Genomic DNA, 57,671 nt, shown 5'->3' on the forward strand with positions numbered 1-57,671 from the left:
CTCTGATGGAACTGACCACTTTGCAGCGCGATATAGCTGAGCAGATTCGGGCCCATCTGGGTGTCGCTGACCGCATCAGGCAGCCCGGCCTCGACGGTGTGAATGCACCGGGTACAGGTGGCGCGAAACAGTTGATGCTCGGTAACGAAGTAGCTCACTTCTGGCAACTCAAACACCTGATGCGCTCGATAAGGTTTGTCATGCGCCAACACCTTGCCACCACAGCAGGGACACTCCGGTGGCGGGTAGTAAGCCTCCACGGATAGACGGGCATCGTGCGCATGGCGCATCCGCCGCTGCCCCTTGTGGCCAGGCTGTGCACCGCGTTTTTTACCGGAGGCCGGACGCAGCCTGGCCGGTGGTGCGCTGCCAGGGCCATCACTGGAGGGCGGCTTGGAGGAGTTGCCGCTGTGTTGATTGAGGCGGTCCTCCAACTCGGTGATACGGTCCAGAAGCTTGTATATCAGCTCGTGGGCCTGCTCGAGAGTCAAGGATGGCACTGCCGGTGTTGACTGTTTTTTTGTCATGCCAGCGAGCATGCAACACGGGCGGGATCATGCAACAGGCTGATGGCGATCAAGAGACGATCGTCTCTTTTTTCCTGTCAACCCACCCTTGGTGAACGGTTACGTTTTACGCCGCCTGTTGGGCTTCGCTGCGCTCTGCACCAACCTATGCTCAGCGCCAACCCAAATCCCGCACGATACCCCCACCCTCAGCAAAGCCCCCATCGGCTACCAACCCAGCCTTGGCCCCACTCTTGCTATGTCTTCTCCCACTGATGGCCGTGCCGCCCCGAGTTTGCTGTCTTAAGCTGCCCCGACAGGGGCTAAACAGGGGGGCGCGGCCGGGAGAACTGTCGCACCGGGAGCCAACGATGACCTCTTCCCCCCATACCGAGCAGCGCTGGCTGCGCCCCCTTATCACCCTGCACCAGAGCCGGGTTGGCCGCTGGCAGAGCCTGCGCCCCGAGCTCGACGGCGTGCTGCCGGCCGGCGAGGAGCCGGGGGCCCTGCCGCTGACCCTCTATCGCGACGAGCGCAGCGACTACCGCTTTAACTTAAGCGCCGATGCCCCGCGCCTGTTTCTGATCGCCAGCGGCCCCGCCGAGGCCCTGCGCCCGGATTTTCTGACCTTGAGCCAGACCCTGGCCGCCGCCTATATGGACGGGGAGCGCACCGTCCTCTCCTGCCCGCTGCCAGAGGCGCTGCAGGCCTGGTGCGAGGCCTTTATCGGTCGCCATGGTGAGCTTATCGAGCGCCGCGGCAAGGGCAAGAAGGGCAAGGGACGCGCCCGCGAGACGGTGGGGCCGGATGCGTGCACCCTGCACGGGGATCCGCTGGAAGGGGCGCAGCCATGAGCGAGTTTCTGCGCCGCTGGTCGAGCCGCAAGTTGGCCCAAGAGGAGTCTTCGCCGGAAGGCGAAATGCTCCCGGAGGTTACCGACCCCGCCGGCGGCGACCAGCCCGAGCCCTGTCAGGAGGCGGACGGGCCTACGGCGGACACCGGTTCCCGGGCCTCGCCCCTGCCGGACAGAGAGACCCTGCGCGCCCTGTTTCGCACCCAGCAGCCCGATGGGCTCGACGACTACACCCAGGATTTTACCCGCCCCGATCTGCTCTCCCCGGAATTGGTGGCGACCCTGCGCGGCTGGGCGGGGGATCTCTTAACCCGCGAAGAGGATAGGGACATTTTGGCTGGCGAGGTGGGACAAATTGTCCCTGCGGTAGAGGGTGAGGAGCCACCGGCCGGATCCTGACTCCCTTGGGGGGAGTTTTACTCCCGCCCTCCTGGCCGACTTATTGCTATTTCATCCCCCCATAAGCAACCGGGCCCATGCAGTCCGGCTGCAACGAGGAAACACTGTGAGCGTCGAACAACACAATATGAGTGCGCGGGGCGAGGCCCTGCGTCAGACCGGCCGGGCCGACAGCCTGCTGCCGGTCAGCGTGACCTACGAGAGCCGGGGCCGGCTGCTGCTGATTGGCCCCGAGGACAGGGTACGCCGGGCGGCGGCCCTGGCGGCCCCCGAGCTTCACCTCACCCTGGCGGTGAGCGAGCAGCCCAGCGACAGCCAGGCCCGGGATCTGGAGGCCATCTTCAACGCCACCGCAGCCCTTGAGAGCCTCACGGTGCGCGATGCTGCCCTCGAGGGCTATCTTGGCCACTTCTCATTGCGCGTGCGAAGCCAGGGAGGGGAGAGCCTTCTGCTCGAGCGTCTCTGCCATGGTCCCCAGGGGCACTTCGATCTGGTGCTCGATCTGGGACTGCGCCCCCTCATCGCCCTCGAGCGTCCCCCCTTCGGCTATCGCCATCTGGCCGATGACGAGGCGCTGGCCGAGGCGATGGAGGCGCTGGCGGGAATGATTGGCCTCTTCGACAAGCCCCGCTACTTCACCCTGGATAGCGAGGCGTGCGCCTTTACCGCCCGTGGCGTGCCCGGCTGCAGTCGCTGTCTGGATCGCTGCGCCAGCGATGCCATCAGGGTCGAGGCGGGGCAGGTGCGTATCGATCCCTTCCTCTGTCAGGGGCTTGGCAGCTGTGCCAGCGCCTGTCCTACCGGCGCCATCCACTATCGGGAGCCCGAACCCGAGGTGCTCGAGGATTACCTCTGGCGCCTGCTCGAGCGCTACCGGGCGGCCGGGGGCCATCACCCCTCCTTGCTGATCGTCGCACACGAAACGCCCCTGGCCCTCGAGCAGCTGCCCGGCCACTGGCTTCCCCTCTCGGTCGACGAGGTGGGGTCGGTCGGGGTCGAGAGCTGGTTGCTGGCCCTGGCGGCCGGCGCCGGTCAGGTGCGCATCCTCACCACCGGGTGCGGCCCCACGGTGCGCCAGACCCTGGAGCAGGAGGTGGCCCAGGCCCAATTCCTGCTCGGCGGCGCCGGCCTGCCCCGGGATGCCATCGCCCTGTGGGATGGAGAGAGTCCGCTGCCGGCCCCGGTGGCGCGTCTGCCGTTGCTGGCTCGCCCGGTAAAGGGGGGCAAGCGCGAGCGCCTGTTCGCCGCCTTCGATGCCCTGCGTGGTGATGCCGGCACTGATCAGCCCATCCCCCTGCCCGCCGGCGCCCCCTACGGGGCCGTGGTGCTGGCCGAGGCCGACTGCACCCTCTGCATGGGGTGCGTGGCGGTCTGCCCCACCGGCGCCCTGCACAGCCCCGGGGATATGCCGGCGCTCCATTTTACCGAGCAATCCTGCGTGCAGTGCGGCCTGTGCGAGCGGGCCTGCCCGGAGCGGGTCATCGCGCTCGCGCCGCGCCTGCTGCCCGACACGCAGGCGCGCCGCAGCGCTCGCCAGCTCAAGGGGGAGGAGCCCGCCTGCTGCATTCGTTGTGGCAAGCCCTATGCGCCGGCCTCTCTGGTGCGACGCATTCGCGAGAAGCTGGCCGGTCACAGCCAGTTTCAGGGGGCGGCCTTCGATCGGCTATTGATGTGTGAGGATTGCCGGGTGCGCGATGTGTTCGAGCCCCTGGTGGCCAATCCGCTGGATCAGGTCAAGGTATAAGGGCGCACCATGAACGAAACCATACGCAGTGACATCTATGCCCTGCTCGCCAGCCTGTGGCGTGCCCCCCCGGCGGGGGAGCAGCTGCAGTGGCTGCGAACCCTGGAGGCGACGCCGGGCCCCCTGGCCCGTGGCCTCGGCCTGCTGCAACTGGCGGCGAGCAGCCGCAGCGAGCAGGAGCTGGCCGAGGAGTATCAGGATCTCTTCATTGGCCTGGGACGCGGCGAAATCGTGCCCTTTGCCTCCTGGTACCTCACCGGCTCTCTGATGGAGATGCCCCTTGCCGTGCTGCGCCGGGACTTGGCCCGCCTCGGCTTCGAGCGTCAGAGCGGGGTGTGCGAGCCCGAGGATCACCTGGCCGCCCTGTGCGAGGTGATGGCGATCCTCTGCGCCGAGGAGCACCCGGCCCGCAACCCCTTCTTCGAGCAGCACCTGGCCCCCTGGGTCGGCGCCTGCTGCCGGGATCAACAGAAGGCGGGCAGCGCCGCCTTCTACCGCAGCGTCGCGGCCCTGGCCGACGACTTCTTTACCCAGGAGATGGCCCTGCGTCTGCCCTTTGGGGCGCCGCGGGTTGACTTCTCAAGACAATAACGACACAGACGGAGAGTACAGCATGAGCGATGAGAAGCTGGAGAACCCCTCCCGTCGCCACCTGCTCAAGGGAGCGGGGGTGGCGGTGGTGGCCGGTGCCGTGATAGGGGCCGCAAGCCAGGCCGTGGCCGCGGACGGGGATGCCCCCGAGCAGGGCAATGGCTATCGCGAGAGCGATCATGTGAAGGCCTACTACCGCTCATTGCGCGGTACCGAGTGAGGAGTCGGGGACGATGAAACTAAAAAAACGCGATGCGCATCTTGCACCGGTGAACGGCCAGGGGATGACCCGCCGCGCCTTTATGGTCAACTCAGGCCTGGCGGCCGGCGGTGCCCTGGCGGCCGGCTGGCTGGCGCCGGGCATGATGCGCCGGGCCGAGGCCAAGGAGATCCCCTTTGCCGCACCGGTCGAGGTGAAGCGCACCATCTGCTCCCACTGCTCGGTGGGCTGCGGCGTCTATGCCGAGGTGCAGGAGGGGGTGTGGACCGGTCAGGAGCCGGCCTTCGATCACCCCTTCAACCTGGGTGGTCACTGCGCCAAGGGGGCGGCCCTGCGCGAGCATGGCCACGGGGAGCGTCGCCTCAAGTACCCCATGAAGCTGGTGGGCGGCAAGTGGCAGCGCATCAGCTGGGATCAGGCCATCGAAGAGGTGGGCAATGAGGTGCTGCGCCTTCGCAAGGAGTCCGGCCCCGACAGCGTCTACTGGCTCGGCTCTGCCAAGCACTCCAACGAGCAGGCCTACCTGTTTCGCAAGATGGCCTCCCTGTGGGGCACCAACAACGTGGATCACCAGGCGCGGATCTGCCACTCCACCACGGTCGCAGGGGTCGCCAACACCTGGGGCTACGGGGCCATGACCAACAGCCTGAACGACATGCACAACAGCAAGTCAATCATGTTTATCGGCTCCAACCCGGCCGAGGCCCACCCGGTCGCCATGCAGCACATCCTGCTGGCGAAAGAGCGCAACGGCTGCAAGATCCTGGTGGTGGATCCGCGTCGTACCCGCACCGCCGCCAAGGCGGACATGTACCTCTCCCTGCGCCCGGGCACCGACGTCGCCTTTATCTGGGGGCTGCTCTGGCACATCTTCCAAAACGGTTGGGAAGACAAGGAGTTCATCCGCACCCGGGTGTTTGGCCTGGACGAGGTGAAAAAAGAGGTGGCACGCTGGACCCCGGCGGAAGTGGAGCGGGTGACCGGTCTGAACGAACAAGAGGTCCGCGGCGCCGCCAAGCTGCTCTCCGATAACCGCCCCGGCTGCGTGGTCTGGTGCATGGGTGGCACCCAGCACACTACCGGCAACAACAATACCCGCGCCTACTGCATCCTCGAGCTGGCCCTTGGCAACGTGGGCAAGAGCGGCGGTGGCACCAACATCTTCCGTGGCCACGACAACGTGCAGGGGGCCACCGACTTTGGCGTCACCTCCGACACCCTGCCCGGCTACTACGGGCTGGAAGAGGGGGCCTGGAAGCACTGGGCCAAGGTGTGGGATCTTGACTACGAGTGGATCAAGGGCCGCTTCGACAACAAGGCCTATAACGGCAAGTTCCCCATGAACAGCAACGGCATCCCGGTCTCCCGCTGGGTGGACGGGGTGTTGGAGAAGGTCGATCTCATCGAGCAGGGCACAAACATTCGCGCCATGTTCTACTGGGGTCACGCGGTCAACTCCCAGACCCGCGGCCCCGAGATGAAGAAGGCGATGCAAAAGCTCGACATGATGGTGATCGTCGACCCGTACCCCACCGTCGCCGCCGTGATGAACGATCGCACCGACGGCGTCTATCTCCTGCCGGCCACCACCCAGTTCGAGACCTATGGCTCGGTGACGGCCACCAACCGCTCCATGCAGTGGCGCGACAAGGTGGTCGAGCCCCTGTTCGAGTCCAAGGTCGATCACGAGATCATGTATCTCTTGAGCAAGAAGCTGGGTTTTGCCGATCAGCTCTTCAAGCACATCAAGGTCGAGCACAACCAGCCCCTGCTCGAGGACGTGGTGCGCGAGTATAACCGCGGCATGTGGACCATCGGTTACACCGGCCAGAGCCCGGAGCGCCTCAAGGCGCACCAGCAGAACTGGCACACCTTCAACAAGACCAGCCTCAAGGCCGAAGGGGGCGCCGTGAGCGGCGAGATCTACGGTCTGCCCTGGCCCTGCTGGGGCACCCCCGAGATGAAACACCCGGGCAGCCACATCCTCTACGACACCAGCATCCCAGTGTCGGAAGGGGGCGGCGGTTTTCGTCCGCGCTTCGGGGTCGAGTACCAGGGGGTCTCCCTGCTGGCCGAGGACTCCTGGCCCAAGGGCAGCGAGATCCAGGATGGCTATCCCGAGATCACCGCGGATCTGCTCAAACAGCTCGGCTGGTGGGATGAGCTGACCGAGGCCGAGAAGAAAGAAGCCGAGGGCAAGAACTGGAAGACCGACCTCTCCGGCGGGATCCAGCGGGTCGCCATCAAGCACGGCTATACCCCCTATGGCAACGGCAAGGCGCGCTGCCTGGTGTGGACCTTCCCGGATCAGGTGCCCAAGCACCGTGAGCCCCTCTACACCCCGCGCCGGGATCTGCTGGCCGACTACGCCACCTGGCCCGATGCCAAGAGCCTGTGGCGCCTGCCGACCCAGTACGCCTCGGTGCAGGAGAAAGACGTCAGCAAGGAGTTTCCCATCATCCTCACCTCGGGCCGTCTGGTCGAATACGAGGGAGGGGGCGACGAGACCCGCTCCAACCCCTGGCTCGCCGAGCTGCAGCAGGAGATGTTCGTCGAGATGAACCCGGTGGACGCCAACGACGTGGGCGTGCGCGACGGCCAGGATGTGTGGGTCGAGGGGCCGGAGGGGGGCCGGGTCAAGGTGAAAGCCCTGGTGACGCCGAGGGTCAAGGCGGGGCTCGCCTTTATGCCATTCCACTTCGGTGGTCACTTCGAGGGTCAGGATCTGAGATCCAAATACCCGCAAGGGTCTGACCCCTATGTGCTGGGTGAGTCGGTCAACATCGTCACCACCTATGGCTATGACCCGGTTACCCAGATGCAGGAGACCAAGGTCACCCTGTGCCGTTTTCGTAAAGTAGGAGCCTGACCCCATGGCCAGAATGAAGTTTTTGTGTGACACCAAGCGCTGCATCGAGTGCAACGGCTGTGTGACCGCGTGCAAGAACGAGAACGACGATGCCCTGGAGTGGGGCATCCAGCGCCGCCGTGTGGTGACCCTCAATGACGGCCTGCCCGGCGAGACCTCCATCTCGGTGGCCTGCATGCACTGCACCGACGCCCCCTGCATGGCGGTCTGTCCGGCCGACTGCTTCTATCACACCGACGACGGCATAGTGCTGCACAACAAGGATCTCTGCATCGGCTGCGGCTACTGCCTGTTTGCCTGTCCGTTCGGCGCCCCCCAGTTTCCCAGGCAGGGTGCCTTCGGCGAGCGCGGCAAGATGGACAAGTGCACCTTCTGCGCCGGAGGTCCGGAGGAGGATCACAGCGAGGCGGAGCGCAAGAAGTATGGGGCCAACCGCATCGCCGAAGGCAAGCTGCCCATGTGTGCCGAGCTCTGCTCCACCAAGGCCTTGTTGGCCGGGGATGCGGCCATGATCTCCGACATCTTCCGGGAGCGGGTCGCTTATCGCGGTGCCAAAGAGGCCGCCTGGAGCAGCGGGGATGAGCTGTTCCACGACGCCAGCAAGGTGAGCAAGGGAGGGGCGGCATGAAAACCTGGCTAATGGCCCTGTTTGCTGCCCTGCTGATGGTGAGTACCGCAAGCGTTGCCGATGCCAGGAAGGAGGCCATCGGCTTTGCCGGGGCCGACTACTGGCGGGCGGTGAAGGACGGGCAGGAGGGGACCACCACCTCCCGCTCTCCCGAGCACGGGGTACTCATCTCGGTGCCGGGTCAGGTGTGGTTTGAGGTGAAGACCAAGTGGGTGTCGCCCCTTGGGGCCCTGGCCATCTTCGGCTCTCTGGGCATGTGCGGCCTCTTCTACCTGGTGGTGGGGCAGACCAGGCTCTCCAAGCCCAGAACCGGGCGCAAGCTCAAGCGCTGGAGCCGGATGGACAGGGCCCTGCACTGGACCACGGCGACCATGTTCCTGACCCTGGCAGGGTCCGGGCTTGCCATCATCTATGGCAAGTACTTCATCAAGCCGGTGGTGAGCATCGGTGTCTGGCAGAACTGGATCTGGTTTGCCAAGGTGTTTCACAACTACGTGGGGCCGCTTTTCTTCCTCTGTTTGCTCGGGGTGCTCATCAAGTGGTTTCGCCACAACATCGTCAACATGGTCGATGTGCAGTGGTTTATGAAATGTGGCGGCATGCTGGGCAAGCACAAGGGGAGTCACCCCTCGGCGGGCTTCTCCAACGGCGGTGAGAAGGCGATCTTCTGGCTGCTCATCTGGTTTGGCGGCATCGTCGTGGCGACCGGGCTGTTTCTGGACTTCCCCATCTTCGGCCAACTGCGCCGCCAGATGGAGTGGGCCAGCTTCATCCATATCGTCGGCGCCCTCATCCTCATCTGCGGCTTCATCTTCCATATCTACATGGGCCTGTTCCAGCTGGAAGGGGCGCTGGAGGGGATGGTGACCGGCGAGGTGGACGAGACCTGGGCCAAGGAGCACCACGATCTCTGGTATGAAGAGGTAAAACACACCCTGGAGCCCCCGGCGCCCAAGCGCTGACGGCAAGGGAAACACAGAGGGCGCCATCAGGCGCCCTCTCTCTTTGGTCGGGATCTCAAGGCTTGCTCTTGCGCTGTTGCTCCAGATAGAGGGTCTCGTACTTGTCCAGCAACTGCTCGACCCACTGGCTCATGCCGGGTGCCTGAAGCATGGGCTCGAGGCGCTCCAGGGTGGCCAGGTGGGGCGAACGGAGGGAGATGGAGATATAGAGCTCACTTCGTTGCAGGGGCCAGGGGAGATCGGCCAGACCGCTCTGGGGATAGTTCTCTCTGAGAAAGAGACGGCCGGCGGCGCGGCCATAGGGGACGAAGTCGACCCGCTCACTGGCCAGCAGGCCAAACATCTGCCTGAGGGTTCCGACCCTGTGGATCCGGGTGTGTGTCTCCAAAAAGGCATCGAGCTCACCCCCTAGGCTCACGCCGAGCATCATGGCGCCCCGTTGGTCGGTGAGATCCTCGCGTCCTTGCATGAGCCTGGGGGTGGGCTGGCGCACGAAGATGGCCATGTCGTTAAAGGCCATCGGGGTCTGGCTGAATTGTGAGTAGACCTCGCGTTCCGGATTGCGCAGGGAGCAGATGTTGATGTCCACCTCACCGGAGGCCACCTTCTGCTGACAACGGGCCCAGGGCCCCACGTAGGAGAGGTCGACACTAAAGCCGAGCCGCCGGTAGAGGGTGCTGACCACGTCGGCACAGACACCGATGATCTTGCCATCGCTTAACCAGTTCCAGGGCGGGTAGTCGTGATGACCACAGGCGGTGATGGTCGAGGTGGCCAGGGTGGCAGAGAGCCAAAGGGAGATCAGCATATCAGGTGCTCCAGCCAGGTTTTCTTGAGTTTAGGTGAGAGATCCCGATAGTTTGTGACAAAAAAATACCCTCGCCGGGGCGAGGGTAGGGTGTTTATTCAGGGGGGGGCAGCGCTTACTGGGCCTGCTTCTCCCGTTTCTCCGAGCTTCTCATGATGAGGCGGAAGAAGAGGGGGATGAAGAAGATGGCGATAAAGGTCGCCGCCAGCATGCCGCCGATGACCGGCCAGCCGAGGGCATGACGGCTCGCCGCACCGGCACCGCTGGAGGTGACCAGGGGCACACAGCCGAGGATAAACGCCAGCGAGGTCATGACGATGGGGCGGAAACGCAAACGCGCCGCCTCCAGGGCCGACTCGATGAGGGTCATCCCCTCTTCATGCTTCATCACCGCGAACTCCACGATCAGGATGGCGTTCTTGGCCGCCAGCCCCACCAGCGTCACCAGACCTATCTGGAAGTAGACGTTGTTGGTGAGCCCCACGGCCCAGGTGGCGAGCAGGGCGCCGAACAGGGCGAACGGCACGGCGGTGATCACCGCAAACGGCAGGCTCCAGCGCTCATACTGGGCGGCCAGGATGAGGAAGATCATCACGATACCGAAGCCAAACGCCATGGCAGCGCTGCCGGCGGCCGCCTTCTCCTGGTAGGCGGCGCCGGTCCACTCCAGCTTGGCGTCGTTACCGAGCGTCTTGGCGGCCACCTCTTCCAGGGCCTTGATCGCCTGGCCCGAGCTCACACCCGGGGCCGGCTGGGCCATGATCTTGGCGGCCGGGAAGATGTTGAAGCGCTCGACCAGCTCGGGGCCGGTGGCATCGCGCACCGTCACCAGACTGGTGAGGGGGATCATCTCGCCGCTGTTCGAACGCACATAGACGTTACGGATGTCGCTCTTCTTGGCCCGGTAATCCGCCTCGGACTGCAACTGCACCCGGTAGGTACGGCCGAACTGGTTGAAGTCGTTGACATAGACCTGGCCGAAGGTGGCCTGCATGGTGTCGAACACGGCGTTGATGGGCAGCCCCAGCGCCTTGGCCTTCTCGCGGTCGAGATCCAGGAAGACCTGGGGCACGTTGGCGCGGAAGGTGGTGGTCACGCTGGCAAACTCGGGGCGATCCTTGGCGGTATCGAGGAAGCGCTGCACCTCACCCGCGAAGGCATGCACGTCGCCGGTTCCCCGGTTTTGCAAGTAACCCTCGAGGCCACCTGTGGTGGACATGCCGGTGATGGGCGGCGGGTTGAAGGTGGCGGTGAAGCCATCGGCCAGCCCCATCAGGCTCATCCCCTGGAAGGTCTTGGCCAGGGAGAAGGAGTCTTGCCCTGCCCCCTGACGCTCGTTCCAGTCTTTGAGGGTGACGAAGGTGAGGCCGCGGTTGCTGATGATGGAGCCCGACAGGATGTCAAAACCCGAGAAGGTGATCACATCCTTCACGTTGGGGTTGGCCATGGCGATCTTGTCAAAATCGTTGGCCACCGCCTGGGTACGGGTCAGGGCGGCCGCATCGGGCAGCATCACAGAGCCGATGAGGTAGCCCTGGTCTTCGTCAGGCACCAGGGCACCTGGCACCTTGTGGAACAGCACATAGCTGCAGCCGAGGATAATCGCGATGATGCCAAAGGCCACGCCGACGCGGCGATTGAGGAAGGCCACTCCGCGCACATAGCGGCGGGTGAGCTGATCAAAGGCGTTGTTGAACCAGACGAAGAAGCGGGCCGGCTGGTGATGACCCTCTTTGAGCAAGATGGCGCACAGGGCCGGTGACAGGGTCAGTGCCACCAGGCCGGAGATGGCCACCGACACGGCGATGGTGATGGCGAACTGCTTGTACATCACCCCGGTCATGCCGCCCATGAAGGCGACCGGCAGGAACACCGCCGAGAGCACCAGCACGATGGCGACCACGGGGCCCGAGACCTCCTGCATGGCGAGGATGGCGGCCTCCTTGGGAGAGCACTTCTTCTCGCTCATGATCCGCTCGACGTTCTCCAGCACCACGATGGCGTCATCGACCACGATACCGATGGCGAGCACCATGCCGAACAGGGTCAGCAGGTTGATGGAGAAGCCCAGCATCAGCATGCCGGCGAAGGTACCGATGAGCGACACCGGCACCGCGATACAGGGGATCAGGGTGGCGCGGAAGTTCTGCAGGAACAGATAGACCACCACGAACACCAGCACGATCGCCTCGAGCAGGGTGTGAACCACCTCCTCGATGGAGATCTTCACGAACTCTGTGGTGTCATAGGGGATCTGGTACTCCACATCCTGCGGGAAGCGTTGCTGCAGGCGCTCCATGGTCTCACGCACCTGATCGGCGACCGCGACCGCGTTGGCACCCGGTTGCAGATAGGTGGCGATACCGATGGCCGGCTTGCCGTTGGCACGGGCCAGTACGTCATAATCCTTGCCACCCAGCTCAACCCGGGCCACGTCCTTGACACGAGTCTTGGAGCCATCCGGCATGGCGCGGATGATGATGTTCTCGAACTCCTTCACGTCATCCAGGCGTCCCTTGGTCTGCACCGTGTAGGTGAAGTCGGTGGGGGTGCTGGTGGGCTGGGAGCCGATCTTGCCCGCGGCGAACTGGGTGTTCTGCTCGCGGATGGCGCCGATCACATCGCTCGGGGTGAGCTGCAACTGGGCCAGTCGGTCCGGGCGCAGCCAGATCCGCATGGCGTAGTCGGTACCGCCGAACAGGGTGGTGTCGCCCACGCCGGGGATACGCTTGAGCTCGTCGATGATGTTGAGCAGGGCGTAGTTCGACAGATAGGTGGTATCAAACGAGCCGTTCGGAGATTGCAGCGTGACCACCTGCAGGATGGAGGTGGACTTCTTGCGCACCGTCACACCCTGTTTCTTCACCTCTTCGGGCAACTGGGCCATGGCGGCCGAGACCCGGTTGTTGACGTCGATGGTCGCCTGATCCGGGTCGACCCCGATGTCGAAGTAGACGTTGAGGTTCATCTGGCCGTTGGAGGCGGAGCCAGACTGCATGTAGATCATGTTCTCGACCCCGTTGACCTGCTGTTCAATGGGGGCGGCCACGGTCTGGGAGATCACCTCGGGGGTGGCGCCCGGGTAGAAGGCGGTCACCGAGACCACGGCCGGAGTGATCTGGGGGTACTGCTCTACCGGCAGTGAGCGCATCGCCGCCAACCCGCCCAGCACTATGATGATCGAGATCACGCTGGCGAAGATGGGGCGCTCTATAAAGAACTTGGAAAACATGGAGACTCCTTATTGAGCGGCGGCGTTACCGGCGGCGCCCTCGGTCATCTTGGCGTTGATCGCCTTCATCTGCTCGGCACTGACCGGCTTGACCACGGCACCGGGACGGGCCTTCATCAACCCCTCGACGATGAAGCGATCACCGGCCTGCAGGCCGCTGTCGATGATGACACCGCTGCTGATGGTCGGGCCCAGCTTGACCGGACGCGGGGTGACCTTGTCGTCGCCGTCGACCACCATCACCAGACGATCGGCCTGGGACTGGACGATGGCACGGGGCGGCACCACGATGGCGTTCTTGCGGGTGCCCAGATCGATGGTCAGACGCACAAACTGGCCGGGCAGCAGGGCGCCGTCCTTGTTGTCGAAGATGGCGCGGGCGCGGATGGTGCCGGTGGCCGGATCGACCCGGGTGTCGGAGAAGTTGAGCTTGCCTGCCTCCGGGTAGGTGCTGCCGTCGGCCAGCTGGATATGGGTGCGCCAGTCGGTGGCGCTCTTGGCTTCAATCTTGCCGCTCTTGACCGATTTCTCGAAGTTGAGGCGATCCTGCTCCGAGTAGGAGAAGTTGACGTAGAGGGGGTTGTACTGGGTGATGGTGGTGAGCAGGCTGCTGTCGCCGCTGGTGGAGAGCAGGCTCCCCTCGGACTGGGAGCTCTTGCTCGCCATGCCGTCGATGGGGGCGGTCACCTTGGTGTAACCCAGGTTGATGGCGGCCTCTTTCACCTTGGCCTCGGCGGACTGGTAGCTGGCCACGCTCGCCTCGTAGTTGGCGATGGCGTCGTCATAGTCCTTGCGGCTCACCACCTGCTTCTTGAACAGGGGGATGATGCGATCGCGATCGGCACGCGCCTTGTTGAGGCGGGCACTCTCCTGGGCCAGTACCCCCTTGGCCTGCTCCAGGGCGACCTGATAGGGCTCGGGGTCAATCAGGAACAGCTCCTGTCCGGCACTGACCGGCTGCCCTTCCACATAGGTTCGCTTGAGCAGGATGCCACTGACTCGGGCACGCACCTCAATCTCACGGTAACCGGCGGTTTCCCCCACCATCTCGGTGGTGAGCGGGACATCCGTCGGGGTGGCGGTTTGCACGACCACGGGGACGGCGGGCATGACCTGGGCCTTCTGCTCTCCCTTGTCCCCGCAACCCGCGAGCAGGGCACCGAGTGAGAGAGCCACCAGGCTCTTGATGAGATAATGCTCCCTGCGCACAGAACTGTTCATGTGACTACCTCTAATTGAAAAAAATGTCCCGGAGGGGACGGCAATCCGATCTTTTTTAGCTGTACCGATGCAACCAAAAGGACAAGCTGGATTCATTGTGACTTAATCGGGGATTAAGCCAAGGCTAAATATGGTATGGGTACAAACTGAACCGAACCTGTTCCACATTCAATCTCTGCACGGCATAACGTTTTCCTGGCGAGTGTGGTATATGTCACAGGTCCAAAAGCATCCTATTGATACGGATGCACAATATAGCGAGGAGTGAGTTCGAGTGATAGACAAACTGGCCTGGGTTTACCTCAAGGAGGGGCGGCTGCTCTGTGTACGTTCCCACAACAAATCGCTCTTCTACCTGCCGGGAGGCAAGCGCGATCCCGGTGAGAGCGATCAGGAGGCCCTCTGCCGTGAGGTGGATGAGGAGTTGAGCGTGACCCTGGTGCCAAAGACCCTGGCTCCCGCCGGGCTATTTGAGGCCCAGGCCGATGGCAAGCCGGAGGGAACCCTGGTGCGCCTCACCTGCTATGGGGGCGACTACAGTGGCACCCTGGCGCCGGCGAGCGAAATTGCCGAGCTGGCCTGGCTCGGGTGGGACGATCTCCCTCGCTGCTCGGTGGCGGCGCGTCTGGTGATGGCGTCCCTCAAGGAGCAGGGGTTACTGGCCGATTGAGGCAAGAGAACAGGGCTCCCGGGAGCCCTGTGCCAGACAAGAGAGGGGAGCCTTGCTCCCCTCTTTGCATCACTGGGCCTTGAGGAAGTTGCGATAGAGCATATAGAGGTGGGCCGAGCTCCAGCCGAAGTTGGTCGCCCCCTGCATGGCACCGCTCACCGGGTTGTAGTTCTCCCGGATGGGGCCACTGCCCGAGAGACCGTCGGCGTTGGCAAAGAGCTTCTCCACCATGGCCTGGGCATCGCTGCGATAGCCGTAGTTCTCCAGCCCCTTGACCCCGAAGTAGAGCTGATCCAGCCAGACCCGGCCGCGCCAGTAGATGTCCGGATCATAGGCCGGGTTGGTGAGGGCTGCGGTACCCAGGGGGACCCTGGTGTTGAACTCGGCGGGATTGAGCATCACCTCGCGCACCCGGGCCGCCTTCTCCTTGTCGGCCACCTCGGCCCACAGGGGGCTCCATCCCTCGGGACCGCGACCGCGGGCGGTGAGTAGCTTGCCGTAGCAGCCGTTGGCATCCGGGGTGTCGCCGCGCTTGATCTGGCGATCGTAGTAGAAGCCACTGTGCTCATCGAACAGGCACTGGTTGATATAGCCGGCCAGCTTGGTGGCGCCGTCGCGGTAGCGGCTCGCCTCCTCCGGTTTGCCCAGCAGGTCGGCCATGTCGGCGAGGATGCGTTTCTCCTTGGCGAGGTAGGCGTTGAGCTCGACCGACTCCTGATCGATGGAGAAGCCGACCAGCTCCCCGTTCCCCTCGTCGTGGTTTTCGAAGAAGAAGACGTTCCAGTCCTGGCGCGCCTTGTTGAGATCGCCCCCATAAGTGGCGTCGGCGTAGCGCTGCAACTGATCGGGGTTGATAAAGCCGAAGCGGGCGGCGTTATCCATCCCCGACTCCCAGCCGGCCCCGTGCTGGGCACCGATATCCATGTCGTCATATCCCCCCTTGGCCAGCACCTGCTGGTAGAGCCCCATGCCGGCACAGGCATACCAGTTCTCTTCCTCGGCGCGGCAGCTCGAGAGATCCAGCCCGGCCGGCACACCGGCGTTGTACTGCACCTTGAAGGTGATATTGCCCTGCTCGTCGTTGTGCTCCACATGGCGGGTGGCGCCGTACTCTATGATGCCGTTGCGGTTGTTGTCCCGGGCCCGGTACCACCAGTCGTGATAGGCCTGGATCTTTGGATACATCTCGGCGATGAAGGCGCGATCCTTGGTCGCGCTGTAGATCTCCCAGATGGCCCAGGCGGAGAGGGGGGGCTTGGTATCCCGCTCGTTCCAGTTGCCGCCGTCGCCGCCCCGATCCGCCTGCTTGTTGAAGAAGACGGCGTCGATCACCATGCCGGCATCCTGGGGGCGAACCGGGTCGTCGGCCTGTACCTGGTAGTCGTACATGGCGCGCACGTTCTCCTTGGCCACCGCCGGGTTGAAGTGGGCCATGGCGTAGGCGTGTTTCCAGCTGTCCCAGGCCCAGACCCCATCGAACCAGCGGGCCGTGTTGGAGGGGGTCACCCCGTCGTGGCGCAGGGCCCCGGCCGGTGAGCGCCAGTTACCGTTGAGGGTCTCTATCGCCTTGACCGCGATGCGGCGCTCTCGCTCTGAAATGCCCGGGTTGCTCAGACCGCGCTCGAGGTAATCCTCCCAGCGACGGATGCTCGCGTCGAAGTAGTGCCCGGGATTGGCCAGGATGGCCTGACGCTCGGCTTGGTGGCGCTGCTCATCGTCGGCGCTGTGGAAATAGCTCTGCAGGGTGAAGATATCCCGGGTCGCGCCGGCGGCCAGGGTGAGGGGGGCCTCGCTTTGGTAGCCAAGATGGGTCTCATCGAGGGTGCCCTGGGTGGCGATGGAGCGATCGATGCGATAGAGGGCCGAACCGCTTTGCATGATGTTCCAGGTGCTGCGCAGCTTGCCAAAATGGAAGGCGATCTCCCCTTGTGGGCCCTGGGTGACGGAGCGGGTCCAGTTGGGATATTTGCTGGCCACCGTCTCTTTCGCATCCCACTGGTTGAGCAGCTCCCCTTGCCAGGCGAGGGTGAGGGGTTGATCGCTGCCGAGCTTGTTGATGAGACGGGTGCGCACCAGTGCGGTCCGCTCCCCGGCGTAGCGCAGGGTCAGCTCCAGGGTCAGGGTGTCGAACTCGAAGCGTTGCACCAGGGCGCCGGGGAGGGCGTAGATCTCGTGCGTTGCCGCGCTCTCCAGCGGCAGCGCTCTCCCTTGGCCATCACGCAGTTGCAGGCGCTCGAGGGCGCTGGCGAAGAAGAGGCTGTACTCCTCGCTGATCACCATGGGGCCGGTGAAGCCGCCCCACTCTTGCGGGCTGCCGGGTAACAGGAAGCCGTGCCAGGCACCCAAGTCGAGCATGGGGTTGTACTTGAGGTTGGAGTAGCTGTCGAAGTCTCGGAAAGAGGCGGGGGTGCCCAGGCGGTCGATGACGTTCTTGTACTGCAGGGCCTGGGTTGGGGTGGCGACCTCCGGAGCCTGGGAGTCGTTCTCGCTGTTGCAGGCGATCAGGCCAAAGAGGGATATCGCCACCGTAGTGGCCAAGAGCGTTTTCCTAAACATGGTGCTACTCCGAGGGTTGGTTTTAGTTCTTTCTTGCTTTGTTTTACTAAAAGTCTTCGGGTGAGCATCTTATTGATCTGTTATTTGGTTTTATGTGCGGAGCGTCACGGTGCACAGAGAGGATAACGTGATCGACCTCCCCTGGTTACACGGTGTTACCTTGTGAAATTTAGTGAATTTTTACTCGCAGGTCTGTCGATAATCGCCGGGGGAGAGACCGAAGTGTGTCCGGAAGCGGGCGGTAAAGCGGCGTACCGACTGATAGCCGCAGGCGAGGGCAACCTCGGGTAGCGGGGTGGCTTGCTGCAGCAGGGTGAGGGCGTGGGTCATGCGTACCCGGGTGAGCAACTCGCCGAAGCTGACCGCCTCGGCAGCCAGGTGGCGGGTCAGGGTGGCCCGGCTCATGGCCAGGCGTGGGGCCAGGCTGGCGAGGGTGTGCTCGGCTCCCGGCTCGTCGATCAGCAGATCCATCAGGCGCTGGCTCAGGGGGCGGGTGGTGGCCGGAAACAGGAGCGTGAGCGCTCCGGCGGCGTGAAGCTCTCCATAGAGGGCCTCAATGATGGCGTGACTGGCGTCGGCGCTGAGAGAGAGTTGAGTCGACTCGGCCACCCGCTCGAAACACCAGGCCAGGGAGGGCGTGACGGGAAGCAGGGGGGGACGGCGCGACGCCGGCTCCCCCAGCCACCGGGCCGGGGGAGGCTGAAACAGAGAGAGGGCCCGGGAGGAAAACAGTGCGCCTCCCGGTTGGTTGGTAAAGGTGAGGTGACTCCCGGCCGGTACCGCCAGCCAGTGGCTGCGGTCGACACGGTAGGTACGCTCTTGCCACCACAGCGCCTTCTCCCCCTGATCGACGCGGATCAGGGTGGCCGACGGCATAAAGACGTTGCGCAGGCCCTGAGGGGCCCTGGCACGGTAGTGGGTGAGCGCGGCGCCTCGGCTCATATCAGGGACGGTTGTAGGTGGCGGTCAGGGTCGCCCTGGCCAGGGCCTGCTGATTGAGCAGGAAGCCTATCATGGCGGGCGGTGTGTCCCCCTTCACCTCGAGGGGCGCCGGCAGGGCCCAGAGGGTGTAGCGATAGCGATGCATGCCATCCCCCTGGGGAGGGCAGGGGCCACCGTAACCGGGAGCGCCGAAGTCGGTGCGCGTCTCGAGCCCCTGCTTGAGCTTGCCCGAGGCGCCGCGGGGCAGGCCTTGCACATCTGCCGGCAGGTTGACCGCGATCCAGTGCCACCAGCCACTGCCGGTAGGGGCATCGGGATCATGTACCGTGATGGCCAGGGCCCGGGTGGCGGCAGGAAGATCGCGCCAGGTCAGGGCGGGGGAGAGGTTCTCCCCGCTGCAGCCGAAGCCGTTGTAAACGAAGGTGCTGGCGATGGGGCTCCCCTCCCGGATATCGGGGCTGGTGAGCTCGAGGGCCGAGGCCGGCAGGGTGGCCAGCAGGCCGAGTGCCATAAGGGCTGATTTCATCATCATCTCTCCTGTGTGGGATCCTGCGCCCATTGTAGGGAGACCCATGGTGCACCATCTGCACCTTAAGGCTCAAAGTGGCTGCTTGACTCGTTATTTTGAGCCTGGACGTTCAATGTCGGCAAGTCATGCCTGATTATTAATCGACTGGTTAAGAGTGGAAAGCCGCCAAGGATCACGGCTTACCGCCGCCCCCCTGGATAAGATGGCGGCGGGCTTGTCCTACACAGATACCTACAGCGGGAATAATAACGATGACATTTATCAAGCACCGGGCGACATGGCTGGCCATGCCGCTTGTCGGGGTGCTCGTCTCTTGCGGCGGCGAGGGGGATCAGGCTCCCCAGCCGCAGACCAGGGAGGTCGAGCTTCGGATCATTGACGGCTACCTGCATCGGGCCAGCGTCTGGCTCGATAGCAACGGCAACGGCGAGATTGACCCGGGAGAACCCCAAACCCGGAGTGATGAGCAGGGACGTGCCCGGCTCACCATGCCGGCCCAGGCAGTGGGCATGGTGATGGCACGGGCCATCGCCGGCCAGACCCGGGATCTCGACGAACCGGATCGCGCCGTCGCACGGGATTTTCTGATGATGGCGCCGGCGGACTCCCGCCTGGTGACCCCCTTGACCACCTATCTGGCCTTGCAGCAGCGGGAGGGGCGCTCTTCGGAGGAGGCCCTCGCCAGGCTGCGCCACGAGCTGGCTCAACCCGAGCTCGATCCGGCGCAAGATTACGTGGCCAGGCCCGAACCTCTGACGGCTGCCTCGGCGCGTGCCCTGGCCCGGTTGCTGCCACAGAGTGCGCAGCAGATGGCCGAGCAGGGGGGCGCCCTCCTGAGCCAGGGGGCCATGGTGATTGGCGAGGATCTGCGCAATCAGCAGCAGAGCGGCCAGCCCGTGGTGACCGGACACTGGCTCCTCTCCCTGCAGCAGGGGGGCGTGGTGCTGGCGGCGAAGGACAGGGATGGCGATGGCATCAAGGATAGCGATGACGCCTTCCCGGATGACAAGTCCGAGTCCCAAGACAGCGACCGGGATGGCATCGGCAACAACGCCGACCCGGACGATGACAACGACGGCTGGCCGGATGCCGACGAGCTGCGGCTGGGTAGCGATCCCTTGAGCGCCGCCAGCCACCCCGCCGATCTGGACGGAGACAAGATAGCCGACGCCGAAGACCCCGATCGCGACGGCGACGGGGTCAACAACGAGGCCGACGCCTTCCCGAACGACAAGTCCGAGTCCCAGGACAGCGACCAGGATGGCATCGGCAACAACGCCGACCCGGACGATGACAACGACGGCTGGCCGGACGCCGACGAGCTGCGTCTGGGTAGCAACCCCTTGAGCGCCGCCAGTCACCCCGCCGATCTGGACGGGGACAAGATTGCCGACGCCGAAGACCCCGATCGCGACGGCGACGGAGTCAACAACGAGGCCGACGCCTTCCCGGACGATCCTCGCCTGAGCCAGCGGCCGGATCAGGATGGCGACGGCGTCCCCGATGAACAGGACGCCTTCCCGCAGGATCGCTTCGAGACCCGCGACAGCAATGGGGATGGTTGGGGAGACAGGGCCTCCAGCGACGATGACGGGGACGGCATCCCCGACAGCCTGGATCCGACCCCGACCGGCAGTGCGATACCGGTCCCGCGCTACGACGAGGCGGTGATCCACTATCGCCGGGCCGATGGCAACTACGACGGCTGGGGCATCCATCTGTGGAACGATCCTCGCTGTGACAGTGTGGTGACCAGCACCGGCTGGGCCCAGCCCCAGGCGCCCGTCGGCGGTGCCGGGCCCGATGGCATCGCGTTTCGGGTTCCCCTCAAGCCCGGGCACGGCGCCTGCGTGAACTTCCTCATCCACAAGGGGGAGGTTCGGGCCTGGGGCGGCGACGGCAACCTGGATCTGAGTCGGGGCAACGTCGCCTACACCTTCGATGGCAATCCGAGTCTCTACTATCAGCCCCAGCGTGAGACCCCTGTGGCCGTGACGGGGGCCGCTGCCCACTGGCTCGCTCTCGATACCGTGGCCTGGAGCGCCCCCCCTGGCGCCGACCATTACGAGCTTTGGGCCGGAGAGGGGGAGCTGGCTCAGCCCGAGCGCTTCCAGCGCCTTGTGCTCGGCGCCGGCGGACAACTCACCGATGAGCGCTTCCCCCACCTCAAGGGGCGCTCGCGCTTTACCCTGAGTACGACGGCGGAGCAGGCCAGGGCCATGCTCAAGCAGCCCCTGCTGGCGGTGGCGGTCGATGCCGAGGGCAAGGCCGTGGCGGCGACCCAGGTGCAGACCCCCTTCGTCATCGATGCCCTCTACACCCGGGGCGATAACGATGCCGATGAGGCCCGGCTGGGGGCCTGGATGGAAGGGGGGGCATCCCACTTCCGCCTCTGGGCCCCCACCGCCCGCAAGGTGGCGCTCTATCTCTACGACGCGCAAAAACGCCCCTTGCCCCAATCCCCGGTCGCCATGACCGAGGACGCCGGCAGTGGCATCTGGGCGTTCGATGGCGCCGCCAGCCTGGAGGGGAGCTTCTATCGCTATGAGATAGAGGCGTACCACTACAAGAGCGGCAAACTGGAGCGGATGACCACCACGGATCCCTACTCGGTCTCCCTGAGTACCGCCAGCCGTTTCTCGCAGTTGGTGGATCTGGAAGGAGGGCTGGCCAAGCCGGTCGGTTGGGATGCCCAGAGCGTGCCCCCCCTGGCCAAGCCCGAAGACAGCATCATCTACGAGCTGCATATCCGCGACTTCAGCAATTCCGACAAGGGGGGGACGCCGGCCTATAACGGCAAGTACCTTGCCTTCACGGAAGGGGCGCGCGCCAGCGTGCAGCACCTCAAGCTGCTGCGGGAGGCCGGGCTCAACACCATCCACCTGCTGCCGAGCTTCGATCTCTCCTCGGTGGAGGAGGAGGCCGCCCGGCGCATGGATCTCGACGACGATGTGAGCAAGCTCTGCGACCCGGCCAAGGGACTTAATCCCAAGGCAGCCCTCTGCGCCAGGGCCGGTAGCGGTACCCTGCGCAGCCTGCTGGAGGGGCTCGATCCCGCCAGCGGCGATGTCCAGGCACTGCTTGCGGAGATCCGCCCGAGAGATGGCTTCAACTGGGGATACGATCCCTACCACTACAACGCCCCCGAGGGGAGCTATGCGGTCGAGAGCGACGGCCTGCCCCGGATCCGCGAGTACCGCACCATGGTACAGGCCCTGCACCGGATGGGCTTTAGGGTGGTGCAGGATGTGGTCTTCAACCACACCAGCTCCTCGAGCCTCTATAACACCTCAGTGCTCGACAAGGTGGTACCCGGTTACTACCACAGGCGTAACCCGGACAACGGCCTGGTGGAGAGCTCCACCTGCTGCGACAACACCGCCTCCGAGCATCGCATGTTCGAGAAGCTGGTGGCCGACAGCCTGGTCTCCTGGGCAACTGAGTACAAGATCGACGGCTTTCGTTTCGATCTCATGGGCCACCTGATGAAGTCGAGCGTGGTCAAGGCGTTCGATGCGGTGAAACGGGTCGACGGCGACACCTGGTTCTACGGGGAGGGGTGGGACTTTGGCGAGGTGCAAAACAATGCCCGCGGCGTCAACTCGAGCCAGTGGAACATGGCCGGCACCGGCATCGGCACCTATAACGACCGGCTGCGCGATGCGGTGCGCGGGGATCACTCCGATCCCATGAACGGCACGCCGGGCCTCGCCAACGCCGGTGATCGCTTCGACAACATGGGCAACAAGATGGATCTCATCCGCCTCGGCATGGCGGCCAACCTGCAGACCTATCCCCTGCCCACCGATGGCGGCACAGTACTGGGCCGTGACTACCAGTTTGGTGGCCACGGGGCCGGTTATGCGGCCGATCCCCAGGAGACGGTCAACTATGTCTCCAAACACGACAACCAGACCCTGTGGGACATCAACCAGTACAAGGCCAAGGAGGAGGTATCACCCCAGGACCGGGCCCGCATGCAGATAGTGGGGCTCGCCCCCGTGTTGCTGGGCCAGGGAGTGCCCTTCCTGCACATGGGCTCCGAGCTGCTGCGCTCCAAATCCATGGAGCGCGACAGCTACGACTCGGGCGACTGGTTTAACCGGGTCGACTTCAGCAAGCAGGGCAACAACTGGAACGTCGGCCTGCCCCGTCAGGACAAGGACGGCAGCAACTGGGAGTGGATTGGCCGGATCATCGCCAACCCCAACACCCGGGTCGGTCCGGCCGAGATCGCCTGGAGCGACGCCCGTTTCCGTGAGCTGCTCGCTATCCGCGCCGGCAGCGAGCTGCTGCGCCTCGGGGAGACGGATCAGATCCTCAAGCGGGTGCGCTTCCACGCCCTCGGCAGCCAGGCCCGCCCCGGCACCATCGTCATGACGCTGGATGACGGGGTGGCGGCCGGTGCGGATCTCGACCCCGCCTGGCAGGCGCTGGCGGTCGCCATCAACGGCAGCATCTGGGAGCAGCGGGTCCCCATTCCCGGTGCCGATGGGTTCGTCCTGCACCCTGTGCTGTCGGCCGGGGGCGACGAGCGGCTGCACGCCGCCCGGGTCGAGAAGGGAGAGCTGGTGATCCCGGGGCTGAGCGTCGTGGTCTTTGCCAAGCCCCAGCAGGGTGAGCAGGGGGCCGGCATGGATGTGGGCGGCGAGCCCCTCTTCCTGCGTGGCTCCTTTAGCAAGACCCCCTGGGATGCCTCGACCCCCATGATCTACAAGGGGGCGGGCGTCTATGAGACCAGCCTCACGCTGGCGGCGGGTTCCCACCAGCTCAAGGTGGCCAGCGGCGACTGGGATCCCCAGTTCGGTGCCGGCAACCTGAGCGCCGGTTTCGGGTCTTTGCCGTGGCGCAACGTGAGCGGCAATGTGCAGATCGAGGCGCTGGCGAGCGGTACCTACCGCTTCACGCTGAGTCTTGCCAACCCGGCCCAACCCAGGCTCACCATCACAGCCCCCGATGCGCCGCCTCTGGTGCCGCCCCCCTACGGGGACGAGGCCCTCTACCTGCGCGGTACCCTCACCGACTGGCAGTCGGGCGCCGCACTCACCTATGTGGGCAACGGTAAATACGGCGCCAGCGTCTACCTGCAGCCGGGGGAGTATCGCTTCAAGATCGCCTCCGAAGACTGGACCCGGGTCCGCCTCCAGTTCGGGGATCTGAGTGCACCCGAGGGGGGGCTGACCCTGCTGGACGCTGGCAACGATGGCCAGATCCTGATCCGGGTGACCGGCGCCGGCCTCTACCGCTTCGTGCTCGATGCCAGCGATCTGCAGAGCAAGACGCTGTCGGTGACCACGGACGCGTCGCCGACGCCGGCCAACGGGGTCATGATGCAGTACTTCCACTGGTACAACACCCAGGAGGATAACCTCTGGCTCAAGGTGGCGGATGAGGCGTCGACCCTGGCCGCCAAGGGCGTCACCGCGCTCTGGCTGCCGCCGGCAAGCAAGGCGATGATCCGCCCCGACGGCTCACTGGATGTGGGCTACGCTACCTACGATCTCTACGATCTGGGGGAGTTCAACCAGCAAGGGTCGGTGCGTACCCGCTACGGGGACAAGGAGCAGTATCTCGCCGCCATCGAGCGCGCGCACCGGGCCGGGATCCAGGTCTATGGGGACGTGGTGCTCAACCACAAGTTCGGCGCCGATCAGACCGAGACCGTCACCGCCGTGCGGGTGGAGGGGAGCAATCGCAACCAGGAGTACGGCGGCGACGGCGAGATCAGCGCCTGGACCCGTTTCGACTTCCCGGGCCGTGGCGACACCTATTCCGACTTCAAGTGGCGCTGGTACCACTTCGACGGGGTGGACTGGGATGCCGGCAAGCAGGAGAAGGCCATCTTCAAGTTCCGCGGCCTCGGCAAGGGGTGGGATGGGGAGGTGAGCGGCGAGTTTGGCAACTACGACTACCTGATGGGGGCCGATCTCGACATGGATCACCCCGAAGTGGTCGAGGAGCTCAAGCGCTGGGGCCGCTGGTATGTCAATGCCGCCTCCCTCGATGGATTCCGGCTCGATGCGGTCAAGCACATCAAGGCGAGCTTCTTCAAGGAGTGGCTCGACGGGGTGCGCGGCAGCACCGGCAAGGGGCTCTTCACGGTCGGCGAGTATTGGGACTACGACAGGGCCAGGCTGCAGGGGTATCTCAAGGCCACCGGCTATCGCATGGCCCTGTTCGATGCCCCCTTGCACCTGAACTTCCACAACGCCTCCCGGGGCAACGGCGACTTCGACATGGGCAGCCTGCTCAATGGCACCCTGATGCAGTCCAACCCGGCCCATGCGGTGACCCTGGTGGAGAACCACGACACCCAGCCGCTGCAGATGCTCGAGTCGCCGGTGCTGGACTGGTTCAAGCCGCTGGCCTACTCCTTCATCCTGCTGCGCCAGGAGGGGTATCCCAACCTCTTCTACGCCGACTACTACGGTGCCAGCTACCGGGACAAGGGGCGGGACGGTCAGGAGCACGACATCCGCATCGCCTCCCAGCAGGGGGTGATCGACACCCTCTTGCAGGTGCGCCGCGACCACGCCTATGGCACCCAGCGCAGCTATCTCAACGATCGGGATGTGATCGGCTGGACCCGTGAGGGGGACAGTGCCCACCCGAGGGGGGTGGCCGTGCTAATGACCGACAACGGCTATGAGGGGCGCAAGTGGATGGAGATGGGGCCCACTCATCGCAACCGCTGCTTCCAGGATGTCACCGGTCACTATGGTGACAGGGTCTGTGCCAACGGCGACGGCTGGGCCGAGTTCAAGACCAAGCCGGGCGCCGTCTCGGTCTGGGTGGGGGAGGCCCCTTAAGAAGAGGTGTAACGAGAGGGGGAGCCGATGGCTCCCCCTCTTTCATGGACAGGATCAGGCGAAGCAGGCCCAGATCGGGGCGTGGTCCGAGGGCTTCTCGATGCCGCGCAGCTCGTAGTCGATCCCCACCTCGGTGACCGAATCCTTGAGGGCGTCGGAGGCCATGATGAGGTCGATACGCAGACCCCGGTTCTCGTCAAACCCCCTGGAGCGGTAGTCAAACCAGGAGAAGCGTTCGCACTCGTCGGGGTGGGCGGCGCGGAAGGTGTCGGTGAGGCCGAACCCCTTGAGCCGCTCCATCCACTCGCGCTCGATGGGCAGGAAGGAGCACTTGCCGTCCCGCAGCCAGCGCTTGCGATTGGCCTCGCCGATACCGATGTCGCGATCGGTGGGGGAGATATTCATATCCCCGATCAGCACCAGCTGATCGCTCGGACTGTGGTGGGTCTCGAGGTAGTGCTGCAAGTCTTCATAGAACTTCTGCTTGGCCGGGAACTTGGTCTCGTGATCCTGGCTCTCCCCCTGCGGGAAGTAACCGTTCATCACCTTGATGACGCCGCCACCCTCGCGCTCGAAGGTGGCCATGATCATGCGGCGCTGGGCCTCTTCCTCGTCGCCGGGGAAGCCCTTCTCCACCGTCAGGGGCTTTTGCTTGCTCATGATGGCCACCCCGTAGTGGGCCTTCTGGCCGTGAAACTCGACGTGATAGCCCATGGCTTCCACATCTGCGATCGGGAAGGCCTCGTCGTGGACCTTGATCTCCTGCAGGCCGATGACGTCCGGCTGGTGTTTGTCGATGAGGGCCTGCAACTGATGAAGGCGGGCGCGCAGGCCGTTGATATTGAAAGAGACGATCTTCATTGTTGGTATGCTCATGTCGTGGTTTGCCGGTATTGGACTCGGAATCCGGCCAGGATGCAAGGCGTCAGCGGGTCATCTTCTTGACGAACACCACCACGAACAGAGCCAGGGTAAAGCTGCCGGTGAAGGCCTCGACGGCGGCGAAGAGGCGCGACAGGCCGATGGGGGTGAAGTCCCCGTAACCCAGGGTGGTGAAGGTCACCACGCTGTAATAGAAGCACTCGAGCAGGAAGAGGCCGTTCTCCTGCCAGCTTGCCCCGGGGCGGTAGACCAGGGACTCGCCGCCGAAGTTCAGGCCGAAAAAGAAGTAGAGGATGGCGCAGCAGGCGATCATGATGAGGGAGAAGATCACCACCCGCAGGGGCTCCTCCCCGTAGCCGCAGAAGAGATCCACCATCCAGGAGAAGAAGCGGCGCAGTGACCAGCGTGGCATCTGCAGCCGGCGCATGGTCAGCTCTTTTTTGATGTAGTGGCCGGAGAGGGTGAAGATGCCCTGATACTCGGAGGCCTTGCGCAGATCCCGGTAGGTCTCCTCCGCCTCCTTGAAGAGCAGGGTCGCCAGGGCCGGGTCACGCTCCTTGCGGCCACGTTGCTCCTGCAGCACGGTGGCGCCCGTGTCGAGGCCATCGATGCGGGCCCCCTTCCAGCGGATCCCGAGCAGGTTCACCGCATCGAGCCGGGCGCAGTGCAGGTTGGCGTCGGTCAGATCGGCCTTCATCAGGCTGCCCCCCTTCATCTGCAGATGATAGAGGTGGGCCCCGTGCAGGTTGGCCCGGTAGAAGTCGCACTTCTCCAGCACAAAGCCCTGAGTCGGATCGGGATGAACCAGATTGAGCCCTGCCAGGTCGGCCTTGGCCAGTTGCAGACCATGGCAGAGACCACCACCACGGACAAAGGCCTCGAGGGCCTTCGTCGTCCCCTCGCTCTGGTGATCCCCGTCGGGGTCGTGCCAGCGGCACAGCCCCCCGTCACCGGCCTCTTCGTGACAGAAACGGCCATCACTGACCAGATAGTGGCACCGTGCCATGGCGAACTCCCTGCGGCCATCCTCCTCTTGAGGATAGGTGCAGATCAGCCGCCGTGGCCGAACTCCTGGCGCAGCTTGCGAAAACGCTCCTGCTGGGCGGGATTGAGGGGGATCCCCTCGAGCATGCTCATGGTGCTGCGACACTCGTCCCCGTATTCGCTGTTCTTGCGATCCTTGGCGATGAGCTGCAAGAGCACCTGGATCTTGTTGAGCGCCGCCCCCGTGTTGGCCGGGGTGCGGCGCAGCGCCTCGCGAAAGTGGCCGAGGGCCTGCTCCAGCTCACCCGCCTGATAGGCCTTGATGCCGAGCTCGTTGAGCTGCTGGTAGCGCAGCCGTCGCTCCTGCACCGTCTTGTCGTCACGGGTGGCATTGATACAGGTGGTGAGCAGTTGGTCCTCGTCCTCCGAGAGCAGTCCCTGCAGGGTCTCGGCGTACTCGAATTCGCCGAGCTGGTAGAGGCCGAGCAGGGTCTCGCCGAGCAGGGCCGGGGGCATGCTCTCTGGCTTGTCGAGCCAGTTCTGGTTGGCCCGATAGAGCATCTTCTTGCCCTTGAGCAGCTCCCCCCTGGCTATCTGTACCCGGGCCTGGCAGAGCTGCTCGAAGACCGGATAGTTGAACTCCCCGTCACTGAGCACATCACGCAGACGCGACAGGGCGCTGTTGACCTGTTTCTGCAAGTTGGCGATGTGAAAGCTGTCGTTGCTGTTGAGGGCGTAGAGGGTGAGGGTCTGGATATAGGCACCGAGATAGTGGGGGGTGCGGTGAATCGAGTTGCGGGTCAGCTCGATGAGGTTAAACAGCACATCCTTGGCGGTGGCATAGTCTCCCTGCTGCAGGCTCATCTCCGCCAGACGACGGGAGAGGTGTACCGACTGGGGGGAGAGGCTGACGGCCTGCTTGAGCTGCAGCAGCGCCTCGGCCCCCCGACCCTGGGCCAGGTAGCTCTCGGCCAGGGCGTGGTAGGCCTCCACCATCAGGGGGGTAATCTTGAGGCCGGCCTGCAGATGGCTGCTCGCCTCGTCATTGAGCCCCAGCTGGTGGCATGCCTTGCCAAGGCCGAGGCGCAGCCAGCTGTTGTCCTGCTCGGCCAGCTGTTGGCGCAGCAGGCTGCGCGCCTCCTGATGGCGCCCCTGGCGCATCATGGCATCGGCCTGCAGGCAGCAACAGAAGTTGCTGTAGCGGGGGTGATCCTTGGCACCTTGTTCACAGGCGGCGATGAGCGCCGGATCGTCCTGTCTGGCCAGAGCCTCGTAGAGGGGGGCCAGGGCACGGCGACGGGCCAGGGCCCGCTTGAGGCGCATCCGAAACTGCTCCTGAGAGAAGGGCTTCATCAGGTACTCGTCGGGCTCGGACTCGATGGCGCTCAGTACCATGGCCCGGCTGGCATCGCTGCTCACCATGATGACCACGGACCGGGGCGGGACCAGGCGTTTCTCACGCAGGCTCTCGAGCAGCTGGCGGCCATTTTCGCCGGCACCGAGGTCGTAGTCGATGAGGTAGACATCAAACGGCTGCTTGCTGCTGAGGCGGCGGGCCTCTTCCGCCGAGTAGGCGTAGGAGATACGGCTGATACCGGCATTGAGCAGCATCGCCTTCATCATGATATGGAAGGATCGCTGCTCATCTACCAGCAGCAGGTGCAGATCATGATCGGGGCGAGGCTGTGTCGACATAGGGCATGGCTACCGGGTTACATAGTGTGAGTGTGCCAGCAAAGGGGCCCTGCGGCAAATAGAGGGACCGGCCGGTCTGTTACATTTCTGTGGTATCGCGCAATAGCTGGGTTATGCTGTGCAGCGACCAGGAAAGGTGAGAAAAAACAAAATGAAAGGAAGCATTATCGCGGCAATGCTGAGTGCATTGCTGAGTCCCGTCGTCCACGCCGAGGGGAGCCCGACCGGGCGTCCTCTGCCCCTCGTCTCCGTGGTGGAGGTGAAAGAGGCCCAGACCCGTGCTCGTATCGAGCTGCTGGGGCTGCTCAAGGCCAATCGATCCGTGGAGATTGGTTCCCGGGTCAATGCCCGCATCGAGCGCATGGCATTTCGGGAGGGGGAGCGGGTCGCCGCCGGCGCCTTGCTGGTACAGCTCGATGACAGGGTCGAGCGGGCCCGGGTGCGTGAGGCCGAGGCCGAGCTGGCCGATCAGCGTCGCCAGCTTGCCAATAACCAGCGCCTGTTCGAGCGCAAGGCCCTCTCGCGCACCGATCTCGATGCCGCCAGCGCCCAGGTGGCCAAGGCCGAGGCCAAGCTGGAGGCCGCCCGTGCCGAGCTCGACTACCTGAGCCTGCGGGCCCCCTTTGCCGGGGTGGTCGGTTTCTCTGACTATCAGGCCAGCGCCCTGGTGCAGGCCGATACCGTACTCACCACGCTCGATGATCTGGGTACCATGAAGCTCGATCTGCAGGTGCCCGAGAAGTATTACGCCCGCCTCAAACCCGGTAGCCGTTTCGAGGCGACCAGCGAGGCCTGGCCGGGAGAGCGCTTTACCGCCACCCTCACCGGGGTCAACACCCGCCTCGACCCCGAGACCTTGAGTGCCACGGCGCGTCTGACCCTGTCCAATGGCGATCATCGCCTGCGCCCCGGCATGTTGATGAGGCTGGCGGTGACCCTGCCGGCGGGCACCCATCCCCTCATTCCGAGTCAGGCACTGCTCTATTCCGGCGCCGAGCGTTACGTCTATGTCTACGACGGTGAGAAGGTAAGCCGACGCGCCGTCGAGGTGGGGGAGAATCTGGGAGAGCAGGTGAGCGTGGTGGCGGGCCTCAAGGCCGGCGAGAAGGTGGTGGAGAAGGGCACGGTCAAGCTCCATGACGGTGCCAGGGTGGAGGTGCGCTGATGAGGCTCTCTGAACTCTCCCTCGAGCGCCCGGTGCTCGCCACCGTCATCAGCCTGATGCTCTGCGTCTTCGGTGTGCTTGCCTTTCGCGCCTTGCCCCTGCGGGAGATGCCCGATACCGCCGCCCCTGTGGTCTCTGTCGAGACGGGGTACGAGGGGGCCTCGGCCTCCGTGGTCGAGTCGCGCATCACCAAGCCGCTCGAGGACCAGCTCTCGGGCATCGCCGGTATCAAGGCCATCAGCTCGGACACGGTCGATGGTTATTCCAGCGTCACCATCGAGTTTGTGCCCGAGCGGGATCTCGATGCGGCCGCCAGCGACGTGCGCGATGCCGTGGCCCGGGCCGCCTGGGTGCTGCCCCGGGAGGCTGACACCCCCGTGGTCAGCAAGGCTGACGCCAATGACGAGGTGATCCTCTGGGTCACATTGCGCTCCAGTCACATGGACAGCGTGGCCCTCAACGATTACGCCAAGCGCACCCTGATCGATCGCCTGAGTCTGGTGGACGGGGTGAGCCAGGTCTTTCTCGGCGGCGGTCAGGAGCGGGTGATGAATGTGCGCATCGACCCCATCGCCATGGCGGCGCGGGGGATCACGGTGAGCGACATCATCGCGGCCCTGGAGCGGGAAAACGTGGAGCTGCCCGCAGGAGAGCTCAAGAACAGCCAGCAGACCTTCACCGCCCGGATCCGGCGCAGCTACAGCCAGGAGCGGGACTTTCGCTATCTGGTGATCAAGCGTGAACCCAGTGGTGCCGTGGTGCGCCTGCAGGAGGTCGCCAGGGTATGGGCCGGCGCCAGACAGGAAGATAGCCTGTTCAAGGCGAGCGGGGTCAACGTGGTGGGGCTCGGAATCATCAAGCAATCCCAGGCCAATACCCTGGATGTGATCGCCGGCATCAAGGCGGAGATCGCCGAGGTCACCCCCTTCCTGCCGGAGGGCACTCGCCTGGTACCCACCTATGACAGTTCGGTCTTTATCCAGAGCGCCATCGACGAGGTCTACCAGACGCTCGCCATCACGGCGGCCCTGGTGGTGCTCATCATCTATATCTTCCTCGGTCAGGTGCGGGCGACCCTGATCCCGGCCGTCACAGTGCCGGTCTCCCTCATCGCCGCCTTCACGGTGGCCATGGCCTTTGGTTACTCGGTCAACCTCATCACCATGATGGCCCTCATCCTCGCCATCGGGCTGGTGGTGGACGATGCCATCGTCGTGCTGGAGAACATCCATCACCATCTGGAGCGGGGACGCTCGCCCCTGTTGGCCGCCTGGCACGGCACCCGCGAGGTGGGCTTTGCGGTGATCGCCACCACCGCCGTGCTGGTGATGGTGTTTCTGCCCATCGTCTTCATGGGGGGGACTCTGGGGCGCATCTTTACCGAGTTTGCGGTCCTGCTGGCGGCCGCTGTCGCCTTCTCCAGCCTGGTGGCCCTGACCCTCTCGCCGGTGATGGGGGCCAAGCTGCTCAAGCCCCAGGCCAATCCCAACCGTTTCAGCCAGTGGCTCGACGACCAATTCGCCGCCCTGGAGCGGAGCTACGAGCGCTGGCTGCGCCGGGTGCTGGCTCGCTCACGCTGGGTGCCCCCGGTGCTGCTGCTGTTGCTTGGGGGCTCGGCCTGGCTCTACCAGAAGCTGCCCCAGAGTCTGACGCCCCCTGAGGATCGCGGTGCCATCTTCCTGCTGGTCAAGGGGGCCCCCGGGGCCAGTTACGAGCGAATGAAGTCGTCGATGCTGGCCATCGAGCAGCGACTCCTGCCCATGGTGGGCAAGGGAGATGTGGCCAACATCACGGTCCGCACCCCGGGCTGGGGTGACGGTATCAACTCGGGCATCGTCGTTTTCAACCTGGAGAAGTGGGAGACGGGGCGTCGTCCGGTGCAGGCCATCGTCGCCGAGGTACGCGGCAAGTTGGCGGACCTGCCCGATGTCATCACCATTCCCATTCTCCCTTCCAGCATTCGCGGTGGCACCCGGGCACCGGTCCAGTTCGTGATAGGCGGTGCCGAATACGGGGAGCTCAAGGGGTGGGCCGAGCTGTTGGTGGAGAAGGCCAAGGCTAACCCCGGGCTGAGCGATGTGGACATCGACTACGACGAGACCAAGCCCGAGCTGGAGGTGGAGATCGATCAGGAGCGGGCGGCGCGTCTGGGCATTCCGGTGCGTGACATCGCCCAGACCCTGGAGACCCTGCTCGGCGGGCGGCGCACCACCACCTTCGTGGAGCGCGGTGAGGAGTATGACGTCTACCTGCGGGGGCTCGCCGATCGCTTTAACGCCAAGGGGGATCTTGCCTCCATCTATGTGCGCACCACCGAGGGGCGGTTGGTGAGTCTCGATAATCTGGTGAGTTTCACCGAGCAGGGAACGGCCAGTCAGCTCTCTCACTACAACCGCAAGAAGGCGATCACCCTGAGTGCCAACCTGGTGGGGGACTACAGCCTGGGCGAGGCACTCGGTTTCCTCGAGCAGACGGTGCGCGCTGAATTGCCACCCTATGCCGTGGTCGATTACAAGGGGGAATCCCTCGAATACCGCAGCAATCAGGGGAGCGTCGCCTTCGTCTTCGTGCTGGCCCTGCTGGTGGTCTATCTCATTCTGGCGGCCCAGTTCGAGAGCTTCGTCCACCCCTTCATCGTCTTGCTGACGGTGCCCCTCGGGCTGGCGGGGGCCTTCATCGGTCTCTGGTGGTGGGGGATGAGCATCAATCTCTACAGCCAGATCGCGATGATCATGCTCATTGGCCTTGTCACCAAAAACGGTATCCTTATCGTGGAATTTGCCAACCAGCTGCGGGACCGGGGGCATACTTTCGAGGAGGCGATCTGTGCCGGTGCCGTGCGACGCCTTCGCCCCATCCTGATGACGGCGGCCACCACAGTGATCGGGGCGATTCCACTGCTCGTCGGCAGCGGGGCGGGCGCCGAGAGTCGCCAGGCGGTAGGGATAGTGGTCTTCTTTGGTGTACTGTTGGCAACCCTGCTGACACTGCTGCTGATCCCGGCCATGTATCGCCTGCTGGCCCGTCATACCCAGTCACCGGAGTCACAGCGCCGGCAGTTGGAGGCGGCGCTGGCCACCGAAGAGGCCACCCATCCCCATCAGGGGAGCCGCAGAGTGGGGGGAGATAGCATACGCTGATAGAGGGGGGCCAAAGTGGCCCCTGAACGATTCCTGGTGTGGGAGAGAGGCATGGGGTGGTGGCGTTGGGTGCTGGTATGGTGTGTGCTCTGGCTCGGTCAGGCCCTGGCGGGCGAGCCCCTGCTTACCCTGGAGAGGGGGGGAGTGCGGCAGCCTGTCGACGAGGCCATGGTGATGGCCCTGCCCCAGCACGAGATCACCACTCGGACTCCCTGGTATCCGGGGCTGCGCACCTTTCGTGGTCCCCGTCTGGCCGATCTGTTGCAGCAGGCCGGCATGGAGGGGCAGATGCTCTGGGTTCATGCCCTCAATGACTATATGGCTCCGATCCCCACGAGCGATCTGCTGGCCTATTCACCCATCCTTGCCCACAGCATCAATGGTGAGCGCATGTCGGTGCGCGAGCGGGGCCCTTTCATCATCATCTATCCCTTCGACCAGCAACCCGATATCAGGAACAAGCGTTACTATGCGCGCTCGGTATGGCAGGTTGACCGGATCCGGGTGGAGTAAGCCATGTTCTCCTGGACCTTGAGCCCGAGTCGCCGCTTCCTGGCCATCATAGTGGTGGTGTTGGCAGGCGCCCTGGGCGGGATCGGCCTGGTGCAGTATCGCCAGTTTGTGGATCTCAACATCAATGCCAATCAGGGCAACGACAGCGTGATGTGGAACTACACCCAGCTCTACAGCGAGTCCCTGCGCCTGCAAAATGCCCTGCTGCTCTGGCGCCCCGGGGAGGAGAGCCAGCTACAGCTGCGCTACGACATCTTCGCCAGCCGGGTCGAGCTCGCCTTCACCGGGCGAGACCGCCAGCTGCTCAGAAATTCCCCCCTGTTTCACGAGGTGGTGCACGGGATGCGCGGCTATGTGGCGATGGCGGATGTGTGGCTCGGGGTCAAGCCCCAGGCCCGGCTCGATCGCCAGGCGGTGGAGGCGATGCTCAAGGCGATGCCAAGCGTACTGGAGAGGTTGCAACCCCTGATGCTGGAGGTGAACCAGAAGGTCACCGAGTTTGATATGGGGCGGCGTGATGCGATGCGCCGCCAGATCATCATCACGACCCTGATCGCCGCCGTGCAGTTTACCCTGGTCTCCTTCTTCGCCATTCTCGCCTGGCGCCAGCAGAAGCGTACCGATGAACAGCATGAGGCAATGCGGCGCCTCAACGAGAGCCTGATTGCCGCCAACCACGCGGCCGAGGCGGGCAACCGGGCCAAGAGCAGCTTCCTGGCCAACATGAGCCACGAGATCCGCACCCCCATGAACGGGGTGATTGGCATGCTCTCCCTGCTGGCCGACGAGCCCCTGCAGAGCCGTCAGCGGGACTATCTCAACACGGTCCGCGAGTCGGCCGAGCACCTGCTCGAGCTGCTCAACGACATCCTGGATGTATCAAAACTGGAGGAGGGGAAGATCCGGCTGGAGTTGGCGCCGGTCGAGCTGCACGCCCTGCTCTCGGATCTCTTCGACTTGCTGCGTCCGAGCGGGGAGAAAAAGCGGCTGACACTGGGCAGCAATGTTTCGCCCACGGTGCCCCGTTGGGTGCTTGCCGATGGGCTGCGCCTGCGTCAGATCCTGCTCAACCTGCTCTCCAACGCCATCAAGTTTACCCGCGAGGGGGAGGTGAGCCTGAGTGTCGGTGCGACCCCCGTCGGGGAGGGGCGCTATCACATCGCTATCGCCATTCGTGACACCGGGATTGGCATCGGTCCTGAGCAGATGACACAGCTGTTCCAGCGCTTCAGCCAGGCCGATATCTCCATCACCCGGGAATTTGGTGGCTCGGGTCTGGGGCTTGAGATCTCTCGCAGCCTGGCCCAACTGATGGGCGGGGAGATCACGGTAGAGAGCGAGCCGGGCAAGGGCAGCTGCTTCACCCTCATCTGGTGCTGTGAGGCCTGTGCCTCACCGCTGCCCGATCCCGTCCCCGTGGTGGAGGAGGGAGAGGGGCGGCGCATCCTGCTGGTGGATGACAACCCCACCAACCGGGAGGTGTTGGCCACCATGCTGGCCCGGGCCGGGCATCGGGTGCAGGAGGCGAGCCACGGCAAGGAGGCGCTCTCCCTGCTGGCCAGTGAGTCCGTCGATGCGGTGTTGATGGATGTGCAGATGCCGGTGATGGACGGGGTGGCGGCGACCCGGGCCATTCGCACGGCGGCGACCCCCTGGGCGGGGGTGCCCATCATCGCCGTGACCGCCGATGTCATGGACGATGCGCGCCAACGCTACAAGGAGGCGGGCATGGACGGCTTTCTGCCCAAGCCGGTGGAGCGGGCCCAGCTGCTCGACGAGGTGAGCCGGGTGGTGGCGGCCAGCGACTGGCGTGGCAGCGGGCGTGTGCTGGTGGTGGATGACAACAGTGTCAACCGGACCGTGGCGGCCCTGATGTTGGAGCGGCTGGGGTGGCAGGCCGATCAGGTGGCCTCGGGGGAGGGGGCGATCGAGGCGTGCCGTCTGCATGACTACGCGCTGGTGTTGATGGATCTGCACATGTCCGGCATGGATGGCATTACCACCAGCCGTCAACTCAGCCAGCTGGAGCGGCCACCGGGCTGCATCATGGCCCTGACCGCCGACATGACGCCCGGGCTGGAGCAGACCTGTATCGAGGCAGGCATGTGTGGCCTGCTGCACAAACCGGTCTCGCGAGAAAAACTGATGCTGGCTCTCGAGCAGGCACGTTGTGCCTGCAGCGGGGAGTGCCTGGCTCAGACGTAGCCGAGCTCACGGGCGATCCGCGTCGCCTCTCGGGCCACCCACTCGGGGTTGATGGGGCCCCAATCTTTAATCACATAGTGCCCCTGGTTGTTGCGCACCCCCGGCTCCTGGTGAAAGTGACAGACCACCTCGAGCTCGGCCAAGGCCGATAGGGTATCCTGGGCCGTGCGTCTGGGCATGCCGGTCGCCTCCATCAGGGCGGGAACGGTGGCGACGCCACTGTCCACCAGATGAGCCACATAGAGGCGGCGAAAGAAGCTGGTTCGGGTCTTGCTCTGTTTCTCGTCAGACATGAAAGGCATCTCGAAAGGCCCCTTTCGGGGCCGATGAATGGATCACTCGGCGTCTTCGAAGGCGCGCCACAGCCAGAGGGCGGCACGTCCCATCACCAGCGCCCATACCCCGAACCAGAGCCAGCGAAAGAGGCTCCAGGTGGAGGCGTCGGCCTTGGCCTCTTGCACCTTGGTGACGTTGGGGAACATGGAGAACATGTTGATACGCCAGCCATATGAGGTAACCAGAGCCTGCTTCTTGTCAAACTCCATGGACTTGGCCTTGGCCTGCACGTCGGCGGCATCGAACTTGAAGTAGAAGGGCCAGCCCCAGCCGGTATCCTCGTTGCGAAACACCCTCACCTTGTCACCGGCATTCTCCGTATAGATGTAGTAGACGTCGGTGGTGGGGCCGTCCGCCGGATTCTTCTTGCTGATGGGGCCATCCTTGTCGGTGCGCTTCACCTCTACCCCTGTGATGGCGGTGACCTGCTTCTCGGGCAGGTAGTAGTCGAGCCAGAGGGCAGAGAGCAGGGCGATGATCCCCAGGGTGATGAAGGCGGGTTTTTCGAATTTGGCTTTCATGGGGCCTCAATGGGTATGTGAGCGTGCCCATACCTTACCCAAGAACGCCAGGCCCGCCCAGTGCGTGATGTGGCAAAAGCGTAAAAAAGTCGTTTAAAACAATCCTCTGCGACCATTTTCGAGCGCCAAACGGGGGCATCTTGCCTCGGCTGCGAGGGGCAGGCATGATGGCGGGTCACCTCATCAAGGAGCAACGCGTGTCCGCCTGGATAGATCCGGCCATCCTGGCCCTCTTCATACCCACCTTCTTCTTCGTCTCTGTGACCCCGGGCATGTGCATGACCCTGGCCATGACCCTCGGCATGAGCATAGGGCTGCGCCGAACCCTGCACATGATGTGGGGAGAGCTTGTCGGGGTGGGGCTGGTCTCGGTGCTCTCAGTGCTGGGCGTGGCCGCCGTGATGCTCAACTATCCGACCCTGTTCCACCTCTTCAAGTATGTCGGCGGGGCCTATCTGCTCTGGCTCGGGATCCAGCTGTGGCGCTCCCGGGGGAGCATGGCGCTGGGGCAAGCCAGTGCGCAGAGCGGCAGCTCGGCCTGGACCCTGGCGACCCAGGGTTTTGTTACCGCCATCGCCAACCCCAAGGGGTGGGCCTTCATGATCTCTCTGCTGCCCCCCTTCATCAGCACGGAGCGACCGTTGGGGCCCCAGGTGACCACCCTGGTGGCGCTCATTTTGCTTATCGAGTTCAGCTGTCTGGTGCTCTATGCCAGCGGCGGGCGCACCCTGCGTCACTTCCTCGCCAGGGGCGGCAACGTGCGCCTGATGAACCGCATCGCCGGAACCCTGATGATGGGGGTGGGGATCTGGTTGGCGCTGGGCTGAGACGGGGCGCATTGACGCCCCGTTGATTCAGGCGTCGCCGCCGAGCCGCTTCACCCAGGGGTTGGCGGTGATGCCGTGCAGCACCACGCTCAGCACTATGGTGCAGAGCACGGTGGCCACGATAGGGGAGAGCCCCTCGAGGGGAGGCGTGTGCTGCAACACCATGACGGCGAAGACGATGCTGGCGAGGCCACGGGGGCCAAACCAGCCGATGAAGAGTCGCAGGCCGGGCCGCAGCGTCGTTCCCCACAGGGCAACCCAGACCGGCACCATACGCAGCAGGGTCAGGCTGGCCAGGGCATAGCACCAGGGGCGCCAGTCATCAAGCGACAACAGCAGCGGCACCACGGTAGCACCAAACACCATCCACACCAGCACGGAGAGCAGCTCTCCATATCCCTCATTGCTCTCCAGATAGGTATGGCGATGCTCTCCCATGCGCCGGCCGATGAGCAGGCCGCCGACAAAGGCGGCGATAAAGCCGCTGCCACCCAGGCTCTGGGCCAGGGCAAAGCAGAGCAGGGCCAGTCCCGGCAGGGTGAGCTGTCGCCACAGGGGCAGGGTCCAGCCGTGAAGCGTGCTCTGGCGCAGCAGATAGACGGTAAAGCGGGCCAACACCCAGGCCACCAGCACGCCTATGCCTATCTCTTCCAGCATCAGGGTGATGGCGAGCGCGGCCGTGCCCTGATGCTGCTCGGTCGGGGCGATCAGGGCGAGCAGCAGGAGCAGCACGGGGACACAGATCCCGTCGTTGAGGCCACTCTCCTGATTGAGCCCTTCGCGCACCGGGGCCGGTACCGACGGGTTGCTCACCACCGCCTTGCCGAGCGCCGCATCGGTCGGCGCCAGCAGGGTCGCCAGAATGGCGAGCTCGAGCAGGGGGAGCTCGGGGTAGACAAGAAGGCCAAAAAGGGTGCCGGCGACCAGGGTGAGGGGGAGGCCAATGAGCAGTAGCCGCACCGGCAGGCCGCGGTTGGCGGTGAGCACCCGCCAGTCGGTGTTGGCGGCATCGGTAAAGAGCACCACCACCAGGGTGAGCTCGGCGAGCAACTTGATCCCCTCGCTCTCGACTGAGAGGGTGAGCAGGCCCAGGGCACCGGGGCCGAGCAGCCAGCCGGCCAGCATAAACAGCAGGGGGCCGCTGACCAGGCGTGATTCGAAGCGCCCGGCCAGCTGGCTGTAGAGCAGCAGGAAGGCGGCGAAGAGGGCGAGATTTTGATAGAGGCTGGATGCGTCCATGGCAGCTCCGTTATTTCGTCTTGAAAAACAGTGGCTTTCAGCTCTTCCAATAGCGCATGGCCGGGAGGCCGGCAGGAAGAGCTCACCTCATGTGGTGACCCCTGCGATGGTCGGGGCCAGCGGTTCAATCGGTGAGGCAGTCGGGATCGAAGGCGTAGTCGCCACCGAGCCAGCCGAGGATCTCGTCGGCGCAGGCCTGCCCCCGAAAGGGGCGATAGTGACGAGTGAGCATGTCCTGTTGCTCGGCGCTGAGGTGCGAGAGTCCTACCTCCTGCAGCAGGGGTAGATCCTCTTCGATGCGCGGTCCCAGCTGGGGGCCACAGGCCGCCTGCAGGGCCGCATGCAGGGCCTGACCCGGGTCATAGCGCTCGGCGAGTCGATAGCTCATGGGCAAGGTGGCCAGCGGGATGGCACTGAGTGCCGCCTGCTTCATGGGGTTGACCGCGTGGCCGGCCAGCTCTTGGGCCAGCCGAGCGGGGCGCTCCTCGAAGGCCCCCAGATAGAGGAAGTCGCTCGATTTGCTGCCATCGTTGACCGGGTAGTTGTCCCACAGAAAGGGTTGGCGACCGAGCCATTCGCTCACCTGGGCCAGGTGGTCGCTCGGGTAGCACTTGGACATTACCCTGGGGCCGGTCCAGAAGATCTCGATGCGGCGATCCAGCCCCTTGCCGAGATCCGTGAGATAGCCTTGGGGCATGGGCCCGAACACCTTCTCGAGGATAGGATCGGTGGAGTAGTAGCTGGGGCAGAAGAGCAGGCGGCTGGCCTTGCTCCAGCCCGCGATGTCATGGGCGATGGCACGCTGGCGAGCGGCCAGATCCGGGGTATCGCCCTTCATGTCGTCAAACAGGATGGCCAGGATATCGGGGGCCAGTTCGGCGTCGATGAGGCGCACCTTGGCCTCCAGGGCGGCGCGCTTGCCGGCATAGTCGTGATGGGCCCCCATGGGGCTGAGTCCCACCCCGAAGGCCAGCCCGTTGGCGCGGCACTCGGCGGCGAGCGTCTTGAGCTCGCGCAGGGTCGCCTCCGGCCAGGGCTCGGCCCACTGCTTGCGCAGGCAGGCATCCTCCTTGGGGGCGTAGAGATAGAAGCCATAGCCGTGGCGTGGCAGCCAGTGGGCGTAGTGGCGACGGGCCGACCAACTCCAGCCACGGCCGAAGAATCCCTCGATCACCCCGAGGGAGGGGGCCGGGGGCATGCCCCCGCTCAGCAGCATCTTGTAGGGCATGATCCTGTTACTCCCCGTCACTCTCTTCACAAAGTCGCACGCCGATGCGGCATACCTTCTCGTCATCCATTTCGGCCACGGTCCAGCGCATTCCCTGCCACTCCAGTTGATCACCCACCACCAGCTTATCCCCCAACACCGAGCTCAGGTAGTCACCCAGGGTCTGATCCTCGACCTCGCTCACATCGAGGCCGTAGAGCAGGGCCAGCTCGGCAAGGCGTACGCCCGCCTCGAGCTGGAAGTCACCGAAGAAGCGCAGATCCTGCTGCTCCTCCGGCGCCTGGCTAAAGAGTTGACCCAGGGCGGGCAGGGAGTGCTCGTGGCCGATGATGCAGAGGATGTCACCGGCCTCCAGTACCGTGCTGCCACTGGGGTGCAGCAGCGTCTCCTGGCGAAACAGGGCGCTGATCCGCGTCGCTTCGGGCATCTGCAGCTCCCGCAGGGGAGAGCCGATGCACCACTTCTCGGGGCCGAGCCGGTAGATAAAGAGCTCCCACTCGCTCTCGGGATGGATCTCGACCGCCGAGCGGGAGATGGGGCTGGGGCTGGGGGGGATCTCGACCCTGGCCAGGCGTGAGGCGATGGGCAGCGAGCTTCCCTGCAGCAGCAGCGAGACCAGCACGATGAAGAAGGCGACGTTGAAGAAGAGCTGGGCGTTGGGCAGCCCCGCCATCATGGGGAAGACGGCGAGGATGATGGGCACGGCGCCGCGCAGCCCCACCCAGGAGATGAACCAGCGCTCCTTGCTGGTGAAGTTTTTAAACGGGAGCAGGCTCATCCAGACCGCCAGGGGGCGCGCCAACAGGATCATCCAGGCCGCCAGGGCCAGGGCCGGCAGGGCAATGGGCAGCAGCTGGCTAGGGGTGACCAGCAGGCCAAGCACCACAAACATGCAGATCTGGCTAAGCCAGGTGAGGCCGTCGAGCACCGAGAGGGTGGTGCTGCGGCTGCGTACCACCTGGTTGCCGAGCAGCAGCCCCGCCAGATAGACCGCCAGGATGCCGCTGCCGCCCAGCGCCGTGGTCACGGCGAAGATGAGCAGGCCGAAGCTGACGGTGAGCAGGGGGTAGAGGCCGGGCGCCAGTACGGCCCGGTTGTTGATGCGCCACAACAGCCAGCCACCGGCCAACCCCAGCGTGGCTCCGATCCCAAACTGCTTGAGGAGGCTCCAGGCAAACATCCAGCCGCTCACCTCCTGGCCCGTGGCCAGCACCTCGATCAGGGTGATGGTGAGAAAGACCGCCATGGGATCGTTGCTGCCCGACTCTATCTCCAGGGTCGCCCCCACCCGCTGGTTGAGGCTGCGCCCGCCCAGCAGAGAGAAGACTGCCGCCGCATCGGTAGAGCCGACAATGGCACCGATAAGCAGCCCCTGGAGCAGGTCGAGATCAAACAGCCAGGCGGCCGCCAGTCCGGTCAGACTGGTGGTGAGCAGCACCCCCAGGGTGGCCAGGGAGAGGGCCGGCCAGAGGGCGACGCGAAACGACGAAACCTTGGTACGCATGCCGCCGTCGAGCAGTATGATGGCCAGGGCCAGGTTCCCCACCAGATAGGCCATGGAGTAGTCGGTAAAGTGAATACCGCCGGGGCCATTCTCCCCGGCCAGCATGCCGACGCCGAGGAAGATCACCAGAATGGGGATACCGAGCCGTGACGAGAGTGCGCTCAGCAAGACGCTGATGCCGACCAGCAGGGCCGCTATCAGAAAGAAGTGATTGATGGTTGCGGCATCCACCTCTGGTCCCCTCCTTAAAATCAACTAAACAGGCAATACGCTGTAACTTTAATGGCAAGCGTAGAGAATGTCGCCTAAAAATACTTTTTTTATTAGAAATCCGATAGATGCAGTAATAATTTGAAAAGCTTTTTATTCTGCCAACGGCCCCTTGGATGAGGAGCTTCTTGTACTTTGTCCGGGCTGGAAAGTGAAGCCGGTGCTGAATCTGGCTACAGCGATGAAAAAGGCCCCGTCGGGGCCTTTTGAAGAGGGCGGGGATTACGGCTGCTTGACCCCTGTGATGCGGATCTCCACCCGGCGATCCGGGGCGAGGCAGGGGATGAGTTGGGCGCGGGACATCTTGTCGTCACAGGCTTGCCCGGTGACCGGCTCGTGCTCTCCCTGACCGATGGCGCTCACCTTGTCTGCGGGCAGGCCGAGGCCGATCAGGTAGTTGGCCACGCTTTGGGCCCTGGCCTCGGAGAGGGTCTGGTTGTAAGCCTCGGAGCCCAGTCGATCCGTGTGCCCATAGACCATGGCCATGCCATCCTTGGGTTGCTCGGCCTTGATCCGCTGGTAGAGATCCCCGAGGGCCGCTTCCCCTTCCGGCTTGAGACTGGCCTTGTTGAAATCAAACAGCAGATCGCTGCTCATCTCGAAGGTCTTGTCCACCTGAACCGGCTCCGGGGCCGGCACGGGGGCCGCCATGGGCGGTGGTGCCGCCGGGGGGAGGGGGTCGTCGCGGTTGGGGTGGATCACCAACTCCAGGGTCGCGGTGCTGACATCGCTCACCCAACGGCGGGTGCCGCTGTTGCTGTTGTCATTGCCGGCATCGTCGCCCACCCGGACCAGATAGCGATAGCGAGCCTGCAGATCGACCAGGCGATGCAGCCGCACCGTCATGCCGAGGCCGGCGAGGGGGGCCAGGTTGGTGTCGCTGCCATTGGGGCTGTTGGCGCTATAGAGGTAGCCACCCCCCTCGGCGAAGAGCGAGAAGCGATCATTCAAGGGGTAGCGGCCTATGGCCGACAGGGTTGCCCCGTCGCTCTTGAGGGTGCCCAGATTGCTCTTCCAGCTCCCGGTGTTGAGATAACCCAGCTCGCCGGCAAAGTAGTCGTTGAACTGATAGCCGGCGAAGAGGTTGTAAGCGGTATCTTCTTTATCCACGTCACTGCCATAGTCCCCCATGTCGTGACCGACGGAGAGACCGGCGCCCCCCCCCAAATACCAATCCCCTGCATAGAGAGGAGCGCTCAGGGTGAGCACTATCGATGCGATTGCGGTTCTTCTCATTTTTATATCCTCATGGAGTGAGCCACTGCGGCATAGATCCTTTTAGTTATAGACCGTGGCGGGCAGGGGCAGATATCACTCACGGTCGCAATGGGATCACAACTGGTCGCGGGGAGTGCATGGGCGGGCTGTTTGCATAAAAAAACGCCGCCCGGAGGCGACGTTGCATCGGCAGGGATTACTGCTGAACTTGTTGTACGCCGGTCACGCGCACTTCGACGCGGCGATCCGGAGCCAGGCAGGCGATCTGCTTGGCGCGCGGGGTGACCTTGACGCAGCTGTCGCCGGTCACCGGGTTGGCTTCGCCGCGACCCTCGATGGAGACCTTGGAGGCGGGCAGGCCCTTGCTCACCAGATAGTCGGCCACGGTGCGGGCACGGGCCTCGGAGAGGCGCTGGTTGGCGGCGTCGGAACCGATGAAGTCGGTGTAACCGACCACGATGGCCTGACCGTCGGTGGGACGGGCTTCGGCGATCTGTTGATAGAGGGTGTTCAGGGCGGTGGTGCCCTCGGGCTTGAGGGTGGATTTGCCAAAGGCAAACAGCACATCAGAGCTCAGGGCGAAGTTCTTCTCTACCATTACCGGCTCGGGAGCCGGCTCGACGGGCGCGGCAACCGGAGCAACGTAGCTCTTGCGGTTGGGGTGCAGCACCAGCTCGAGAGAGGCGACGCCCACGTCGGTTTCCCAGCTCTTCTGCTCGTCGCCGACGTTCCACATGTAGCGGTAGCGGGCCTGCAGATCGACCAGGTCAGAGAGCTTGGCGGTGACGCCGAGGCCAGCCAGCGGAGCGACACCGTTGTCGGTGTTGTCATTGCCGTTGGCATGGTAGAAGTAGGCACCACCCTCGGCGAAGAGGGAGAAGACGCCATTGAGGGGCAGACGGCCGATACCGGAGAGGGTCGCGCCCTGGGTCTTGAAGTCGACGCCGTCGACGCCACCCTTGCCGGCGTAGAGGTAACCCAGCTCGGCACCGAAGTTGTCATTGAAGTTGTAACCACCAAACAGGTTGATGGCGGTCGCATCTTCGTCGGCGTCCCAGCCAAACTTGCCGAGATCGCGCATGTCGGCCCAGCCGGCACCGACACCTGTGTACCAGTCATTGGCCTGGGCAGAGGTAGCGCCAATGGCCGCCAGGGCGATGGCGATAAGGGAGGGGGCCACTTTCATTTTCATCGTTATATCTCCTCGTTGTGTCGCAGGTGCGACAGCACTTCCTGATGGCGGCGGACCCAGGAGCTGTCCGCCCGATCCGGCCAGGGCCGGACATCTGAATCTTATCCCGTGCAGGAGGCCTTCCATGTGACAAAATTGCGTCTGTTTGGACGAAAAGTCGGCGTGATGGGGCCTGTTTGGGACGCCCTACTGTATGCCGTGCAACCATCTTGATCAAGCGGAAGGGGAGGAGGGGTACGACAGGGTGTGGCAAAACAAACGAAACGAGGTGCCCTGGGGCACCTCGTCTTGACACACAGTTCAGGCAGAGATTACTGCTGCACTTCCTGTACGCCACGAACGCGGATCTCTACGCGACGATCCGGGGCCAGGCAGGCAACCAGCTGAGCCTTGGCCTTGATGCCATCGCACTGGGTACCGGTGACCGGGTTGGCTTCGCCACGACCTTCAACGGAGACCTTGGAGGCCGGCAGGCCCTTGGAGACCAGCACGTTGGCGACGGTGCGAGCACGGGCTTCGGACAGGCGCAGGTTGGCGGCGTCAGAACCGATGCGGTCGGTGTAACCGATCACGACGGCCTGGCCATCTTTCGGGCTGGCAGCAACCAGATCCTGGTACAGGGCGTTCAGCGCCTGAACACCTTCCGGCTTCAGGGTGGACTTGCCGAAGGCGAACAGCACGTCGGAGCTCAGATCGAAGCTCTTCTCAACAACCTGCGGAGCCGGGGCCGGAGCCTCTTCTACAACAGGAGCCGGAGCCGGAGCAACGTAGGAGGTGCGGAACGGATGGTAGACGGCTTCCAGGGTCGCCACGCTCTGGTTGGACTTGTAACGAACGCTGTCGTCAGGTGAGTCACCAAGGTGCAGGTCTGCCACGTCCCACATGTAGCGGTAGCGAGCTTGCAGATCCAGCGCGTCGTTCACCTTGTAGGTCAGACCCAGACCGGCCAGGGGGGAAACCTTGGTGTCGGAGACGGTCAGACCATCGGTGTGGGCCCAGTAGGCACCGGCTTCACCGAAGATAGAGAAATCAGCACCCAGGGGCAGGCGGGCGATACCGGACAGGGTGGCACCCTGGTTCTCGTAACGCAGGCCTTCGGTGTTGCCACGGCCAGCGTACTGGTAGCCCAGCTCGGCGCCGAAGTTCTCGGTGAAGTTGTAACCCATGAAGGCGTTGGCGGCAGCCGCGTCTTCGGTACCCTCGTAGCCACCGCCACCGATCTTGTTCAGACCGTTGAAGTGAGCAGCACCGACACCGGCACCGAAGTAGAGGTCGTCAGCGGCGTTGGCGGCGGTAGCAGTCACAGCAGCCAGGGCGATGGCAATTACGGAAGGAGCCATTTTCATCATTGTTCAATCCTCTTGGAGAAAGCACACAGGCATTCTCGCTTCTTGGTTCATGCCGACACCGAGCTGAGTACGAATAAGCACAAGAAGCAGGTCGGCATCTTTTGTTATGGGAATACCCTGCAACGACAACCCGGGTACTCCATGTCACTGGATGACGGGGCGCACTCTAAGCCTATTTGAGACTTTGATCAAGCTCACATTTATGGGCTGTGCCAATCGCTGTCGTAGGCGCTAACCCACTGTTATCTAATCAATCAGTGGTCGAGATAAGCACGAAAAAGGCGGCGTTCCAGCTTCAAATAAGATTGAACCCATACAGGTCTGGTCAAGCTTGTGTCACCGCGGGTGGCCAGGACCTGATCGAGAAGATCCCCATCGCGCTGCTGCATCAACGGGGTGAACTCCCGAAGATAGTGACGGGCCAGATGGGGGTCGAGAGGCCAGATATTAAGCAGGGCCCGCACCACGGGAACCACGGCAGCCGGCGCGATAAAGTGGCGATGGCCGGCTTCGAACCAGGGGAGCAGATCGTCCAGCGCCTGCTCGGGTGCCCAGGTCGCGTCACCGGGTTGTGCCGCCACCTCGGCCGGGTCGAGGTGGCGACAGGGGGGCTCGCAGGCCTCCGGGCCATAGAGGGGCAGGGTGCTTTGCGCCAGCAATGACACCTGATCGGCGGGCAGGGGGTGGGTCAGCAGCAGCGCCTCGGCACGGGTTGCCAGGCACTGATGCAACTGCGCTTGCATCTGCTCGCGGGTGTGCACGGGATGGAGGCGAGAGAGAACACCGGGGATGGGCATGAATGACTTCCTCGATAGGGGTAGGCGGGGATTATAACCGCATGTTCAGTGTGCTCAATTGAACAATTGGTGAGTCCAACTGTTTACCTGAGCCGAGTGAGGCATTAACATGCCCCTGCTTTGAAGGGTTGTCGCTTATTTAAGCGTTTAGATGAAGAGACTCGAACCATAACGAGTCCTGCAATAACTGATACACTTGACTACGAGTCGTCGCGAAAAAAATAAAAGCGGTTTATCCGCGCATGGAGTATGGAACCATTATGAGTCCTAACGTAGTTCCCGTAGGGAAGAAAATCCGTCAAATCCGCGAAGCGGTTGGTCTGAGCCGTCCCAAGTTTGCCGAGCTGCTTGGCGTCCCTCCCACCACCTTGAAGAACTATGAGCTGGGTTACCGTGAAGTCGGTGGCGCCTTCCTGGTTGCCCTGGCCCATCACCCCGAGCTGCATCAGTTCACCCTCTGGCTGCTGGCCGACAAAAAATCTGCCGAGATCGGTCAGATTGGTCCGGAAGAGTATCTGGCCAAGGCCTGATAGCAAACCAGTGAGAAATGCCGCCTCAGGGCGGCATTTTTTGTCTTTTGGGCGCTGCCCAACAGTTTTTGCAACACGTTTTGAATTATTCGCTCGAGCCAACGAGGATAGGCAGCCCCGCAGAGGCGGGCCGCCCCGGGAGACGTCAAGCCGTCCCCCGAGCGCAGGATTCAGGAAGATGTCGTAATAGGGATGGAATATTTTTATGAGCAGCAGTGAGCTTGATAAACGCTATGGCCTGATGACGGCCATCGCCATGGTAGTCGGGGTCGTGATCGGCTCCGGGGTCTTCTTCAAGGCCGATGATGTATTGCGCCTGACCGGCGGTAACCTGGCCATCGCCCTGTTGGCGTGGGCACTGGGGGCTATCTCCATGATCTTCGGGGCCCTGGTCTTTGCCGAGTTTGCCCAGCGGATCGAAAAATCCAACGGCATCGTCGACTACGCCGAGGCCGCCTATGGCAAGCGCTTCGGCTATCTGGTGGGGTGGTTCAAGGGGGTACTCTACTACGCCCCCCTCTCGGCCATCCTGGCCTGGGTCGCCTCCCTCTACACCATGATCCTGCTTGGCAGCGATAACCCCACCAACTCCACCGCCACCTGGGTGGTGGCCGCCATCTACATGGCCGCCACCTATCTCGTCAACTTCTATGCGCCCGTACTGGCGGGCAAGTTGCAGGTGGGATCGACGCTCATCAAGCTGGTGCCGCTGGTGTTGGTGGCCGTGGTCGGCACCATTTCGGGCCTGCTCAACGGGGTGACCGCGACCAACTTCGTCCAGGCGATGGACGGGATCGGCAGCACCGGGGGCACCCTGGCGACCGCCGTGGTGGCGACCGCCTTCGCCTACGAGGGGTGGATCGCCGCCGTGACCATCAACAGCGAGATCCGCGACTCGAAGAAGAACCTGCCGCGCGCCCTGGTCATCGGTACCCTGATTGTCTTCGTGGTCTATGTGACCTATTTCCTCGGCATCGCCAGCGTGCTGCCGACCGACGAGATCGTCACCCAGGGGGATAATGCGGTCAATATCGCCACCACCAGCCTGTTTGGCGGCACGGCCTCCACCATCTTGACGGTGTTTGTGATCATCTCCTGCCTCGGCACCCTCAACGGCCTGGTGCTGGCAACCATGCGTATTCCTTACTCCCTGGCCATCCGCAACCAGGGGCCGGCGCCCAAGTGGATGAGCCGGGTCGAGTCGCATCATCATATGCCCGTCAACTCGGCCCGTGCCGCGGCCCTGCTCTCGGTCGTCTACTCGGTGCTCTGGTATTGCAGCATCAACGAGACCTTCGGTCGTTATATCGCCCTGGACGAGATGCCCATCGTGCTTATCTATGGTCTCTATCTCTTCCTCTATGTCTGGTATATGCGCACCTTTACCGAGTTTGGCTGGATCAAGCGCTTCGTGATTCCGATCTGCGCGGCCCTGGGCTCGCTCATCATCCTCTACGGCGGCATCACCAACCCGAGTCTGGGCCTCTATCTCGGGGTCTCAGTGGTGGTCATCCTGCTGGGACTGCTCTTCTACCGCCAGGAGGCGGCCGAGTAAGCAAGAAAAAAGCGCCGCAAGGCGCTTTTTTCTTGGAGGCTTATCCGGGAGTGAGCACCCCGAGGCGGCAGAGCTCCTCCTCGAGCTGGGGACGCTGGCGCTCGACGCACTCCTCCCCTTCGGCAATCGCCTCGGCCGCCCGGTGAAAGTCGAGGATGGAGAAATTGCCCAGGCGCGGAGTGAGCTGCACCTCGGGGGGATCCCCCGCCATCCGTGCCCGGGTGATACGTTCCTGCATGATGTTGATGCTGCCGCTCATCACGCTCCACATGCCCGGGGTGGCGATGGTCTCACCGCGCCCGAACCACTGGGCCAGGGCGCCCACGCCGCGCACCTCGTCCGGCTCGTCGGCCCAGGGCTGGTGCATGTCGGCGTTGAGATTGACGGCGATAACCACCTCGGCCCCCATGGCGCGGGCGAGCGAGATGGGCACCGGATTGACCACGGCCCCGTCGACCAGCCAGCGTTCGTTATAGCGGGTCGGGGTGAGCAGGCCCGGCATGCCGCAGGAGGCGCGCACCACCTGACGCAGGGCCCCCTGTTGCAGCCAGATCTCGCGCCCGGTATCGAGTTCGGTGGCGACGCAGGCGAAGGGGAGGGGAAGCTGCTCGATGTGAGGATCCCCCAGATAACCGGCGGCGGTGCCAAACACCTTGTCGCCGCGAAACAGGCCTCCCGAGAGCGCCGGGTCGAGCAGGCTCACCACCTGCAGCCGGGTGAATCCCCGCACCCACTCCTCCAGCCGGCCCAGCTCGCCGGCGGCGTAGGCGGCGCCGACGAAGCTGCCGATGGAGCAGCCGGCCACCAGATCGGGGCGTATTCCCATGCGCTCGAGCGCCCGGATCACGCCGATATGGGCCCAGCCGCGGGCCGCTCCGCTTCCCAGGGCCAGCCCCAGTCGTGGTCTTCTTGTCACGTTTGATCTCCAAGCTAGGCAGAGGGCCCAGCTTACCCTGCCGGGCTGCGGGCATCCAGTACACGCGGCTGTCACGTTTTGTCACACTTGCCACACAGTTCCGGCACGCTTTGGACGTACACTGCCGCTACCTGATCCACTCATCACTCTGGACACCATGAAACTGCGCCTCGGACTCCTGTTGCTCTTGCCCCTCTCGGCCTATCTCATCTGGCGTTATGCCGCCGCCCCCGACACCACGATGCGCGAGGCCAGGCAGATCCCGGTGCGCAGCGAACTGGTCGAGCAGGTACGGGCCGAGCCCGTGCTGCGCCTCTCCGGTACCCTGGCGGCCAACCGCTCGGTGGCCCTCTCGCCCGAGGTGACCGGCCGTATTCTCGCCATTGCGGTGCGCTCGGGAGAGCGGGTCAAGGCGGGCAGCGAGCTGGTGCGCCTCGATGACGCCAAGCAGCAGGCCGAGCAGGCCGAGCAGGCGGCGGCCCTGCGCGATGAGGAGCGCAAGCTCAAAGACATGCGACGCCTGGTGGGGCGCGGCGCCGTGACCCAGTCCGAGCTGGAGGGGCAGGAGGCGAGCGTCGCCATGGCCCGTGCCCGGCTCGAGGCGGCCCGGGTCGAGCTCTCCTTGCGGACCCTCACGGCGCCGTTTGCCGGCACCGTGAGCCTCATCGATCTCAGTCCCGGTGCCCTGGTGGGCAGCGCCGACACCCTGCTTCACCTGGACGATATCGATACCCTGCGCCTCGATCTGGCGGTGCCAGAGCGCTACCTCGCCCTGCTCGAGCCCGGCATGAAGGTGATTGCCTCGAGCAGCGCCTGGCCCGGTGAGCAGTTCGCCGGTACCGTCAGCACCCTCGACTCGCGGGTGGTGGAGGGGACCCAGAACATCAGGGTGCGAATCGAGGTGGTCAATGCCCACGGTCGCCTCAGGCCCGGCATGCTGATGGAGGTGGCCCTCTCCCTGCCGGCGCGCGAGGTGACCCGCATCCCGGCCCAGGCCCTGGAGTTCTCCGGCAGCGAGCGTTTCGTCTATCGCCTCGAGGGGGGACAGGTGACCCGCACCCGGGTCGAGATCGACGAGCAGCACGGGGAGTCGGTCTGGATCGCCGCTGGCCTCAAGGCGGGGGATCGCATCGTGGTCGAGGGGCTGGTCAACCTGCGTGACGGCGCCCGGGTGCGCGATCTGGCAGAGGGGCAAGGCTGATGTGGCTCTCTGACGTTTCCGTTCGCCGCCCGCTGGTGGCTCTGGTGCTGTGCAGCCTGCTTACCGTCTTTGGCCTGGTGGCCTTTGGCAAGCTCACGGTGCGCGAGATGCCCGATGTGCAGATCCCGTCGGTCTCGATTACCACCACCTACGAGGGGGCCTCTCCCGAGGTGATGGAGACCCAGGTCACCAAGCCTATCGAGGATCAGCTCTCGGGGATCAGCGGCATCAAGAACATCTCCTCGGTGACCCGTAAGGGGCGCTCCATGATCACGGTAGAGTTCAATCTCGGCTGGAACATGGTAGAGGGGGTATCGGACGTGCGCGACGCCCTGTCGCGCGCCAAACGCAGCCTCCCTGACGATGCGGACGAGCCCCTGGTCACCAAGGATAATGGCAACGGTGACGTGGCCATCTGGCTCAACTTCAGCAGCGACCGTATGGATCGCACCGCCCTGACCGATTACGCCAACCGGGTGCTGGTCGACCCCTTGAGCCTGGTGGACGGGGTGAGCGAGGTGATGCTCTCGGGGGATCTCGAGAGGGTGATGTATGTGCGCCTCAAGGCGGCCGAGATGGCGGCCCGGGGGATCACGGTCGACGATGTGAAAAACGCCCTGGCCCGGGAGAACATCGAGCTGCCCGGCGGGGAGATCCGCAACAACAGCATGACCATGGCGGTGCAGATAGAGCGCCTCTACAAGACGCCGGAAGACTTTCGCGCCCTCCAGGTAAGCCTGGGGAAGGGGGGCCAGCCCATCTATCTGGGGGACATCGCCCAAATTGAGACCGGGGCCAAGAACGAAGACAGCGCCTATCAGCGCAACGGCAAGGAGAGCCTGGGGCTCGGCATCGTCGCCCAGTCTACCGCCAACCCGCTGGCGGTGGCCCAGGGCATAGAGCACAAACTCGGCCAGATGCAGCGCTTCCTGCCCGAGGGGGCCAAGCTCGAGGTCGATTACGACTCCACCGTCTTTATCAAGCAGGCCATCGACGAGGTGTATGAGACGCTCGCCATCTGTGCAGCCCTGGTGGTGGCGGTGCTCTATCTCTTCCTCGGTCAGGGGCGCACCACGCTCATTCCGGCGGTGACTGTGCCTGTCTCCCTCATCAGCGCCTTTATCGGTGCCTGGTATCTGGGCTTTTCTATCAACCTGGTGACCCTGCTCGCCCTCATCCTCGCCATCGGCCTGGTGGTGGATGACGCCATCGTGGTGGTGGAGAACATTCACCACCATCTGCAGCGTGGCGAGCCGCCCCTGCTGGCGGCCTGGCACGGCACCCGGGAGGTGGGCTTTGCGGTGATCGCCACCACCGCCGTGCTGGTGATGGTGTTTGTGCCCATCGCCTTTATGGAGGGGATGGTGGGCAGGCTCTTTACCGAATTTGCCATCCTGCTCTCCTTGGCCGTGATCTGCTCTTCTCTGGTGGCCCTCACCCTGACCCCGGCCATGGGATCCTGGCTGATGCGCGCCAAGGACAGACCCAACGCCCTGAGCGCGGCGCTCGATTTGGGCCTTGTTCGCCTCGAGGGGCACTATCGCCGCCTGCTCGGCTGGAGTCTGCATCACAAACGCTGGGCCCCGCTCATCTTCGCGCTGTTTTTGGGCGGCATCGCCCTGCTGGCTACCCGAATTCCCGCCAGCCTGACCCCGACCGAAGACAGAGGCGTGGTCTTCGTCTTCGTCAAGGGGGCGGAGGGGACCAGCATAGAGCGGATGAAGCGCAACATGGAGCAGGTGGAGCAGGTGGTGTTGCCGCTCCTTGGCAAGGGGGTGGTGCAGTCGGTGAGTTTCAGCACCCCCGCCTTCGGGCGCGGCGGCGATCAGACCGGCATGGCCATCATCCAGCTCACCGACTGGAGTGTGCGTACCCAGACCGCCAGCGACTTTACCCGCCAGCTCACCGCGCGTCTCGGGGACATTCCCGATGTCATGGTGCGTGCCTTCCAGCCCGGCTTTCGCGGCGGCTCCAACGCGGCGGTGCAGTTCATCATCCAGGGCGGCGACTATCAGGAGATCTTCGCCCAGGCCCAGCGCCTGCAACAGGCGGCCCTGGAGAGCGGCCTGATGAGCGCGCCGGACCTCGACTATGCCGAGAAGACCCCCGAGGTGCGGGTGCGGGTCGATCGGGTGCGTGCCGCCCAGCTCGGCATTCCTCTCTCCCAGGTGGCGGGCAGCCTGCAGACCCTGCTCGGGGGCAGCAGCAAGACCACCTATGTGGACAGGGGGGAGGAGTATGACGTCTACCTGCGCGGGGATCAGCGCGACTTCAACGGGGCAGGGGATCTTAGCCGTATCTACCTGCGCGCCGCCGATGGGGAGATGGTGAGCCTCTCCACCCTGGTCTCGTTCGATCTGGTGGCCGCGCCCCAGCGCCTCAACCACTACCAGCGCCAGAAGGCGGTCACCCTCACCGCCGACCCCATGCCGGGCCACACCCTGGGTGAGGCGCTGGACTTTCTCGACAACTGGGCCAACGCCAACTTGCCGGCGGGGATGACGGTGGATTATGCCGGTGAGTCCAAGGATTATCGCGACAACCAGGGGGAGATGGGGATGGTCTTCGGACTCGCCCTGCTGGTGGTCTATCTGGTGCTGGTGGCCCAGTTCGAGAGTTTCCTCTCGCCGGCCGTGGTGATGGTGACCGTGCCCCTTGGCCTCTTCGGCGGTCTGCTCGGGCTCTGGCTTACCGGCCAGGAGATGAGCCTCTACAGCCAGATAGGCATGATCATGCTGATCGGCATGGTGGCCAAGAACGGCATCCTCATCGTCGAGTTCATCAACCAGCTCAGGGAGAAGGGGGTCGAGTTTGAAGAGGCGATCATCCAGGCCAGCCTGCGCCGCCTGCGCCCTATCCTGATGACCTCGCTCACCGCCATCATGGGGGCCGTGCCCCTGATGCTCTCCATGGGGGCGGGCTACGAGAGCCGCATGGCGGTGGGGACTGTGGTCTTCTTCGGCCTCACCCTGGCGACCCTGGTGACCCTGCTGCTCGTTCCCTCCCTCTATGGCCTGATGGCGCGGCGCACCGGCATCGCCGGCGAGCGCAGCCAGCAGGTGGACGAGGCGCTCGCCCGGAAGGAGTCCCCAAATGGGGGTAAGGCCGCCTAGGTCGCTTTTTGTTCGATAAAGATGTGATATCAAGGGGGCTTCATTGACGGAGGCCCCCATCATGTTGCCGCGACCCCTCTACGAGTTACTTCCCTACCTCAGCCTGGCCGTTGGCCTTGGGCTGCTCTCCGGTGCCAGCCAGCCCGGCCTGCTACTGGCCGGGCTGCTGCTGTTTGTCGCCGGCGCCCGTATCTGGTCCCTGCGCAGCAACTACCGGCGGCGGGATCGTCACTATCAGGTCTGGTCAGGCAATACCCCGGAGTGGCTCTACGAGGGGCGACCCTTCGCCCTGATCCTGCTTGGTCTCTTGTTGCTGCGTCTGGGCGATCACCCCCTGTTTGCACTTCTCGCTCTGGCCGGGCTCGGTTGGGGGCTGTGGCAGTGGGCCGTGCGTTACCGCCATCGCCTCACCCTGCTCTCGGCATTTTAGGGCCACAGCGGTCAATTCCCTGCCTTTGGCAGGGCCAAAAAGCCATCGCTACCGCCGTGGCCAGCCGGTATAATGCGCGACCCGAAATGTTCCAGGTGGTCAAAATGCAGCCGGTTACCAACCTCTTCTCCTATCCCCGCTACTGGGCCGAGTGCTACGGCACGGCGCCCTTCCTGCCCATGTCCCGCAAAGAGATGGACAAGCTCGGCTGGGACAGCTGCGACGTCATTCTGGTGACGGGGGATGCCTACGTGGATCACCCAAGCTTCGGCATGGCGGTGATCGGCCGCATGCTCGAATCCCAGGGCTTTCGGGTCGGCATCATCGCCCAGCCGGACTGGTCATCCAAAGATGACTTTATGCGCCTGGGCAAGCCCAACCTCTTCTACGGGGTGACCGCGGGCAATATGGACTCCATGATCAACCGCTACACCGCCGATAAAAAGCTGCGCCACGACGACGCCTACACCCCGGGGGATGTGGGCGGCAAGCGACCGGACCGCGCCACCCTGGTCTACACCCAGCGCTGCAAAGAGGCCTATAAAGAGGTGCCCGTGGTCATCGGCGGCATCGAGGCATCCCTTCGCCGCATCGCCCACTACGACTACTGGTCCGAGACCATCCGCCGCTCGATCCTCATCGACGCCAAGGCCGACATCCTCATCTATGGCAACGCCGAGCGCCCTCTGGTGGAGGTGGCTCACCGCATCGCGGGTGGCGAGACCATCGACACCATGCAGGACATTCGCGGCACCGCCGTCATCCGCAAGGAGCCGCTGCCGGGCTGGCGCGGGGTGGATTCGAGCAAGCTCGACCAGATTGGCCGCATCGATCCCATCCCCAACCCCTATATGGAAGGGGCACCCTGCAGCGATGACGAAGGGTCGGCGCCGAGCGAGCAGGAGGCCAAGCCCATCCTGGTGCAGCCGCCGAAGCAAAAACCCTGGGAGCAGACCTACGTCAAGCTGCCGGCGTTCGAGCGGGTGAAGGAGGACAAGGTGCTCTACGCCCATGCCTCGCGCATCCTGCACCACGAGACCAACCCCGGCTGCGCCCGGGCGCTCTCCCAGGCCCACGGCGATCGCATCATCTGGGTCAACCCGCCCGCCTTCCCGCTCGAGACCGACGAGATGGACGGGGTGTTCGGCCTGCCGTACCAGCGGGTGCCGCACCCGGCCTATGGCAACGAGAAGATCCCGGCCTACGACATGATCAAGACCTCGGTCAACATCATGCGCGGCTGCTTCGGCGGCTGCTCCTTCTGCTCCATCACAGAGCACGAGGGGCGCATCATCCAGAGCCGCTCGGAAGAGTCGATTCTGAAAGAAATCGAAGAGATCCGCGACAAGGTGCCGGGCTTCACCGGTGTCATCTCGGATCTCGGCGGCCCCACCGCCAACATGTACAAGCTCCGCTGCAAGAGCCCCAAGGCCGAGCAGACCTGTCGGCGTGCCTCCTGCGTCTGGCCGACCATCTGCCCGCACATGGACACGGACCACAGCCCGACCATCAACCTCTACCGCAAGGCGCGCGACCTCAAGGGCATCAAGAAGATCCTGATCGCCTCCGGAGTGCGTTACGACATCGCGGTGGAAGATCCGCGCTACATCAAGGAGCTGGCCAAGTACCACGTCGGCGGCTACCTCAAGATCGCGCCGGAGCACACCGAAGAGGGCCCGCTCTCCAAGATGATGAAGCCGGGGATGGGCAGCTACTACAGCTTCAAGGAGCTGTTCGACAAGTATTCCAAAGAGGCGGGCAAGCAGCAGTACCTGATCCCCTACTTCATCTCCGCCCACCCGGGCACCACGGATGAAGACATGGTGAACATGGCGCTCTGGATTAAGGCAAACCGCTTCAAGCTCGATCAGGTGCAGAACTTCTACCCGTCGCCGCTCGCCAACGCCACCACCATGTATTACACCGAGAAAAATCCCCTCAACAAGGTGAGCCGCCAGGGCGGGGACGTGTTCGTGGTGAAGGGGGAGCGTCGCCGTCGCCTGCACAAGGCGCTGCTGCGCTATCACGATCCGGCCGGCTGGCCGATGATCCGCGAGGCCCTGCTGGAGATGGGCAAGGGTCACCTCATCGGCAACGGTCCCGACTGCTTGGTGCCGCCGGAAGGTCGCGGCGAACTTAAAGGCAAGGGCGGGGCCGAGCGCAGCCGCAGCAAGGGCTTGAAACCGGCCCTGACTCGCCATAGCAACATTGTTCACCAGCGTGGCAATGGCACAGGCAACAAGGCTGCGGGCCAGAGCAACGGCCAGCACGCCAACCCCAGCGCCAACAAGAGCGGCAAGGGCAATGGCAAGCCGGTGGGCGCCGAGCTCAAATTAGAGAAGGGGAGCCGCAAGCCCGCCACCCAGAGTGAAGGGAAGGGCAAACCCCAGGGGAAACCCGCCCATAAGGGCAAGGCCCCGACCCGGGCAGGCTCTGCCGGTGCCAAACCTGCCACTCAAGGCGGTAAGCCTGCGGCCAAAGGCAATGGTGCCAAGCGACCGGCAAGGTGAGTTTCCTGATTGGAAAGCGATAGAAATAAAAAAGGCGACCGGATGGTCGCCTTTTTAAGTGAGTAATAATGGATACGTATATATTCAATATGCCAGTAATGTTATTGCTATGTTAGTAGGAGTAATAAAAATAGAGGTAAGGGGGGATTTTATATTCCTTCCCATCGTAGATTAGTGCGTCGACTCGTCGGTCTTTTTCAAACTCCTCATTAATACATTCCACGCTTCTTCCATTAAATTTCTCGGTCGACTTGGTGTTACTGGATATACTGGTCAGAATAATATCCCTGTACCCAGATGGTGAGTCATTCTTTCGGACATGAAGCAATGATTTTCTGACGGCATACTCAGAATTGCACATCTGATTACTTTTGCTAAGTCGATAGTGGGAGTCAACAATCAACCCTTTTATAACCAAGGCAAGTGACCCATTATCTTTCGGTTGGAACAGGTTCAAGGTAGTAACAAGATGCCCCTTTGTATCCCAGTTAATTCTTAAGCCAAACGCAAGATGTGAAGAATTCAACTGATATGGTGCGGTATCAATAAACATATCACCATCGGAGTAATCCTCATGTTCGAGGAGGTCGTGACGCACTGTTCTATATTTTATGCTCATATCATTGCTATCAATGACTACAATATCCAGGCTGGAGTACAGAATTTGGCCATGAGCGCGCAATGGAATAGCAATGATCACCATATTGTCATGCGCAGGCCATATCTTGCACGTATAATTCTGTGTTGATCCCTGATACGTCTTTCCATCATGTACTATCTCGACATGGTCATTGAATGCTGCTGCCGCCAAA

The 57,671-nt window shown here is 63.8% G+C and carries 42 protein-coding genes; 21 read left to right on the forward strand and 21 right to left on the reverse strand.

All coding sequences use genetic code 11. The features are described 5' to 3' along the window. A partial coding sequence (locus AB5Y48_RS12930; protein WP_368164716.1) for a DUF6444 domain-containing protein occupies positions 1-527 on the reverse strand: 527 nt, incomplete at its 3' end. 350 nt (positions 528-877) lie between these two features. On the opposite strand from AB5Y48_RS12930, the gene AB5Y48_RS12935 reads away from it, so the two are divergent. From AB5Y48_RS12935 to AB5Y48_RS12970, 8 genes are all read left to right on the forward strand, one after another. After that, positions 878-1,360 carry a DUF3305 domain-containing protein gene (locus AB5Y48_RS12935; RefSeq protein WP_050664604.1) on the forward strand — a complete coding sequence of 161 codons (483 nt, stop codon included), beginning with the start codon at positions 878-880 and terminating at the stop codon, positions 1,358-1,360. Next, on the forward strand, positions 1,357-1,758 hold the full coding sequence (locus tag AB5Y48_RS12940; protein WP_368164718.1) for a hypothetical protein: 402 nt from the start codon (positions 1,357-1,359) through the stop codon (positions 1,756-1,758). The genes AB5Y48_RS12935 and AB5Y48_RS12940 overlap by 4 nt, the downstream gene beginning before the upstream one ends. A 106-nt stretch (positions 1,759-1,864) precedes the next feature. Beyond that, the gene (locus tag AB5Y48_RS12945) at positions 1,865-3,502 is read left to right on the forward strand and encodes a 4Fe-4S binding protein (protein ID WP_368164719.1); all 1,638 of its coding nucleotides are present in this window, start codon (positions 1,865-1,867) and stop codon (positions 3,500-3,502) included. Positions 3,503-3,511: 9 nt separating this feature from the next. After that, on the forward strand, positions 3,512-4,093 hold the full coding sequence (locus tag AB5Y48_RS12950; RefSeq protein WP_050664607.1) for a molecular chaperone: 582 nt from the start codon (positions 3,512-3,514) through the stop codon (positions 4,091-4,093). 22 nt (positions 4,094-4,115) lie between these two features. Beyond that, the gene (locus AB5Y48_RS12955) at positions 4,116-4,313 is read left to right on the forward strand and encodes a twin-arginine translocation signal domain-containing protein (protein ID WP_050664608.1); all 198 of its coding nucleotides are present in this window, start codon (positions 4,116-4,118) and stop codon (positions 4,311-4,313) included. Between the two features lie 13 nt (positions 4,314-4,326). Continuing rightward, a complete protein-coding gene (locus AB5Y48_RS12960) occupies positions 4,327-7,182 on the forward strand; it encodes a formate dehydrogenase subunit alpha (protein WP_368164721.1) in 2,856 nt (951 codons plus the stop codon). Positions 7,183-7,186: 4 nt separating this feature from the next. Continuing rightward, the gene (fdh3B, locus tag AB5Y48_RS12965; protein WP_368164723.1) at positions 7,187-7,810 is read left to right on the forward strand and encodes a formate dehydrogenase FDH3 subunit beta; all 624 of its coding nucleotides are present in this window, start codon (positions 7,187-7,189) and stop codon (positions 7,808-7,810) included. After that, a complete protein-coding gene (locus AB5Y48_RS12970; RefSeq protein WP_224159830.1) occupies positions 7,807-8,772 on the forward strand; it encodes a formate dehydrogenase subunit gamma in 966 nt (321 codons plus the stop codon). The genes fdh3B and AB5Y48_RS12970 overlap by 4 nt, the downstream gene beginning before the upstream one ends. Positions 8,773-8,827: 55 nt before the next feature. On the opposite strand, the gene AB5Y48_RS12975 is transcribed toward AB5Y48_RS12970, so the two are convergent. The 3 genes from AB5Y48_RS12975 to AB5Y48_RS12985 all read right to left on the reverse strand — a co-directional run bounded on the left by AB5Y48_RS12975 (position 8,828) and on the right by AB5Y48_RS12985 (position 14,033). Next, the gene (locus tag AB5Y48_RS12975) at positions 8,828-9,580 is read right to left on the reverse strand and encodes an ABC transporter substrate-binding protein (RefSeq protein WP_060585228.1); all 753 of its coding nucleotides are present in this window, start codon (positions 9,578-9,580) and stop codon (positions 8,828-8,830) included. 115 nt (positions 9,581-9,695) lie between these two features. Then, positions 9,696-12,812 carry an efflux RND transporter permease subunit gene (locus tag AB5Y48_RS12980; RefSeq protein WP_368164725.1) on the reverse strand — a complete coding sequence of 1,039 codons (3,117 nt, stop codon included), beginning with the start codon at positions 12,810-12,812 and terminating at the stop codon, positions 9,696-9,698. A 9-nt stretch (positions 12,813-12,821) separates the two neighbouring features. Further along, a complete protein-coding gene (locus AB5Y48_RS12985; protein ID WP_136613880.1) occupies positions 12,822-14,033 on the reverse strand; it encodes an efflux RND transporter periplasmic adaptor subunit in 1,212 nt (403 codons plus the stop codon). A gap of 274 nt (positions 14,034-14,307) precedes the next feature. On the opposite strand from AB5Y48_RS12985, the gene AB5Y48_RS12990 reads away from it, so the two are divergent. After that, positions 14,308-14,703: an NUDIX domain-containing protein gene (locus AB5Y48_RS12990; RefSeq protein ID WP_060585237.1), complete on the forward strand. Its 396-nt coding sequence runs from the start codon at positions 14,308-14,310 to the stop codon at positions 14,701-14,703. 69 nt (positions 14,704-14,772) lie between these two features. Here AB5Y48_RS12990 and ygjK read toward each other — a convergent pair whose 3' ends face one another. The 3 genes from ygjK to AB5Y48_RS13005 all read right to left on the reverse strand — a co-directional run bounded on the left by ygjK (position 14,773) and on the right by AB5Y48_RS13005 (position 18,727). Further along, complete coding sequence (gene ygjK / locus AB5Y48_RS12995) at positions 14,773-17,259, reverse strand: alpha-glucosidase (RefSeq protein ID WP_368164726.1); 2,487 nt, start codon at positions 17,257-17,259, stop codon at positions 14,773-14,775. Between the two features lie 180 nt (positions 17,260-17,439). Next, a complete protein-coding gene (locus AB5Y48_RS13000) occupies positions 17,440-18,201 on the reverse strand; it encodes a helix-turn-helix transcriptional regulator (RefSeq protein ID WP_368164728.1) in 762 nt (253 codons plus the stop codon). A gap of 1 nt (position 18,202) precedes the next feature. Further along, complete coding sequence (locus AB5Y48_RS13005; protein ID WP_082177849.1) at positions 18,203-18,727, reverse strand: YbhB/YbcL family Raf kinase inhibitor-like protein; 525 nt, start codon at positions 18,725-18,727, stop codon at positions 18,203-18,205. A gap of 254 nt (positions 18,728-18,981) precedes the next feature. On the opposite strand from AB5Y48_RS13005, the gene AB5Y48_RS13010 reads away from it, so the two are divergent. Beyond that, the gene (locus AB5Y48_RS13010; RefSeq protein ID WP_050664619.1) at positions 18,982-25,539 is read left to right on the forward strand and encodes an alpha-amylase; all 6,558 of its coding nucleotides are present in this window, start codon (positions 18,982-18,984) and stop codon (positions 25,537-25,539) included. Between the two features lie 54 nt (positions 25,540-25,593). On the opposite strand, the gene xthA is transcribed toward AB5Y48_RS13010, so the two are convergent. The 3 genes from xthA to AB5Y48_RS13025 form a co-directional block, all read right to left on the reverse strand. Continuing rightward, on the reverse strand, positions 25,594-26,400 hold the full coding sequence (xthA, locus tag AB5Y48_RS13015) for an exodeoxyribonuclease III (RefSeq protein WP_050664620.1): 807 nt from the start codon (positions 26,398-26,400) through the stop codon (positions 25,594-25,596). A gap of 64 nt (positions 26,401-26,464) precedes the next feature. After that, the gene (locus AB5Y48_RS13020) at positions 26,465-27,427 is read right to left on the reverse strand and encodes an ion channel (protein WP_050664621.1); all 963 of its coding nucleotides are present in this window, start codon (positions 27,425-27,427) and stop codon (positions 26,465-26,467) included. A 44-nt stretch (positions 27,428-27,471) separates the two neighbouring features. After that, positions 27,472-29,100: a tetratricopeptide repeat protein gene (locus AB5Y48_RS13025; RefSeq protein WP_368164730.1), complete on the reverse strand. Its 1,629-nt coding sequence runs from the start codon at positions 29,098-29,100 to the stop codon at positions 27,472-27,474. A 151-nt stretch (positions 29,101-29,251) separates the two neighbouring features. On the opposite strand from AB5Y48_RS13025, the gene AB5Y48_RS13030 reads away from it, so the two are divergent. The 4 genes from AB5Y48_RS13030 to AB5Y48_RS13045 are packed head-to-tail and all read left to right on the forward strand — an operon-like array spanning position 29,252 to position 36,123. After that, entirely contained in the window at positions 29,252-30,265 is a 1,014-nt protein-coding gene (locus AB5Y48_RS13030; protein ID WP_368164731.1) for an efflux RND transporter periplasmic adaptor subunit, read from the forward strand. After that, on the forward strand, positions 30,265-33,405 hold the full coding sequence (locus tag AB5Y48_RS13035) for an efflux RND transporter permease subunit (RefSeq protein WP_368164732.1): 3,141 nt from the start codon (positions 30,265-30,267) through the stop codon (positions 33,403-33,405). Before AB5Y48_RS13030 ends, AB5Y48_RS13035 begins: the two co-directional genes overlap by 1 nt. A gap of 51 nt (positions 33,406-33,456) precedes the next feature. Continuing rightward, complete coding sequence (locus AB5Y48_RS13040) at positions 33,457-33,918, forward strand: molybdopterin-dependent oxidoreductase (RefSeq protein ID WP_136613874.1); 462 nt, start codon at positions 33,457-33,459, stop codon at positions 33,916-33,918. 3 nt (positions 33,919-33,921) lie between these two features. Beyond that, entirely contained in the window at positions 33,922-36,123 is a 2,202-nt protein-coding gene (locus AB5Y48_RS13045) for a response regulator (RefSeq protein ID WP_368164734.1), read from the forward strand. On the opposite strand, the gene AB5Y48_RS13050 is transcribed toward AB5Y48_RS13045, so the two are convergent. Both AB5Y48_RS13050 and AB5Y48_RS13055 read right to left on the reverse strand, forming a co-directional pair. Then, on the reverse strand, positions 36,114-36,416 hold the full coding sequence (locus tag AB5Y48_RS13050; protein ID WP_136613873.1) for a helix-turn-helix domain-containing protein: 303 nt from the start codon (positions 36,414-36,416) through the stop codon (positions 36,114-36,116). The genes AB5Y48_RS13045 and AB5Y48_RS13050 overlap by 10 nt on opposite strands. A 42-nt stretch (positions 36,417-36,458) precedes the next feature. Then, positions 36,459-36,980 carry a DUF1523 family protein gene (locus tag AB5Y48_RS13055; RefSeq protein WP_060585269.1) on the reverse strand — a complete coding sequence of 174 codons (522 nt, stop codon included), beginning with the start codon at positions 36,978-36,980 and terminating at the stop codon, positions 36,459-36,461. A gap of 197 nt (positions 36,981-37,177) precedes the next feature. Here AB5Y48_RS13055 and AB5Y48_RS13060 point away from each other — a divergent pair, with 197 nt between their 5' ends. Beyond that, positions 37,178-37,807, forward strand: a complete 630-nt coding sequence (locus tag AB5Y48_RS13060; protein ID WP_224159839.1) for a LysE family translocator — start codon at positions 37,178-37,180, stop codon at positions 37,805-37,807. Between the two features lie 27 nt (positions 37,808-37,834). Here the strand turns inward: AB5Y48_RS13060 and AB5Y48_RS13065 are convergent, their stop codons facing one another. The 7 genes from AB5Y48_RS13065 to AB5Y48_RS13095 form a co-directional block, all read right to left on the reverse strand. Continuing rightward, entirely contained in the window at positions 37,835-39,046 is a 1,212-nt protein-coding gene (locus AB5Y48_RS13065) for a cation:proton antiporter (RefSeq protein WP_368164736.1), read from the reverse strand. Between the two features lie 124 nt (positions 39,047-39,170). Then, positions 39,171-40,274, reverse strand: coding sequence for a beta-N-acetylglucosaminidase domain-containing protein (locus AB5Y48_RS13070; RefSeq protein WP_368164737.1), 1,104 nt, complete (start codon positions 40,272-40,274; stop codon positions 39,171-39,173). Positions 40,275-40,281: 7 nt separating this feature from the next. Next, a complete protein-coding gene (locus AB5Y48_RS13075; RefSeq protein ID WP_136613868.1) occupies positions 40,282-42,009 on the reverse strand; it encodes a potassium/proton antiporter in 1,728 nt (575 codons plus the stop codon). A 261-nt stretch (positions 42,010-42,270) separates the two neighbouring features. Further along, entirely contained in the window at positions 42,271-43,284 is a 1,014-nt protein-coding gene (locus tag AB5Y48_RS13080; protein ID WP_224162143.1) for an OmpA family protein, read from the reverse strand. Between the two features lie 178 nt (positions 43,285-43,462). Then, positions 43,463-44,458 carry an OmpA family protein gene (locus tag AB5Y48_RS13085; RefSeq protein WP_224162142.1) on the reverse strand — a complete coding sequence of 332 codons (996 nt, stop codon included), beginning with the start codon at positions 44,456-44,458 and terminating at the stop codon, positions 43,463-43,465. Positions 44,459-44,769: 311 nt separating this feature from the next. Continuing rightward, positions 44,770-45,807: an OmpA family protein gene (locus tag AB5Y48_RS13090; protein WP_368164739.1), complete on the reverse strand. Its 1,038-nt coding sequence runs from the start codon at positions 45,805-45,807 to the stop codon at positions 44,770-44,772. Between the two features lie 254 nt (positions 45,808-46,061). Continuing rightward, entirely contained in the window at positions 46,062-46,604 is a 543-nt protein-coding gene (locus tag AB5Y48_RS13095; RefSeq protein ID WP_368164741.1) for a hypothetical protein, read from the reverse strand. Positions 46,605-46,864: 260 nt separating this feature from the next. On the opposite strand from AB5Y48_RS13095, the gene AB5Y48_RS13100 reads away from it, so the two are divergent. After that, positions 46,865-47,134, forward strand: a complete 270-nt coding sequence (locus tag AB5Y48_RS13100; protein WP_043157920.1) for a DNA-binding transcriptional regulator — start codon at positions 46,865-46,867, stop codon at positions 47,132-47,134. 205 nt (positions 47,135-47,339) lie between these two features. Next, positions 47,340-48,689 (forward strand): APC family permease, encoded by a 1,350-nt coding sequence (locus AB5Y48_RS13105; protein ID WP_136613864.1) that lies wholly within the window; start codon positions 47,340-47,342, stop codon positions 48,687-48,689. A gap of 40 nt (positions 48,690-48,729) precedes the next feature. Here the strand turns inward: AB5Y48_RS13105 and AB5Y48_RS13110 are convergent, their stop codons facing one another. After that, the gene (locus AB5Y48_RS13110; RefSeq protein ID WP_368164743.1) at positions 48,730-49,605 is read right to left on the reverse strand and encodes a patatin-like phospholipase family protein; all 876 of its coding nucleotides are present in this window, start codon (positions 49,603-49,605) and stop codon (positions 48,730-48,732) included. A 157-nt stretch (positions 49,606-49,762) separates the two neighbouring features. Here AB5Y48_RS13110 and AB5Y48_RS13115 point away from each other — a divergent pair, with 157 nt between their 5' ends. From AB5Y48_RS13115 to AB5Y48_RS13130, 4 genes are all read left to right on the forward strand, one after another. After that, entirely contained in the window at positions 49,763-50,806 is a 1,044-nt protein-coding gene (locus AB5Y48_RS13115; protein WP_368164745.1) for an efflux RND transporter periplasmic adaptor subunit, read from the forward strand. Further along, positions 50,806-53,919, forward strand: coding sequence for an efflux RND transporter permease subunit (locus tag AB5Y48_RS13120; protein ID WP_368164746.1), 3,114 nt, complete (start codon positions 50,806-50,808; stop codon positions 53,917-53,919). Before AB5Y48_RS13115 ends, AB5Y48_RS13120 begins: the two co-directional genes overlap by 1 nt. Positions 53,920-53,980: 61 nt before the next feature. Then, the gene (locus AB5Y48_RS13125) at positions 53,981-54,349 is read left to right on the forward strand and encodes a hypothetical protein (RefSeq protein ID WP_368164747.1); all 369 of its coding nucleotides are present in this window, start codon (positions 53,981-53,983) and stop codon (positions 54,347-54,349) included. Between the two features lie 104 nt (positions 54,350-54,453). Continuing rightward, positions 54,454-56,859: a YgiQ family radical SAM protein gene (locus AB5Y48_RS13130; RefSeq protein ID WP_368164749.1), complete on the forward strand. Its 2,406-nt coding sequence runs from the start codon at positions 54,454-54,456 to the stop codon at positions 56,857-56,859. Positions 56,860-56,971: 112 nt separating this feature from the next. Here the strand turns inward: AB5Y48_RS13130 and AB5Y48_RS13135 are convergent, their stop codons facing one another. Further along, a complete protein-coding gene (locus AB5Y48_RS13135; protein WP_368164750.1) occupies positions 56,972-57,670 on the reverse strand; it encodes a hypothetical protein in 699 nt (232 codons plus the stop codon). Position 57,671 lies beyond the last annotated feature (1 nt).

It is taken from the genome of Aeromonas sp. R6-2, from assembly GCF_040908155.1.
GTDB lineage: Bacteria > Pseudomonadota > Gammaproteobacteria > Enterobacterales > Aeromonadaceae > Aeromonas > Aeromonas schubertii.

Bases quoted from the DNA above. Each gene is read 5' to 3' on its own strand.
- AB5Y48_RS12935 (WP_050664604.1), top strand. From the start codon at position 878: ATGACCTCTTCCCCCCATACCGAGCAGCGCTGGCTGCGCCCCCTTATC.
- AB5Y48_RS12940 (WP_368164718.1), top strand. From the start codon at position 1,357: ATGAGCGAGTTTCTGCGCCGCTGGTCGAGCCGCAAGTTGGCCCAAGAG.
- AB5Y48_RS12950 (WP_050664607.1), top strand. From the start codon at position 3,512: ATGAACGAAACCATACGCAGTGACATCTATGCCCTGCTCGCCAGCCTG.
- AB5Y48_RS12955 (WP_050664608.1), top strand. From the start codon at position 4,116: ATGAGCGATGAGAAGCTGGAGAACCCCTCCCGTCGCCACCTGCTCAAG.
- AB5Y48_RS12960 (WP_368164721.1), top strand. From the start codon at position 4,327: ATGAAACTAAAAAAACGCGATGCGCATCTTGCACCGGTGAACGGCCAG.
- fdh3B (WP_368164723.1), top strand. From the start codon at position 7,187: ATGGCCAGAATGAAGTTTTTGTGTGACACCAAGCGCTGCATCGAGTGC.
- AB5Y48_RS12970 (WP_224159830.1), top strand. From the start codon at position 7,807: ATGAAAACCTGGCTAATGGCCCTGTTTGCTGCCCTGCTGATGGTGAGT.
- AB5Y48_RS12975 (WP_060585228.1), bottom strand. From the start codon at position 9,580: ATGCTGATCTCCCTTTGGCTCTCTGCCACCCTGGCCACCTCGACCATC.
- AB5Y48_RS12980 (WP_368164725.1), bottom strand. From the start codon at position 12,812: ATGTTTTCCAAGTTCTTTATAGAGCGCCCCATCTTCGCCAGCGTGATC.
- AB5Y48_RS12985 (WP_136613880.1), bottom strand. From the start codon at position 14,033: ATGAACAGTTCTGTGCGCAGGGAGCATTATCTCATCAAGAGCCTGGTG.
- ygjK (WP_368164726.1), bottom strand. From the start codon at position 17,259: ATGTTTAGGAAAACGCTCTTGGCCACTACGGTGGCGATATCCCTCTTT.
- AB5Y48_RS13000 (WP_368164728.1), bottom strand. From the start codon at position 18,201: ATGAGCCGAGGCGCCGCGCTCACCCACTACCGTGCCAGGGCCCCTCAG.
- AB5Y48_RS13005 (WP_082177849.1), bottom strand. From the start codon at position 18,727: ATGAAATCAGCCCTTATGGCACTCGGCCTGCTGGCCACCCTGCCGGCC.
- AB5Y48_RS13010 (WP_050664619.1), top strand. From the start codon at position 18,982: ATGACATTTATCAAGCACCGGGCGACATGGCTGGCCATGCCGCTTGTC.
- xthA (WP_050664620.1), bottom strand. From the start codon at position 26,400: ATGAAGATCGTCTCTTTCAATATCAACGGCCTGCGCGCCCGCCTTCAT.
- AB5Y48_RS13020 (WP_050664621.1), bottom strand. From the start codon at position 27,427: ATGGCACGGTGCCACTATCTGGTCAGTGATGGCCGTTTCTGTCACGAA.
- AB5Y48_RS13025 (WP_368164730.1), bottom strand. From the start codon at position 29,100: ATGTCGACACAGCCTCGCCCCGATCATGATCTGCACCTGCTGCTGGTA.
- AB5Y48_RS13030 (WP_368164731.1), top strand. From the start codon at position 29,252: ATGAAAGGAAGCATTATCGCGGCAATGCTGAGTGCATTGCTGAGTCCC.
- AB5Y48_RS13035 (WP_368164732.1), top strand. From the start codon at position 30,265: ATGAGGCTCTCTGAACTCTCCCTCGAGCGCCCGGTGCTCGCCACCGTC.
- AB5Y48_RS13040 (WP_136613874.1), top strand. From the start codon at position 33,457: ATGGGGTGGTGGCGTTGGGTGCTGGTATGGTGTGTGCTCTGGCTCGGT.
- AB5Y48_RS13045 (WP_368164734.1), top strand. From the start codon at position 33,922: ATGTTCTCCTGGACCTTGAGCCCGAGTCGCCGCTTCCTGGCCATCATA.
- AB5Y48_RS13050 (WP_136613873.1), bottom strand. From the start codon at position 36,416: ATGTCTGACGAGAAACAGAGCAAGACCCGAACCAGCTTCTTTCGCCGC.
- AB5Y48_RS13055 (WP_060585269.1), bottom strand. From the start codon at position 36,980: ATGAAAGCCAAATTCGAAAAACCCGCCTTCATCACCCTGGGGATCATC.
- AB5Y48_RS13065 (WP_368164736.1), bottom strand. From the start codon at position 39,046: ATGGACGCATCCAGCCTCTATCAAAATCTCGCCCTCTTCGCCGCCTTC.
- AB5Y48_RS13070 (WP_368164737.1), bottom strand. From the start codon at position 40,274: ATGCCCTACAAGATGCTGCTGAGCGGGGGCATGCCCCCGGCCCCCTCC.
- AB5Y48_RS13080 (WP_224162143.1), bottom strand. From the start codon at position 43,284: ATGAGAAGAACCGCAATCGCATCGATAGTGCTCACCCTGAGCGCTCCT.
- AB5Y48_RS13085 (WP_224162142.1), bottom strand. From the start codon at position 44,458: ATGAAAATGAAAGTGGCCCCCTCCCTTATCGCCATCGCCCTGGCGGCC.
- AB5Y48_RS13090 (WP_368164739.1), bottom strand. From the start codon at position 45,807: ATGATGAAAATGGCTCCTTCCGTAATTGCCATCGCCCTGGCTGCTGTG.
- AB5Y48_RS13095 (WP_368164741.1), bottom strand. From the start codon at position 46,604: ATGCCCATCCCCGGTGTTCTCTCTCGCCTCCATCCCGTGCACACCCGC.
- AB5Y48_RS13100 (WP_043157920.1), top strand. From the start codon at position 46,865: ATGAGTCCTAACGTAGTTCCCGTAGGGAAGAAAATCCGTCAAATCCGC.
- AB5Y48_RS13105 (WP_136613864.1), top strand. From the start codon at position 47,340: ATGAGCAGCAGTGAGCTTGATAAACGCTATGGCCTGATGACGGCCATC.
- AB5Y48_RS13115 (WP_368164745.1), top strand. From the start codon at position 49,763: ATGAAACTGCGCCTCGGACTCCTGTTGCTCTTGCCCCTCTCGGCCTAT.
- AB5Y48_RS13120 (WP_368164746.1), top strand. From the start codon at position 50,806: ATGTGGCTCTCTGACGTTTCCGTTCGCCGCCCGCTGGTGGCTCTGGTG.
- AB5Y48_RS13125 (WP_368164747.1), top strand. From the start codon at position 53,981: ATGTTGCCGCGACCCCTCTACGAGTTACTTCCCTACCTCAGCCTGGCC.
- AB5Y48_RS13130 (WP_368164749.1), top strand. From the start codon at position 54,454: ATGCAGCCGGTTACCAACCTCTTCTCCTATCCCCGCTACTGGGCCGAG.